Genomic DNA, 57,671 nt, shown 5'->3' with positions numbered 1-57,671 from the left:
GAGCTCACCGGCACGCCGGTGACCGTCCCGGTCACCGGCGAGCTGACGGTCAAGGGGACGGCGCGCGAGGTGCAGGCGGAGCTGTCCGTCGTCCGTACCCCCGAGGGTGTCGACGTCTCCGGCTCGGTCCCGCTGGTCTTCGCCGACCACGGCGTCGAGGCGCCGAACCTCGGGTTCGTCCGGGTCGAGGACCGCGGCGCCGTGGAGTTCCTGCTGCGCCTCGCGCGCTGACTCCTGTGGACGCCGCGGCGACGTGACCGCGGCGTCGGTGGGCCTGGGTAACCTCGCGGCGTGGCACTGGCTCTGTACCGGAAGTACCGCCCGGCGACCTTCGCCGAGGTGGTCGGGCAGGAGCACGTCACCGCGCCGCTGGTGAACGCGGTCGACGGCGGCCGGATCAACCACGCCTACCTCTTCAGCGGCCCCCGTGGCTGCGGCAAGACGTCGTCGGCCCGCATCCTGGCCCGCTCGCTGAACTGCGAGCAGGGGCCCACCTCGACGCCCTGCGGCGTCTGCGGCTCGTGCGTCGCGCTGGCGCCCGACGGCCCCGGCTCGCTGGACGTCATCGAGATCGACGCGGCCAGCCACGGTGGTGTCGACGATGCCCGCGACCTGCGCGAACGCGCCTTCTTCGCCCCGGTCAACAGCCGGTACAAGGTCTACATCGTCGACGAGGCGCACATGGTGTCCTCGCAGGGCTTCAACGCCCTGCTCAAGGTCGTCGAGGAGCCGCCGGAGTTCCTGGTCTTCGTCTTCGCGACGACGGAGCCGGACAAGGTGCTGCCCACCATCCGGTCGCGCACCCACCACTACCCGTTCCGCCTCGTGCCGCCGACGACGCTGCGCGGGTTGCTCGAGAAGACCTGCGTCGCCGAAGGCGTGACGGTCGAGCCGACCGTCTTCCCGCTGGTCGTGCGTGCCGGTGGCGGCTCGGTCCGGGACTCGCTGTCGATCCTCGACCAGCTGCTGGCCGGTGCCGGGCCCGAGGGCGTCACCTACCGCAGCGCCGTCGGCCTGCTCGGGGTCACCGACGACGCGCTGCTCGACGAGACGATCGACGCGCTGGCCGCGCACGACGCCGCCGGGGTGTTCCGTGCGGTCGACCGCGTGGTCGAGGCCGGGCACGACCCGCGCCGGTTCGCCACCGACCTGCTCGACCGGCTGCGCGACCTCATCGTGCTGGACGCGGTCCCCGACGCCGGTGGCAACGGGTTGCTGGACTCGCCGTCGGACCGGATCGACCTGATGAGCCAGCAGGCCCAGGCGCTCGGGTCGGCCACCCTCTCGCGGATGGCCGACACCGTGCACGAGGGCCTCACCGAGATGCGGGGGACGACGGCTCCCCGGCTGCTGCTCGAGCTCGTCTGCGCCCGCATGCTGCTGCCGGGCACCGACGGCTCGGCGGTCGCCACGCTGCAGCGGCTCGAGCGCCTCGAGCGGCGGATGTCCATCGCCGGCGAGCACGCCGGACGCCCGCCGGCCGAGGTCGTGCCGCAGGAGGCGCCGCGCGCCGCCGCGGCCCGCCCGGCGCCCGCGCGCGAGCCGGTCCGCGAGGCCGCGCCGGAGCCGGCCCGCCCCGAGCCGGCCGCGGCCACACCGCCTGCCGCGGCCACACCGCCGGCCGCGGCTCCTGCGGCCATGAGCTACGTCCGGCCCTCCCAGCGCCGGGAGGGGGCTGCCCCCGCGCCGGCGGCCCCGGCCGCGTCCGCGCCGGCTGCCGCCGCGGACGACTGGCCGGAGACGGTGCAGCCCGGGTCCGCGCGACGGGCCTCGGCATCACCCGCGCCCACGCCGGCACCGGCGACCACCGGCCCGGCGTCCACCGCCCCGGGCCGTCCCCGGGCGGCCACGGACGAGCCGGACATCCCGCTGCCGCCCGAGCCCACCGACGACGAGGACTGGCCGCACCCGGCTCAGCCGGCGGCCGTCCGCGCCGCCGCCGCGCGGGTGCAGGAGCCCGGGCCCTCCGTGGCGCCCCGTCCGGCCGCCGAGTCCTCGCCCGCGCCGCGGGGCGGCGAGCCGACGCCGGTGGTGTCGGCGAACCCACCGGAGTCCGAGGGGACGCTGAACACCAGCGACGTCCGGCGGGTCTGGCCCGAGCTGCTCAAGGTCGTCCGCGGCCACAAGCGGACCACCGAGGCGCTGCTCAAGAGCGCCCAGGTGCACGACCTCGCCGGCGGCGTCCTCACGCTGGAGGCCACCTCGCCGGCGCTGGCCAAGATGCTCGGGGACGACCTCAACAAGGACGTGATCCGCGCCGCGCTGCAGGAGCTGCTCGGCGTCCGCTGGAAGGTGCAGGTCGTCGTCGCCGGCACCGCCGCGCCAGGGCCGCAGGTGAGCCGCGAGGACGCCCGCGAGGCGGCGCGCGTCGCGGAGGCGGCCGAGGCCAGCGAGCTCATGGCCCAGCGGGCGGCCGAGGAGTCGTCGGAGGGCGGACGGGAGCACGTGCCCGCGGTGGACCCCGAGCAGGCGGCGCTGCAGTTGCTCAAGACCCAGCTCGGCGCTCAGCCCATCGACTCCTGAGGCGGCCGCCTCACCGGTCCCACCCGTCGTCGGCGAGCCGCTGCACGTCGGATCCTGGGCCTACTCTCGACGTATGTTCCCCGGAGGCCAGCCCGACCTGTCGCAGCTCATGAAGCAGGCGCAGGAGATGCAGCAGCAGCTCGTCGCGGCGCAGGAGGAGCTCGCCTCCCGTGAGGTCACCGGCACCGCCGGCGGGGGGCTGGTCTCGGCGACGATGACCGGGGACGGCGAGCTCACCGCGCTCACCATCTCCCCGGCCGCCGTCGACCCCGACGACCTGGAGACGCTGCAGGACCTCGTCGTGGCCGCCGTCCGCGACGCCAGGACTGCCGTCGACCAGCTCGCGGCCGAGACGATGGGCCCGCTGGCCGGCGGTCTCGGCGGCGGAGGCGGACTGGGCCTGCCCGGCCTCTGACCGACCGCGCCCGACCGCGAGAGCACCGACACCGCAGGGAACGAGGAACACCGTGTACGAGGGTGCCGTCCAGGACCTCATCGACGAGCTCGGCCGCCTCCCCGGGGTCGGGCCGAAGAGCGCGCAGCGCATCGCCTTCCACCTGCTCGCCTCCGAGTCCGCCGACGTCGGCCGGCTCGTCGCCGCGCTCAACCGGGTGCAGGCCGAGGTCCGCTTCTGCGTGACCTGCTACAACGTCGCCGAGGCCGAGCAGTGCCGGATCTGCCGTGATCCGCGCCGCTCCGAGGACGTGCTCTGCGTCGTGGAGGAGCCCAAGGACGTCGTCGCCATCGAGCGGACACGGGAGTTCCGCGGCCGCTACCACGTGCTCGGCGGCGCGATCAGCCCGATCGACGGCGTGGGCCCGGACGACCTGCGGGTCAAGGAGCTCATGACCCGGCTCATGAACGGCGCGGTCACCGAGATGATCATCGCCACCGACCCCAACCTCGAGGGCGAGGCGACCGCCGCGTACCTGGCCCGGCTGGTCGGCCCGATGGGGCTGACGGTGAGCCGGCTGGCCAGCGGCCTGCCGGTGGGCGGCGACCTGGAGTACGCCGACGAGGTCACGCTGGGCCGCGCGTTCGAGGGGCGCCGCACCATCAGCGCCTGACGTCGACCGGCGGGTGACGCCCGGGCGACCGCTGGGTGTCGACCCGGTGAGCGCCCGGCGGCCACTTCGCGCGACGGGGGTGCTGCGGGCGAAGGTCACGGATCGGTGTCGATGCAGATCCGTGCCTCACCTGCATGGACTGGCGCGCCCTAGTGTCCGGGAAACGTCCGTGGAGCCCTTGCGGTCCTCGGCGCCCCTTTCCGGAGCTCGTCCGGCCCTCCGCGGGCCGGGAAGGAAGGTCTTCCGCGATGACCCGTCGCTCCACCACCCGTCTGCTCGCCGCGTCAGCCGCCGCGCTCACCGCGGTCTCCCTGTCGGCCTGCGCCTCCAGCGACCGTGAGGACGAGGGCGGGGGTGGCGGCGGCGAGACCGGCGGCACCCTGGTCTTCGGCGCGGCCGGTGACCCCAAGATGTTCGACCCGGCCTTCGCCAGCGACGGCGAGACCTTCCGCGTCGCCCGTCAGATCCACGAGGGTCTCCTCGGCAACGAGCTCGGCGGCACCGACCCGGTCCCCGAGCTGGCGAGGGACTGGGATGTCAGCGAGGACGGCCTCGAGTACACGTTCGCTCTGGAAGAGGGCGTGAAGTTCCACGACGGAACGGACTTCAACGCCGAGGCGGTCTGCTTCAACTTCGACCGCTGGTACAACTTCGAGGGCCTGGCCCAGAGCCCCAGCGCCACGCCGTACTACCAGGACGTGTTCGGCGGATTCGCCAGCACGCCGGACACCCCCAGCATCTTCGAGAGCTGCGAGGCGACCGACGAGAGCACTGCGGTCATCCGGCTCACCAAGGTGACCTCGCGCTTCCCCTCCGCCCTGGCCCTCCCGGCCTTCTCGATCCAGAGCCCGGACGCCCTGCAGGAGTACGACGCCGACAACCTCGGCGGCAACGACGACGCGCTGACCTACTCCGAGTACGCCCTGGAGCACCCGGTCGGCACCGGCCCGTTCAAGTTCGACAGCTGGGACCGCAGCAACGGCGAGGTCACCATCGTCCGCAACGACGACTACTGGGGTGACAAGGCCAAGCTCGACGAGATCATCTTCCGGACGATCTCCGACGGGAACACCCGCCGCCAGGAGTTCCAGGCCGGCGAGATCGACGCCTACGACTTCGTCGCACCGGCGGATTACGAGACCCTGCAGGAAGACGGCGAGGTGCTCGTCCGCGACCCGTTCAACATCCTGTACCTGGGCATCAACCATGGGAACGTCCCGGGCACCACGGCCAACCCGGCGCTGAAGGACGTCCGCGTCCGCCAGGCGATCGCTCACGCGATCGACCGGGAGACGATCGTGAATTCCCAGCTGCCCGAGGGCGCCGAGGTCGCCACCCAGTTCATGCCGCCGACGGTGGAGGGCTGGGCCGACGACGTCACCACCTACGAGTACGACGTCGAGCGGGCCAAGGAGCTGCTGGCCGAGGCCGGTGCGACCGGGACGACGCTGAAGTTCTTCTACCCGACCGACGTCAGCCGGCCCTACCTGCCGGACCCGGCCGCGATCTTCCAGGTGATCAACCAGAACCTGATCGACGCGGGCTTCACGGTCGAGGCGACGGCGCTGCCCTGGAACCCGGACTACCTGAATGCGGTCCAGGCCGGTCTGCAGCACGACATCCACCTGCTCGGGTGGACGGGTGACTACAACGACGCCTACAACTTCATCGGGACGTTCTTCGCGGCCAAGGCCGACGGCCTCGCCAAGGCGGAGTTCGGTGCCTTCGACAACCAGGAGATCTTCGCGGCCCTGGACGAAGGCGACACCAACCCGGACGTCGACGGCCGGACGGAGGACTACCAGGAGGCCAACCGGCGGATCATGGAGTTCCTGCCGGGTCTGCCGATCTCGCACTCCCCGCCTGCGCTCGTGGTCTCGGAGCGGGTCCAGGGCCTCGAGCCCAGCCCGCTGACCGCCGAGGTCTTCTCCACGGTGTCCCTCACGGACTGAGGAAGGACCCCCTCGCCCCCCACCGCTCGCAGGCTCGCGGCGGGCCCCTGCAAGGGGGCCGGCCGCGAGCCGGTGGGCGGGCCCGATCCGTGAGAGGGACCCGAGCGCGTGCTCCGCTTCATCGTCCGGCGGCTCCTGCAGCTGATCCCGATCCTGCTCGGGCTGTCGGTGCTGCTCTTCGCCTGGCTCCGCGCCCTGCCCGGCGGCCCTGCCCAGGCCGCCCTGGGTGAGCGGGCGACGCCCGAGGACATCGCCCGTTACAACGAACTGTTCGGCCTCGATGAGCCCCTGGTCGTCCAATACCTGCGCTTTCTCGGCCGTGCCGTCCGGCTGGACTTCGGCACCTCCGCCCGTACCGGCCGATCGGTGACCACCGAGTTCTTCGAGCGCATGCCCGGCACCATCGAGCTCACGCTGTTCGCGATGGTCTTCGCGATCGGTCTGGGCATCCCGCTGGGGTACCTCGCCGCCCGCAGGCACGGCAGCTGGGTGGACTCCACCTCGGTCATCGCCTCGCTGCTCGGCGTGGCGATCCCCGTCTTCTTCCTCGCCTACCTGCTGCGGCTCGGCTTCGCCGTCGAGCTGGGCTGGCTGCCCGGATCCGGGCGCCAGGACGTGCGCATGAACGCCACCCGGATCACCAACTTCTACGTGCTCGACGGTCTGCTGACCCGCGAGTGGGACGCCGCCTGGGACGCCGTGAAGCACCTCCTCCTGCCGGCGATCGCGCTGGGCACGATCCCGCTGGCCATCATCGTGCGGATCACCCGGGCCTCGGTCCTCGACGTCGTCAACGAGGACTACGTGCGGACGGCGAACGCCAAGGGCCTGGCGACGGCGACCGTGCGACGCCGGCACATCATCCGCAACGCCCTGCTCCCGGTGTCGACGACCATCGGCCTCCAGACGGGTCTGCTTCTCTCCGGCGCCGTCCTCACCGAGTCGGTGTTCGCCTTCGGCGGTGTGGGTTCGGCGATCTACGAGGCGATCGGTGCCCGCGACTTCGCCGTCCTGCAGGGCTTCATCCTCATCCTCGCGGTGGTCTACGTGCTCGTGAACCTCCTCGTCGACATCTCCTACGGTCTCCTCGATCCCCGGGTGCGCGTCCGATGACGGCCATGGGGGACGTGAAGCGGCGGCGGATCGACGAACTCGCGGCGCGCGCGGGCGCGGTGCCCGAGGGCGAGGGCGGTGTCTCGCTCACCCGCAGCGCCTTCCGGCGGCTGCGCCGCGACCCGGTCGCGATCATCGGCGCGGTCATCGTCATCACCTTCCTGGTCGTCGCGGCGTTCGCACCCTTCCTCGCGCCGCGCGACCCGCTGGCCCAGACGCTGCTGTCGGAGATCCGCCCGGGCAACATCCCCGGCGCGCGCGAGGGCTTTCCGCTGGGCGTGGACAACCTGGGCCGCGACATCCTGTCCCGGCTGATCTGGGGCTCGCGGCAGTCGCTGATGATCGGCGTCGTCTCGACCGTGCTCGGCGTCGTCGTCGGGATGGCCTTCGGCGTGCTCGCCGGCGCGTTCGGCGGCTGGGTCGACACCGTGGTCATGCGGTTCATCGACATCGTGCTGTCGATCCCCAGCCTGCTGATGGCCATCAGCATCTCGGTGCTGCTGGGCCAGAACCAGTACGCGCTGATGATCGCGATCGCGGTGACCCAGGTACCGATCTTCGCCCGGCTGCTGCGCGGGTCGATGCTGGCGCAGCGCAACAGCGACTACGCGCTGGCCGCGCAAGCGCTGGGGGTGAAGAAGAGCAGGATCGTCTTCGGGCACGTGCTGCCCAACTCGCTCTCGCCAGTGATCGTCCAGGCCACGCTGTCGCTGGCGACGGCGATCATCGAGGCTGCGGCGCTGTCCTTCCTCGGCCTGGGGGACCCGGACCTGGCCCGGCCCGAGTGGGGCGCGATGCTGGCGAACGCCCAGGCATTCCTGTCGATCCGACCGGAGCTCGCCGTCTACCCGGCGCTGTGCATCATCGTCGTGGCGCTGGGCTTCACCCTGCTCGGTGAGTCGCTGCGTGAGGCCCTCGACCCGAAGTTCCGGAGGTGAGCGGGGTGAGCAGTGGATCGAGCAGCATCTCCGCGCCGCCGGTCGGGCTGGGGAACCAGCCCGTCCTGGAGGTCACCGACCTCGCCGTCCGCTTCACCCGGCGCGGCGAGGCCGACACCCGCGCCGTCGACGGCGTCAGCTTCTCCGTCGCCCCGGGCGAGACGATCGGACTGGTCGGTGAGTCCGGGTGCGGCAAGTCCGTGACGTCCCTGGCGGTCATGGGGCTGCTCCCGAAGCGCAACGTGCAGGTCAGCGGATCGGTGCGGCTCGACGGACAGGAACTCGTCGGCGCTGACGCGGAGACGCTGCGTGGCCTGCGCGGGGCCGACATGGCGATGGTCTTCCAGGACCCGCTCTCCTCGCTCAACCCCACGGTGCCCATCGGCACGCAGGTGACCGAGGTCCTCCTCGAGCACCGCGACATGACCCGCAAGGAAGCCGTCGACGAGGCGGCCCGCCTGCTCGACCGGGTCGGCATCCCCGATCCGCTGCGCCGGCTCAAGGAGTACCCGCACCAGCTCTCCGGCGGGATGCGCCAGCGTGCGCTGATCGCGATGGCGCTCTCCTGCAGCCCGCGGCTGCTCATCGCCGACGAGCCGACGACGGCGCTGGACGTGACCATCCAGGCGCAGATCCTGGAACTGCTCCGCGAGCTCGTCGTCGACAGCGGTACCGCCCTGGTGATGATCACCCACGACCTCGGCGTCGTCGCCGGGCTCTGCGACCGGGTGCACGTCATGTACGCGGGGAAGATCATCGAGACGGCGGACCGGCACGAGCTGTTCGCCCGCCCGCGCCAGCCCTACACCGGTGGGCTGCTGGCGTCGGTGCCCCGGCTGGACAGCCCGCGCGGCGCACCACTCACCCCCATCCGGGGTTCCGCGCGCGACACCATCGCCTGGGCCGACGGGTGCGCGTTCGCGCCGCGCTGCGACAGCGCCCAGGACGACTGCCTGACCGAGGTGGCCGGCAGCACCGTCGAGCTGGTCCCCGACGGCCCGCGCCGCGAGCTGCGCTGCCGGCACCCCATCGAGTACCCGCCGGCTCCCGCCGGTGCCACCGCCCCCGGAGCAGCCCGATGACCGCGACCGCCACCCCCGCCGACCAGCGCGGGGAGCCGCTGCTGCGCGTGCAGGGGCTGAAAGTGCACTTCCCGATCAAGCGCGGCATCTTCGTCGACCGCACGGTCGGCCACGTCCGCGCCGTCGACGGCGTCGACCTCTCCATCGACCGAGGGACCACCTACGGCCTGGTGGGGGAGTCGGGCTGCGGCAAGTCGACCCTGGGCCGCGCCATCCTCCGGCTGGTCGAGCCGACGGCGGGCTCGGTCGTCTTCGACGGCACCGACGTCGCCGCGCTCAGGGGCGAGCCGCTGCGGAAGATGCGCCGGCGCATGCAGATGGTCTTCCAGGACCCGCTGGGCAGCCTGGACCCGCGCCAGAACGTCGAGTCGCTGCTGTCCGAGCCGCTGCGCGCGCACGGGCTGGACGGCGGGAACGCGGGCATCGCCGCCCACATCCGCACGCTCCTCGACGCCGTCGGCCTGCCGGTGGCCGCGCTCCGTCGCTACCCGCACGAGTTCTCCGGCGGCCAGCGCCAGCGCATCGGCATCGCCCGGTCCATCGCCCTCGAGCCCGACCTCCTCATCGCCGACGAGCCCGTCTCAGCACTCGACGTCTCCGTGCAGGCCCAGGTGGTCAACCTGTTGGAGGAGCTGCAGGAACGGCTCGGCCTGACCTACCTGGTGATCGCCCATGACCTCGCCGTCGTCCGGCACATCAGCGACGTCGTCGGCGTCATGTACCTGGGCTCGTTGGTCGAGCAGGCGCCGGCCGACGACCTGTACGAGGAGCCGCTGCACCCCTACACGCGGGCGTTGATGAGCGCGGTGCCGGTGCCCGACCCGGTGGTGGAGGGCAGCCGCGAGCGCATCCTGCTCGCCGGTGACCTGCCGTCGCCGGCGAACCCGCCCAACGGCTGCCGGTTCCACACCCGCTGCCCGTGGCGGCAGGAGACGCGCTGCGACGACGAGGTGCCGGTGCTGCGCGAGCTGGCGCCGGCCCGGTTCGTGAGCTGCCACTGGGCGGAGGAGATCCGCGACGGCGTCCTGCGGCCCAAGGCGCCGGAGGAGGTGGCGGCCATCCAGGGCGTGCACGTCGCGGCCACCGGGGTCGGGCCCGTCGAGACCGACGCGCTGGTGCAGGGCATCGACCAGCCGATCGAAAGAACGTAAGGCCCCGCTGCAGGGTCCCGCCGCGAGCCTGCGAGCGGTGGGGGGGCAGGGGGGTCCTTCTACTAGTCCAGGACGACGTCGTCGCCGCTCCGTGAGGCGCGGCGCACGCGCAGCCGGGCCACCGCGCCGAGCAACCGCACCAGCTGGGTGTAGCCCGGCGTCGGCCCGTGGTAGCCGAGGAAGCCGCGCGGCCCCTCGACCATCTCGCCGGTGCGGACGTCGTAGCGGCTCTGGTGCCACGGGCAGACGAGGCAGCCGTCGGCATCCACGGCGCCCTCGGAGAGGTCGGCGAGCTGGTGCCGGCAGCGGCGGGAGACGGCGAAGTACCGGTCCCCGCCGTCAGGACCGGCGCCGCGGTTGCCCACGGCCCAGTCGCCGACCCGGCGCACCGCCCCCGGTGGGAGGTCGGTGGCGGGGATCCGGTCGTCGTCGGGCACGGGCACTCCTCGGCGTGGTGGGGACCTGCCGGGCGCCCCTACCCAGCTCTCGGCCGCCGGACCCACCGCGTCGCCGGTACGGTCGATCGGTGATCCGTGTCGAGGTGGCCCTGCGCCGGCTGTTCGTGGTCCTGGGCGCGTCCGCCCTGCTCGCCCTGGGTGCGGCACCGGCGCTCGCCGACGAACCCTTCCGGCTCGGCGAGCAGATCGACGACCGGGCCGATGCGCTCACCGCCGGTGAGCAGAACGACCTCGCAGAGGCCATCGGCGAACTGCGGACCGAGGACGGGATCCAGCTCTTCGTCGTCCTCGTCGACTCCTTCGAGCCGGGCACCGCGGACGAGTGGACGCAGGACACCTACTCCCTGTCCGGACTGGGCGGGAACGACGCCCTGCTGGCGGTCGCCGAGGAGGAGCGGGAGTACGGCTTCTTCGTGCCCGACGGCGCCGACGTCACCCGCGACGAGATGAACACGCTGGCCGGGCAGGTCGTCGAGCCGGAGTTCGCCGACGGCAACTGGGGGGCCGGTGCGGTGGCGTTCGCGGACGCCATGCGCACGGGCGAGGCGCCGGGTGGCTCCGGAGGCGGCGGCGCGTTGCTGGTCCTCGGGGCGATCGCCGTCGTCGGTGGCGGCGCCTACCTGGTCAGCCGCAACCGGCGGCGGAAGCGCGACGCCCTGCCCCCGCCGGTGCAGCGGCTGGAGAAAGCCGATCCGTACGCCGGCGAGACCACCGAGCAGCTGCAGTTCCGGGCCAGCTCCGCGCTGCTCGAGCTCGACGAGGCGGTGAAGACCTCGCAGCTGGACCTGGACTACGCCCGCTCCCAGTACGGCGAGGAGGCGGTGACCGGCTTCGACAGGGCGCTGGCGGCCTCGCGGGACGAGCTCTCCCGCGCGTTCACGCTGCGCCAGCAGCTCGACGACGACATCCCGGAGGACGAGCCGACCACCCGGCAGATGCTCGGCGAGATGCTGAAGCTGACGCAGGCAGCCGGAGCACGGCTGGACGAGCAGGCCGGGGCGTTCGCGAAGCTGCGCGACCTGGAGAACACCGCGCCGCAGGTCCTCGACGCCCTCGCCCCGCGGATCGCCGGGCTGCAGGCGCGCATCCCGCAGGAGGAGCAGCGGCTGGCACAGCTCCAGCAGCGCTTCGCGGCCACCGCGGTCGCCCCGGTCGCGGCCAACGTCACCGAGGCGCGCGCCCGGCTGGCCGCCGCCGAGCGGGAGGTGCAGGAGGCCCGCGCGGCCCTCGCCTCGGCCGAGCCCGGGACTGCCGTCGGCGACATCCGCGCGGCCGAGGACGCGGTCGCGCAGACCGCCACGCTGCTCGACGCCGTCGGCCGGCTCGGTGCGGACCTCGATGCCGCCGGCGGACGGGTCGCGGCGGTGCGGGCCGAGACGGAGAAGGACCTCGCCGAGGCCCGCTCCCTCGCCGCGTCGGGGAACAGCGGCGGCCTGCGCCCGCAGATCGCCCGCGCCGAGGCCGCGCTGTCCGCGGCCGACGAGCTGACGGCAGTGGGACGCCCCGACCCGCTGGCGGCCCTGCGGCAGCTGGAGGAGGCCGACATCGCGCTCGAGCAGGCGCTGTCGGTCGCCCGCGACGCGGAGACGCAGCGCCGCCGGGCCGCCGGGGCGCTGGAGTCGGCCGTGCTGACCGCGCGCTCGGAGATCGACGCGGCCGCCGACTTCATCGCCACCCGGCGCGGGGCGATCGGTCCCGAGGCGCGCACCCGGCTCGCCGAGGCGCAGCGGCACCTCGACGCCGCCGTCGACCGGGGACGCGACGAGCCCGTGGCCGCGCTGCAGGAGGCGCACCAGGCGACGTCGCTCGCGCGCTCGGCCCTGGAGCGGGCCCAGGACGACCTGCAGGGCTGGGGTGGCGGCCCCGGCGGCTTCGGCGGGGGTCTCGGTGGCGGCTACGGCCCCGGGTACCGCCGCGGCGGCGTCGACCTGGGCAGCCTCGTGCTGGGCGGGATCCTGGCCGGCGGGGGCCGGGGTGGGTTCGGCGGCGGCGGGTTTGGCGGCGGGGGATTCGGCGGCGGTGGCGGCCGAGGCGGCGGAGGTGGCGGCGGCTTCGGTGGCGGCCGCTTCTGAGCCCGCGTGCCGGGAGTCCTGGGAAGTGTCGGACCCCGGTGGCAGCGTGACCCTCCTCACAATCGGAGGAGGAGCAAGATGCCCACACGAGACACCGCCTGGCCGGCCGGCACCCCCTGCTGGATCGACTACGGCGCGGGGGACATGGACGGCGCGAAGGCCTTCTACGGCGACCTGCTGGGCTGGACCTGGACGGGCGGCGACGAGGAGTACGGCGGCTACGCGAACGCGGAGAAGGACGGCTCCCAGGTCGCCGGTCTCGGCCCGCTGATGGCCGAGGGCGACTCGCCGGCCTGGACGACGTACTTCGCCACCGACGACGCCACGGCGACGGCGGGCCGGATCCGCGACGCCGGCGGCACGGTCGTCGTGGAGCCGATGGAGATCGGGCCGCTGGGCACGATGGTCATCGCACTGGATCCGCAGGGGCACGGCTTCGGGCTCTGGCAGGCCGGTGAGCACACCGGCGTCCAGCGCTACAACGAGCCGGGCACCCTGGTCTGGAACGAGAGCGCCGTCGACGACCCGGCGAGCGCCCAGCGGTTCTACACCGCGGTGTTCGGGTTCGAGTGGGACGCGATGGAGGGCATGGAGTACGCGACCTTCCGCACCGGCGACCGCCCGCTGGGTGGTCTGGGCCAAGTGCAGCCGGGCCTGCCGCGAGGGTGGACGGTGTGCTTCGCCGTCGCCTCGACCGACGGCGCGGTCGCCGCCGTCGAGGGTGCCGGCGGGAAGGTGCTGCACCCTGCCGAGGACACCGAGTTCGGCCGGTTCGCCGTCCTCGAGGACCCGTGGGGTGCGGCGTTCTCGGTCATGGAGGTGTCCGGCGACTGAGCCGTGACGTGCCGGGTCCCCCGGCGGCGGGTGGCCGCCGGGGGACCGGGAACCGCATGTGCGGAGCTCAGGCTCGGGGAGCCGGCGGGGTCGCCTGTCCGGTCTCGCCCTTGACCGCGCCGTGCGGCACCGGCTCGCGGCGTCCGTAGGCGGCCGGGATGGACCCGAGCCGCCCCTTCTGCCAGTCCTCGAAGGCGTCGGCGACCTCCTGGCGCGTGTTCATGACGAACGGGCCGTACATCGCGATGGGCTCGCGGATGGGTGCGCCGCCGAGGACGACGACGTCGAGCGCCGGCGTGCGCGACTCCTGGTGCTCCGCGCCGCGGATCGTCACGGTGTCCCCGGGGCCCAGCACCGCGAGCTGCCCGGTGCGCACCGGTGCGCCGTCGATGCCGACCGAACCGGCGCCGGAGAGCACGTAGATCAGGGCGTTGAAGTCCGGCCGCCACGGCAGGTCGAGCGTCGCGCCCGGCGCCACGGTGGCGTGCACCATCGCCATCGGGGTGTAGGTCGACCCGGGGCCGGTGGCACCGGCGACGTCGCCGGCGATGACGCGCAGCAGCGCACCGGCGTCGGCGCTGGCCAGCAGCACCGACTCCTGCGCCCGCAGGTCCTGGTACCGCGGCTCCACCCACTTCTGCGCCATGGGCAGGTTGACCCACAGCTGCAGGCCGTGGAAGAGCCCGCCGCTGAGGACCAGCGCCTCCGGCGGCTTCTCGATGTGCAGGACGCCGCCGCCGGCGGTCATCCACTGGGTGTCGCCGTTGCTGATGGTGCCGCCACCGCCGTGCGAGTCGGCGTGCTCGAAGGTGCCGTCGATGATGTAGGTGACGGTCTCGAAGCCGCGGTGCGGGTGCCACGACGTGCCCTTGGGCTCGCCGGGCGCGTACTCCACCTCGCCCATCTGGTCCATGTGGATGAACGGGTCCAGGTCGCGGAGGTCGACGCCGGCGAAGGCGCGGCGGACCGGGAAGCCCTCGCCCTCGAAGCCCGACGGGGCCGTGGTGACCGATCGGGTCCGGCGGCGCACCGTGCCCGGCGCCGGGAGCGGGACGCGGGCCAGGGTGGTGGTGTCCTCGACGGTGACGGCAGGCATGCCGGCCTCCTCGGTTGAGAGTTCAACTAGTGAGACCGCCAACCTGCGCCGGCCCCGTTCTCTTCCCTGCGGTCGGCGGGCGCGCACCCCGCGGTCAGGAGGCCTGCGCCTCGCGCTCGTCCAGCACGGCATCCGGCTCGTGGCGGAGGGCGGCGCGGGCGACCTCGGTGTCGTCGAAGTGGACGGCGTCGCGCGGATCGGCGGTGTCCTGCAGCCGGGTCTCGTGTCCCCGGCCCACGACCAGCACGACGTCGCCGGGCCGGGCGGCGGAGACCGCGGAGGTGATCGCCTCGTAGCGGTCGAGCACGGTCCGGACCGTCGCCTCGGCGCCCAGCAGCCCCGTCCGCAGCTCGGCCACGATCGCCGCCGGGTCCTCGCCGTGGCTGCCCTCGTTGGTCAGCCACACCTCGTCGGCCGCGCGCGCCGCCGTCCCGAGGCCCTGGCGCTTGTAGCGGTCCCGCCGGCCCCGGGCTCCCAGGACGAGGTGCACCCGCCCGCCGGGGTCGGCCAGACCGCGCGCGGTCTCCAGCGCGAGCTCGAGTGCCCCGGGCGTGTGCGCGTAGTCCACGACCACCAGCGGAGCACCAGGGGTCCGCAGCACGGTGTTCCGCCCCGGCGGGGGAACGACCGCGGCCAGGCCCGCGACGACGTCGGGGGCGGGCACGCCGAGCAGGCGCCCGGCGGCCCAGGCGGCGGCGATGTTGGTGACGTGCATCCGGCCCACGAGGGAGGTGGCCAGCAGGTGCACCCCGTCGCCGTCGGCGAGCAGCACGCGGGTGCCGGACGCGTCGCTGAGCGAGTCGAGCACCCGCACGTCCGCGCCCGGGGCGGTCCCGACCCGGACGACCGGGATGCGGGCCTGGTCGGCCAGCCGCCGCCCCCACGGCTCGTCGACCACGACGACGCCGGCTGTCGCCCGATCGGGCTCGAACAGCCGCGCCTTGCTGGCCCAGTAGTGCTCCAGCGTGCCGTGGTGGTCGAGGTGGTCCTCCTCGAAGCCGGTGAACACCGCCACCTCGAACGCCAGCCCGTCGAGCCGGCCCATGTCCAGGGCGATGGACGACGCCTCGACGACCGCGCTCCGGGCGCCCTCCTCGAGCATCCAGCGCAGCGTCGCCTGCAGCTCGGGGGCCTCGGGGGTGGTGAGCGCGGTGTCGCGGAGCTGGTCGCCGAACCTCGCGCCGACGGTCGTGACCACCCCGGTCGGCCACCCGCCCGCGTCGAGGACTCCACGGATCAGCGTGCTGGTCGTCGTCTTCCCGTTGCTGCCGGTGACCGCGACGATCCGGAGCTCCGCCGACGGGTCGCCGGCCAGCAGCGCACCGACCGGCCCGAGCGCGGCGCGGACCGACGGCACCACCAGCTGCGGCAGCGGCACCGGGACGGGGTGCTCGACCAGCAGGGCGGCGGCACCCGCGGCCGCGGCGGCCGCGGCGAAGCGGTGGCCGTCGCTGCTGGCGCCCGGGACGCAGGCGAACAGGCAGCCGGGCACCACGGCTCGCGAGTCGCTCACGAGGCCGCGGACGAGCAGCGCGTCCTCCCCGGTCCGCACGAGCGGTCCGGCAGCGGCAGTGCGGGCCCGCGCCTCGACCGCGGACCACGCGACGTCGGGCGCAGGCACGCTCCGACGGTAGGTTGCGTCCCACCGATCCGCAGGCCGAGAGGCCCGCAGCGCGCTCCGACGTCCCCGACCGGGTTTCACCGGCAGCCGCAGCGGACACGGCTGGACGGTGCCGGACCTCCTCCCACCCCGGCTCGGCTGCCCCAAGCGCATGGTCTTCGGCCCGTGCGGCGGGGTGCGGACCGACGGCCGCTGCGAGGCCGCCGAGCACCGCTGCGTCTTCCTCGACGGCCCACTGCCGGCCTGGCCGGACCCGCCCGTCGAGCCGGCCGCGACCAGTGCGCTCCTCGCCGCTGCCGCCCGCGGCCCCGTCGTCCTCACCGACCTGTCGACCGCGCCCTACGACGCCGACTCCGTGCGTCGTGTCGTCGAGGTGCTGGCGCCGGTCTCCGACGCCCTGCTGGCCGGCGAGCACGCCAACCGCCCCGACGTCCCGCCCACGATGATGGCCGCGCGGGTGCACGCCGCGGGCGGTCGGCTCTGGACGACGCTGGCCTGCCGCGACCGCAACCGCGTGGTGCTCGAGCAGGAGCTGTCCGGGCTCGCTGCCCTCGGCGTCGACGGCGTCCTGTGCGTCACCGGCGACGCGCGCGGCCCCGGCGTCCGGCCCGGGTCCAGCCAGGTCTTCGACCTCGACGGCCCGCGGCTGGCCGCGCTCGCCGCCGGGGCGGGCCTGGCCGTCGCCGTGCCGGAGTCGCCCGAGGCGCCGCCGGTCGCCGCGCGTCCCGCCCGGGTCGCGGTGAAGCAGCGGGCCGGGGCGCAGCTGTGCGTGCTCAACCACGTGCGCACGCCGGCGCGGGCGGCCGCCTTCGTCGCCGCGGCACGGGCGGCCGGGGCGACGCTGCCGTTCGTCGCGGGCGTCGCCGTCTACACCGACGAGCGCTCGGCCCGCGTGCTGCAGCGCTTCCCCGGGCTGCAGCTGGACGACGACCGGGTCGAGCGGGTGCTGGCCTCGCCCGACCCGCGTGCGGCCGGCATCGCGGCCGCCGTCGAGGAGGCGCAGGCTCTGCTGGCCGTCGACGGCGTCGTCGGCGTCAACCTGTCCGGGATGGGCTCGGGCCGGGGTGAGGACGACGGTGCGCGCGTGAAGGCAGCGGTCGCGACGGAACTGAGGGGCAGGGCGTGACCGAGCTCGAGAGCGAGGCCATGGAGGCGGAGTTCGACACCGTCGCCGGCTGGACCGAGGAGGCCGTGCGGGCGCTCGGGGCGGAGACCGCGATCCCGGCCGGCTGCCGGGGGAGCGGCAGCGAGGGCGCGCTGCGCTGGCTGGCCGACCGGCTGGCGCTCCGCCCGGACGGCCGGGTGCTCGACTCCGGTGCGGGCGTGGGTGGGCCGGCCGCCTGGCTGGCCACGGAGCGGGGCGTGCGGCCGGTCTGCGCCGAGCCGATGGCCGCCGCGGTGCGGGCCTCTCGGCGGCTGTTCGGCCTGCGCTCGGTCGTGGCCATGGGCCAGCAGCTGCCCTTCGCCGACGCGTCGTTCGACGCCGCGGTGTGCCTGGGCGTCCTCTGCACGACCTCGGACAAGGCGGGTGCGCTGCGCGAGCTGCGCCGGGTGCTCACCGACGGCGCCCGGCTCGGCCTGCTGGTGTTCGTCGCCGACGGCCCGCTCACCTCCGCGGCACCGGAGGGCAACGAGTTCCCGTCGGAGGCGGAGACCCGGGAGCTCCTGGCCGCGGCCGGCTTCGAGGTGCTCGAGGTGACCGAGGCCGACCTCGCCGACAGTCCGGAGGAGTGGACCCGCGCGGCCGACGCCGTCGACGCGGAGGTCGAGCGCCGGCACGGGCAGGATCCGGCGTTCGTCCAGGCGCAGCAGAACTCCGGCCGGGTGGGCCGGCTGCTGTCCGACGGCTCACTGCGGCCCTGGCTCGCCGTCGCCACCGCCGTCGCCACCGGCCGAAACGCGCGGGACACATCCCCGAACTAGGTTCTCGCCCATGGCGGACCTCTTCGACGGCTACCTCCTGGGGCAGCAGTGGGACGAGATGTTCGGCGCCGTCGGGGATCCGCGGCCTCCGTACTCCGGCCTGTTCGCCTCGCTGCAGCCGATCGCCGGCGAGGAGCTCGCCGCCCGGGCCGACCTGCTGAGCCAGACCTACCGGGACGCCGGGGTGACCTTCGCCCACGCCGGTGAGGAGCAGCCCTTCCCGCTGGACATCGTGCCGCGGGTCATCGGGGCCGACGAGTGGGACGTCATCGAGGGCGGCGTCGCCCAGCGGGTGCACGCGCTGGAGGCCTTCCTCGCCGACGTCTACGGCGCCGGCCAGGTGTTCGCCGACCGGGTCGTGCCCCGCAGCGTGGTGACGACGAGCGCCCACTTCCACCGCCAGGCGCACGGGCTGGTCCCGCCCAACGGCGTCCGCGTGCACGTGAGCGGCATCGACCTGGTGCGCGACGAGGCCGGCGACTTCCGCGTGCTGGAGGACAACCTGCGCTCCCCGTCAGGGGTCAGCTACGTCATCACCAACCGCGCGGCGATGAGCCAGGTGCTGCCCGAGCTGTTCGCCGACCACCGCATCCAGCCGGTCGACGACTACCCGACCCGGCTGCTGGCAGCGCTGAAGGCGAGCGCGCCCTCGAACGTCGCCGACCCGACGGTCGTCGTCCTCACCCCCGGTGTCTACAACTCCGCCTACTTCGAGCACGCGCTGCTGGCCCGCCAGATGGGCGTCGAGCTGGTCGAGGGCCGCGACCTGGTCTGCGCCGGCAACCAGGTGAGCATGCGGACGACCGACGGCCAGCGCCGCGTCGACGTCATCTACCGGCGCATCGACGACGAGTTCCTCGACCCGGTGCACTTCCGCCCGGACTCGGTGATCGGCTGCGCCGGGGTGCTCAACGCCGCCCGGGCCGGTCGCGTCACCATCGCCAACGCCGTGGGCAACGGCGTCGCCGACGACAAGCTGCTCTTCACCTGGGTGCCCGACCTCGTCCGGTACTACCTGGGCGAGGAGCCGGTGCTGCAGAACGCCGAGACCTACCGGCTCGACGACCGGGACACCGTCGAGTGGGTGCTGGAGTCCCTCGACCAGCTGGTGCTCAAGCCGGTCGACGGCTCGGGCGGCAAGGGCATCGTCATCGGGCCGCGAGCCGACGAGAAGACGCTGGCGGAGCTGGCCGTCAAGGTCCGCGCCACCCCGCGCGACTGGATCGCGCAGAAGCCGATCGGCCTGTCCACCTGCCCGACGCTGGTGGGCGGCCGGATCGCCCCGCGGCACGTCGACCTGCGGCCGTTCGCGGTCAACGACGGCGACAAGGTGTGGGTGCTGCCCGGCGGTCTCACCCGGGTCGCCCTGCCCGAAGGGGAGCTGGTGGTGAACTCCAGCCAAGGCGGCGGTTCCAAGGACACCTGGGTGCTCAGCCGCCCGCGGCCGGTGGACGGCGACGTCGAGGAGCCGGCGCGGGACCTCACCACCGTCGAGTTCACCCCCGCCGACCTGCCCGAGGAGCCGCCGGTGCCGGACCCCGGCCCGGTCAACGACAACGCCCTGGCCCAGTCCCAGCAACAGCAGCAAGGGGCCACCTTGGCCATGGTGGCCCCGGGGGTGGTCGCGCCGTGCTGAGCCGGATCGCGGAGTCGCTGTTCTGGATCGGCCGCTACGTGGAGCGCGCCGACGACACCGCCCGGATCCTCGACGTCCACACCCAGCGGCTGGTCGAGGACCCGTGGATCGACGAGCGACGGGCGTGCGCGAACCTGCTGGCGCTGATGGGCTCCCCGGTCCCCGAGCCGGAGGCCGACACCGAGCGGGTGCTGGCCTCCCTCGCCTTCGACCGGTCCAGCCCCAGCTCGATCGTGGGCGCCCTGTCGGCCGCCCGCGAGAACGCCCGAGGCGCTCGCGAGGTGCTCAGCGCGGAGATCTGGGAGTCGCTGAACGTCACGCACAACGCCCTGCCGCAGCAGCGCACGATGGCCCGCCGGTACGGGCCGCACTCGCTGTTCCGGTTCGTCCGCGAGCGCTCCGCCATGGTCTTCGGGCTGGCCGACGCCACGATGAGCCGCGACGAGAGCTGGCTGTTCCTCATCCTGGGCCGCTCGCTGGAGCGGGTCGACATGACCTCGCGGATGTTGTCCACCCGCGTGCTGGCCGGCGACGCGGCGCCGTCGTGGACGCTGGTGCTCCGCTCCACCGGCGCCTACGAGCCCTACCTGCGCACCTACCGGGGCGTGGTCGACTCCAGCCGGGCCGCGGAGTTCCTGCTGCTGGACCGGCTGTTCCCGCGCTCGGTGTTCGCCTCGCTCGAGCAGGCCGAGGCGTGCCTGGCCGAGCTGCAGCGCTCGACCGTCCGCGACGCCGCCCGGGTCGGTGTCGCCGGTGAGGCCCACCGCATCGTCGGCCGGGCCCGCACGATGCTGGAGTTCATGAGCACGCCCGATCTGCTGGCGCAGCTGCCGGCCCGGCTGGAGGAGCTGCAGCGCACCTCCTCGGCGGCCAGCGCCGCGGTGACCCACCGGTTCTTCACCGAACAGGCCCCGCAGGTGTGGGTGCCGGAGGAGGCAGGGTGACGCAGTTCCAGACGCAGGCGCCCGTCGCGCGCACCCCCGGCTCCCGCTGGCGGCTGCAGATCGTGCACCGCACCCGCTTCCACTACAACGGACCGGTGCGCTCGTCCTACAACGAGGCGCGGCTCACACCGGAGAACAGCGCCCGGCAGACGACGCTGCGCTCGCGGGTCGAGATCGAGCCCGGCGCCACCGCCTACCCCTACCGCGACTACTGGGGCTCGACGGTGACCGCCTTCGACCTGCACACCCCGCACGCCGAACTCGTGGTCACCGGCACCTCCATCGTCGAGGCGGGCCCGGACCTGGCCGCGCACGACCGGCTGGGGTGGGCGGCCCTGGCCGGCCGGGAGGTGCGCGAGCAGTTCGGCGAGCTGCTCGCCCCGACGGTGCTCACCGCCATCGACGAGGACGTCGTCGCTGCCGCCCGGGAGCTCGTGGGCGACGGCCGGCCGCAGGACGCCGGCCCGCTGGTGTGCCGGTTCGTGCACGACCACATGGAGTACCTGTCGGGCTCGACGAACGTGAAGACCAACGCGATGCAGGCCTGGCGCTCGGGCAAGGGCGTCTGCCAGGACATCACCCACGTCACCGTCGGCATCCTGCGCGCGCTGGGCATGCCGGCCCGCTACGTCTCCGGGTACTTGCACCCGCGGCCCGACGGCGAGGTCGGCGCCGTGGTGACCGGCGAGAGCCACGCCTGGGTGGAGTGGTGGGACGGCGGCTGGAACGGCTTCGACCCGACGAACTCCGTCCCGATCGGCAACCGGCACGTCACCCTCGGCCGCGGCCGGGACTACGGCGACGTCCCCCCGTTCAAGGGGCTGTTCTCCGGCCCCCGCAGCGAGGGGCACACCGTCACCGTCGAGGTCACCCGGCTCGCCTGAGCACGATCCGGCATCCCGCGCCGGGATGGAGTGACTACAGCCCCGCCACCTGCCAGGATGCCGCGGGTGCCCGGCCGGTCCGGTACGGGCGGACGGGGATGAGGGTTCATGCGGCGTCGGTGGTCTGTCCTGGGTGCGGCGGCGTGCGTGCTGGTGGCGGCGGGGTGCACGAGCGGATCCGACGAGCCGGAGGTGCGCGAGGCGGCGGCCGAGGGCGAGGGGTGGACGGTGCTCGTCTACTCCATCGCCGACACCGACCTGGAGCCCTACCTGCTCGCCGACCTGGCGGAGTTCGCCGAGGTCGGCTCGGGGGAGAACCTGCAGGTGGCGGCCATGGTCGACCGCGCCGAGGACTACAGCAGCGATCCGATGCTGGGCATCGACGACTGGGTGGGCGCGAAGTACGTCTCGATCGGGCAGGGCAGCGCCGAGGAGCTGGAGGAGCTCGGCGACGTCGACACCGGCGAGCCGGCGCCGCTGGCCGACTTCATCGCCCAGGGCATCGCCGACCACCCCGCCGAGCACTACGCGCTGGTCATCAGCGACCACGGCGCCTCCTGGCCGGGGCTGGGCGGTGACGAGGGCTCGGGCAACAGCACGCTCACCCTCGAGGAGCTGCGCAGCGGCATCGGCGACGGGCTCGAGCAGGCGGGGCTGGACAAGCTGGACCTGCTCGGCTTCGACGCCTGCCTCATGGCCACCTACGAGACGGCCAGCACGATGGCGCCCCTGGCCGACCGGATGATCGCCAGCCAGGAGCTCGAGCCCGGCCACGGCTGGGACTACCGGGCCTTCCAGGTCGCTGCGGACGACCCGGACGTCGACGTCGACACCCTGGGGACGGCGATCGTCGACGGCTTCGCCGCCCAGGCGGAGGCAGAGGGCACCGGCGCGGACATCACCCTCTCCATGGTCGACCTGAACCGGATGGGGGACGTCGACGCCGCCGTCGCCGACTTCAGCGAGGCCCTCAGCGAGCGGGCCGCGGACGTCGCCCCGGTCGTCGGCCGCGAGCGCGCCGAGGTGCTCTCCTTCGGGCGCGACCCCGACCCGACCGTCGACACCCACATGGCCGACCTCGGACTGCTCGCCTCGGAGATCGGCGCGGACGCCCTCGACGTCTCCGACCAGGCCGACGCGCTGATCCGGGCGATCAACGACGCCGTCCCCTACAAGGTGGCCGGGCCCGCGGCGCTGGGCGCCAGCGGGCTGTCCATCTACTTCCCGCCGACCGAGGACCTGCTCGACGAGGACTACGCCTCGGTGGAGAGCGCACAGGCCTGGGGCGGCTTCCTGTCCAGCTACTTCGGCGCCGGCGAGGAGCTCCCGGAGGACCGGCGGGCGTCCTTCGCCGGTGACGGCGGCGCGCAGGTGGTCTTCGACGAGGACGGCCTGAACTTCTCCGCGACCTTCGACGACGCGGCCGCCGACGCCGTGGTGTCGGCCGCGATCAGCTACGGCGAGCTCGGCGAGGACGGCTCGATCACCTTCTTCGGCGAGGAGCAGGCGGAGGTCGCCGAGGACGGCTCCGGCGACGTGCTGGGGATCTACGACCTCACGGTCATGACGATCAGCGACGGCGAGGACACCTCGTACGCCTACCTCACGCTGACCTACGACGACGAGGCCGAGGTCGCCACGATCGACGTGCCGCTGGCGTACTACGAGCCCGGCGAGCAGGAGGAGTACCGCGACGTCACGCTCAGCATCACCTTCGACCCCGAGTCCGGCGACGTGCTGAACGAGACCTACTACGGCTACACGGAGGCCGGCACCTACGGCGAGCTCACCGCCGACCCGGCCGGGATCATCGTGCCCAAGCTGCTCGTGGTCACCCCCGACGGCACGCAGTCGTGGGAGCCGGCCACCGACGTCGGGCTGTTCGCCGACCTGCCGAACCTGCAGTACGACTTCGAGACGCTGGCGAGCGGCACCCCGCTGTACGCGCAGTTGTCGGTCACCGACTTCGGCGGCAACAGCGACTCGGTGGACGCGGAGGTCGTCGTCCCCTAGGAGGACCGCCCTGCTCCCCACGCCTCGCGGGCTCGTCGCGGGCCCCTGGAGGGCGCCGTTCCATCCCGTCACCAGGGCCGGGGGATACTGGGGACGATGAGCGCACCCCTGAACCTGGTCAACCTCGAGCGGGTGCACAAGGCGCACGGCACGACCGTGATCCTGGACGACGTCTCCCTGGGCGTCGCCGCGGGCGAGCGAATCGGCGTCGTGGGCCGCAACGGTGGCGGCAAGAGCACCCTGCTGTCCCTGCTGACCGGCACCGACGAGCCCGATTCCGGTCGGGTCACCCGCCGCGGCGACCTCGCCATGGGCGTGCTCGACCAGCTGGGCACCCTGCCCGAGGGGACGACGGTGCGCGACGTCGTCCTCCCCACGACCATGTTCGCCAGCGAGCACGAGTGGGCCGCCGATCCCGCCGTCCGCAGCGTGCTCGCCGGGCTGGAGCTCGACCGGATGGGCCTGGACGCGCCGGTCGCCCCGATGTCCGGTGGCGAGCGGCGCCGGGTGGCGCTGGCCGCCCAGCTGATCCGGCCGCTGGACCTGCTGGTGCTCGACGAGCCGACCAACCACCTCGACGTCGAGGGCGTCGCCTGGCTGGCCGAGTACGTCAACCAGCGCGCCGGCGGCCTCGTCGTCGTCACCCACGACCGGTGGTTCCTCGACGAGGTCTGCACCACGACGTGGGAGGTCGCCGACGGGAACGTGCACGCCTACGACGGCGGCTACTCGGCCTACACGCTGGCACGGGCGGAGCGGGCGCGGATCTCCTCGGTCACCGAGGAGCGGCGGCAGAACCTGGTGCGCAAGGAGCTGGCCTGGCTGCGGCGCGGCCCGCCGGCCCGGACCAGCAAGCCGAAGTTCCGCATCGAGGCCGCGCAGGCGCTGATCGCCGACGAGCCTCCGGCGCGCGACGCGATGGCGCTCAAGGGCTTCGCCGCCCGGCGGCTCGGCAAGACCGTCTACGAGCTCGAGCACGTCGACTACGCGGTCCCCACGGACGAGGGCCCGCGCACGCTCTTCCGCGACCTCACCTGGAACGTCGGCCCGGGCGACCGGATCGGCATCGTCGGGGTCAACGGCGCGGGCAAGACCTCGCTGCTCAAGCTGCTGGTGGGGGAGACGAAGCCCGACGCCGGGTCGATCGTGGTCGGGCAGACAGTCGCGCCGGCCTACCTGTCGCAGCACGTCACCGAGCTGCCCCCGAAGGCGCGGGTGCTGGAGGCCGTCCAGGACGTCGCCCGGATCGCGCGGATCGGCAACCAGGAGATCTCCGCCTCGACGCTGGCCGAGCGGTTCGGCTTCGCGGCGAACCGGCAGTGGACGCCGGTCGGCGACCTCTCGGGCGGCGAGCGGCGGCGGCTGCAGCTGCTCCGGCTGCTCATGGCCGAGCCGAACGTCCTGGTGCTCGACGAGCCGACCAACGACCTGGACATCGACACCCTCACGGCGCTGGAGGACCTGCTCGACAGCTTCCCCGGCACGGTGCTGGTGGTCAGCCACGACCGGTACTTCGTGGACCGGGTGTGCGACAAGGTCGTCGCCCTGCTGGGCGACGGCACGCTCGCCGAGCTGCCCGGCGGGGTGGACGAGTACCTGCGCCGGCGGGCGGCCGGCGGTGCACCGCTGACGACGGCAGCCGGCAGCGGGGGTCCCCGCCCGGTCGGCGCGCCCTCGACCGCCGGTCCCGCCGTCTCGGCCGCGGAGGCGCGGGCGGCGAAGAAGGAGGTCGGCCGGCTCGAGCGCCGCATGCTCAAGCTGGACGCCGACGAGAAGAAGCTGCACGAGCAGCTCGCCGCCGCCGCGACCGACTACGCCAAGGCCGCCGAGCTCGATGCGCAGCTCAAGGCGCTGCGCGCGGAGAAGGACGAGGTCGAGGAGGCATGGCTGACGGCCTCGGAGCTCGCCGAGGGCTGAGGCCCCTACCCGGTCGCGACCGGCGGCACGGGGCGGGTGCCCGGTAACCTGATGGGCACCGCCGGTGTCCCCCGACGTCTGTGGTCGTCCCCGAGCCCCTCGAGACTCCCGGAGACCCGTGCTCGCACTGCTGATCGCCCACCTGGTTGCCGCGGCGGCTGCTCCGCTGCTCGTGCGCTGGTGGGGACGGCAGGCCTTCCTCGTCCTCGCGCTCGTCCCCGCGGCCGGCTTCGCCTGGGTGATGACGCAGGTGGGCACCGTCACCGGCGGCGGCGAGGTCCGGGAGACGACGCCGTGGGTGCCGACCCTGGACCTGGAGCTCGCGTTCCGGCTGGACGCCCTGTCTCTGACGCTGGCCGCGCTGGTCACCGGCGTCGGCGCGCTGGTCCTGCTCTACTGCGCCCGCTACTTCGAGCCCGACGACGAGGGCATCGGCCGCTTCGCCGGCGTCATGACGGCGTTCGCGGGCTCGATGCTCGGCCTGGTGCTCGCCGACGACCTGCTCCTGCTCTACGTGTTCTGGGAGCTGACCACCGTCTTCTCCTACCTGCTCATCGGCGGCTCGGGCGCCCGCCTGGCGGCCCGGCGGGCGGCGAGCCAGGCGCTCATCCTGACCACCGCCGGCGGCCTGGCGATGCTCATCGGGCTGCTCATGATCGGCGAGACCAGCGGCAGCTACCTGCTGTCCGAGGTCGTCGCGAACCCCGGCGACGGGCCGTTCCTGATCGCCGGCACCGTGCTGGTGCTGGTCGGGGCGATCACCAAGTCCGCGCTGATCCCGTTCCACTTCTGGCTGCCCGCCGCGATGGAGGCGCCGACGCCGGTCAGCGCCTACCTGCACGCCGCGGCCATGGTGAAGGCCGGCGTGTACCTGGTGGCGAGGTTCGCCCCCGGGTTCGCCGAGGTGCCCGGGTGGCGGCCGCTCGTGCTGGTGCTGGGGCTGGCCACCATGCTGGTCGGCGGCTACCGGGCGATCCGGCAGAACGACCTCAAGCTGCTGCTGGCCTTCGGCACGGTGAGCCAGCTCGGCTTCCTCGTCGTGCTGGTCGGCGCGGGAAGCCAGGAGATGGCCGCCGCCGGGCTGGCGATGGTGGTCGCGCACGCCCTGTTCAAGTCCACGCTCTTCCTCACCGTCGGCGTCGTCGACCACGCCACCGGCACCCGCGACCTCCGGGTGCTGTCCGGGCTGGGCCGCCGGCTGCCCGTGCTGGCCGTGATCGGCGGGCTCGCCGGCGCCTCCATGGCCGGCGTTCCGCCGCTGCTCGGCTTCGTCGGCAAGGAGGCGGCGTTCACCGCGCTGCTGGACGGCGGGCTGCCCGACCGCACCACCGCGCTGCTGGAGCTGGCCGGGTTGGTGCTGGGCTCAGTGATCACCGCGGCCTACACCTTCCGGTTCCTGTGGGGCGCCTTCACCCGTAAGCCGGGGTGCGCGGACACCGAGCTCGTCCACCCGCCGGCCGCGCTCTTCCTGGCCGCGCCGGCGGTGCTCGCGCTGGCGAGCCTGGTGCTGGGGCCGGCGAGCCCGCTGCTCGAGCCGCTGGCCGCGGGCTACGCCGAGGAGCTGCCGCTGATCGCCCCCGAGGCGGAGAAGCTGGCGCTCTGGCACGGGCTGCAGCCGGCGCTGGCGCTCTCCGCGGTCACCCTGCTCGGTGGCTACGCGGTCTTCGCCCTGCGCGCACCGATCAACCGCTTCCAGCGGCGGGTGGCCGTGGGGGCGTCGGCCGACGAGGGCTACTGGAACACGCTGCAGGGCCTGGACCGCCTGTCGGTCCTGGTCACCGGGACGACGCAGCGCGGCTCGCTGCCGGCCTACCTGGGCACGATCCTGGTCGTCGTCATCGCCCTCCCGGGTTCGGTCCTGCTGTTCCGGGCGCCGTGGCCGGGGGAGTGGCGGGCGTGGGACAGCCCGATCCAGGCGCTCGTCGGGGCGGTGGCCCTCATCGCCGCCGTGCTCGCCCTCCGCATCCGCCAGCGGCTGTCGGCGGTCCTCGTCGTGGGCGTCACCGGCTACGCGTTGGCGGTGCTGTTCGCGCTGCAGGGCGCACCCGACCTCGCGCTCACCCAGTTCCTCGTCGAAACGCTGACCCTCGTCGTCTTCGTGCTGGTCCTGCGCAAGCTGCCCAAGGACATCACCGACCGGCACCGCCCCCGGGAGCGGGCCGGCCGGGGCGTCATCGCGGTCGCCGTCGGCGTGCTCATGGCGGCGGCCGGCGCGGTGGCGATGAGCGCGCGGACCGCGACGCCGGTGTCCGTGGCCTACCCGGACGAGGCGTACCGCTTCGGCGGCGGTCAGAACATCGTCAACGTGACGCTGGTCGACATCCGCGCCTGGGACACCCTGGGCGAGCTGTCCCTGGTGGTCGTCGCCGCCACCGGCGTGGCCAGCCTCGTCTTCCTGCGCCGGCGGACCGGCGCCGTCGACCGCCTGGACCCGGTGCAGCTGGCGCGGCAGGAGCGCTCCTCGCGCCGCGCTCCCCGCGGGCAGTGGCTCTCGGCCACGGCCGCGCTCGCGCCCGAGCGGCGGTCGGTGATCCTCGAGGTGATCACCAGGATCCTGTTCCACACGATCCTGGTGTTCTCGCTGTTTCTCCTGTTCAGCGGGCACAACGAACCGGGCGGCGGCTTCGCCGGCGGTCTGGTCGCCGGGCTCGCGCTGGTGCTGCGCTACCTGGCGGGCGGCCGGTACGAGCTGGGTGAGGCCGCCCCGGTCGATCCCGGCCTGCTCCTGGGAGCGGGACTGCTGTTCGCCGGCGGGACCGGCGTCGTGGGGCTCATGCTGGGGGCCGAGGTGCTCCAGACGGCGATCCTCGAGAACACGTTCCCGGTCCTGGGCGACGTGAAGCTGGTGACCTCGCTGTTCTTCGACATCGGCGTCTACCTGATCGTCGTGGGCCTGGTGCTGGACATCCTGCGCAGCCTGGGCGCCGAGCTCGACCGCCAGGCCGACGAGGACGACCCCATCGACGTGAGCCCCGGAGAGGTGATCGTCCGATGACCCCCACCGTCGTCCTGCCCGTGATCATCGGCGGCCTGTACGCCGCCGGCGTCTACCTGCTGCTGGACCGCAGCCTCACCCGCGTGCTGCTGGGCTTCCTGCTGCTGGGCAACGCCACCAACCTGCTCCTGCTGTCGGCCGGTGGACCCTCCGGGCTGGCCCCGATCCTGGGGTACGCCGAGCCCGGGGAGATGAGCGATCCCCTGCCGCAGGCGCTGATCCTCACCGCGATCGTCATCACCTTCGGGATCGCCTCCTTCCTGCTGGCGCTCATCTACCGCTCCTGGCGCCTGGTGCGGCAGGAGGTGGTCGGAGTCGACGAGGAGGACCGCCGCGTCGCCCGCCGCTCGTCCACCGACGCCGACGAGATCGACCCGGACGACCTGGCGCCCGAGGACCGGCCGGCCATGCACGCCGACTCGATGCCGGCCGAGGACGTGGAGCGCGTCCTGGCCCGGGACTACGCGGGCATCCCGTCCGACGACGTCGACCTGCCCCCGACGCGCGGGGAGCAGCGGTGATCAGCGTCCTCACCCCGCTGCCGGTGCTGCTGCCGCTCCTCGGGGCCGCGGTGGCCCTCCTCGTCGGCGGCCGGCACCCCATGACGCAGCGCGTGCTCAGCATCCTGGTGCTCTCGGCGGTGCTGGTCGTGTCGGTCGCGCTGCTGGTCCTCGCGGACGCCGACGGCGCCGCGGCCGTCTCCGTGGGGGGCTGGCCGGTGCCCCTGGGGATCGTGCTGGTGGTCGACCGGCTGTCGGCCCTGATGCTGGTGGTGGCGGCGACGGTCGCGCTCGGAGTGCTGATCTTCGCGGTCGGGCAGGGCGCTGCCGACGGCGACGAGGAGACGCCGATCTCGATCTTCCACCCGACGTTCCTGGTGCTGATCGCCGGTGTGGCCAACGCCTTCCTGGCCGGTGACCTGTTCAACCTCTACGTCGGCTTCGAGATCCTGCTGACGGCCAGCTACGTGCTCCTGACCCTGGGCGGGTCCGCGCCGCGCATCCGTGCGGGCATCACCTACATCGTGGTCAGCCTGCTCAGCTCGATCCTCTTCCTGGCCGCCATCGCGCTGGTGTACGCCGCGACCGGCACGGTCAACATGGCCCAGCTCGCCGTCCGGCTGCAGGAGCTGCCCGATGGCACCCAGCTGCTGCTGCAGGCGATGCTGCTGATCGCGTTCTGCATCAAGGCCGCGGTGTTCCCGCTGTCGGCCTGGCTGCCCGACAGCTATCCGACGGCGCCGGCGCCGGTCACCGCGGTGTTCGCCGGCCTGCTCACCAAGGTCGGCGTCTACGCGGTCATCCGCACCCAGACGCTGCTGTTCCCCGGCGACGCGTTCGACGACGTCCTCATGTGGGCGGCCCTGGCGACGATGGTCATCGGCATCCTCGGTGCGGTCGCGCAGACCGACATCCGCCGGATCCTGTCCTTCACCCTGGTCAGCCACATCGGCTACATGATCTTCGGCATCTCGCTGGCCTCGCAGGCGGGGCTGGCGGGGGCGATCTTCTACGTCGTCCACCACATCGCGATCCAGACGACGCTCTTCCTCGTCGCCGGGCTCGTCGAGCGCCAGGGCGGCTCCACCTCCGTCGACCGGCTCGGCGGGCTGGCGGTGGGGTCCCCGCTGCTGGCGATCCTGTACTTCGTCCCGGCGATGAACCTCGCGGGCATCCCGCCGTTCTCGGGCTTCATCGGGAAGCTGGGGCTGCTCGAGGCCGGGATCGCGGACGGCGGATGGCTCCCGGTCGTCCTGGTCGGGGGCGGCGCGGTCACCAGCCTGCTGACCCTGCTGGCCATGTCCCGCGTGTGGAACCGCGCCTTCTGGCGCCCCCCGACGCAGGCGCCGGAGGACGACACCGACGATGCCGCCGCGGCGGACGCCGGCCCGGAGATCGTGCCGGCCGCGGTGGCCGCCGACGCACCCGGCGCCGCCGGGACCGATGCGGACGGCGGGGAGACCGACGGGAGTGCGGATGCAGGTCCGGGCCCCGGCGGCTCGTCGGCGTCCTCCGCTCGCGGTGGCCGGCAGGCCGCCCGGCAGGCCGCCTGGAAGCGGCACACCGCGGTCGCGACGGCGTCCACGCCGGCCACCGACGGCCTCGGCGACGAGCCGGAGGGCGGTCGCGAGCGGCCGCTGCAGCCGCTGCCCCGGGTGATGGTCGGGGCAACGGCGGCGATGGTCGTGGTGACCGTGGGTCTCACCGCCGTGGCGGGCCCGCTGTACGCCGTCGCCGACCGCGCGGCCGGCGACCTGCTCGACCGGACGCCCTACATGTCCGCGGTCTTCGGTGAGGAGGACGTGGAGTGAGCGCCGAGCCGACGCCGGTGACCGGGCACCACCTGCGGCACCAGCTGCCGCTGCTGCTGTGGCTCGTGCTGGTGTGGAACCTGCTCTGGGGGACGTGGTCGTGGGCCAACCTGATCAGCGGCGTGCTCGTCGCCCTGGGCGTCACGCTGCTGCTGCCCCTGCCGCCCGTGGTCGGTGGCGCCCGCGTGCGCCCCGTCGCCCTGGTGCGGTTCCTGGTCCACTTCGTCGTCGACCTGGTCAGCTCCGGTGCGCTGGTGGCGTGGCAGACCGTGCGGCCCACCGGCATCGACCGGAGCGCGATCATCACGGTACAGCTGCGCACCGACTCGGACCTGCTGCTGACCATCCTCACCGAGTCGCTGACCCTCGTGCCGGGGTCGATGGTGATCGACCTGGACCGGGAGCACCGGACCATCGCGCTGCACATCCTGCACGTGCGCGACCAGAGCGACGTGGAGCGCCAGCGCGACGCGGTGCTCGCCGAGGAGGAGCGCGTGGTGCGTGCCTTCGGGTCGCCGGACGAGATCGCGTCGCTGGACTCCGCGCCCGGCACCGGCGTCGCGGGCACCGGGAGGAGGACACCGTGACCGTCGTCTACTGGCTGGCCTACGGCCTGCTCGGCGTCGGTGCGCTGCTCGCCCTCGTGCGGCTGGGCATCGGGCCGTCCCTGCTGGACCGGGTGGTGGCCACCGACACGCTGCTGGTGATCATCGCCGCGGGGCTGGCGGTGCACGCCGGCCTGCAGCGGGACCCGACCGTCGTCCCGGTCCTCGTCGTGGTGTCGCTGCTCGCGTTCGTCGGGTCGGTCTCGGTGGCCCGGTACATCGGCGGCATGCTCGTCTCCTCGACCGGTGACGGGCAGGACGTCGGGCTGCCCGAGGCGGGCGAGGAACGCATCGCCCGCAGCCTGGAGGCCGACCGATGAGCGAGGTGCAGACCGCCGCGGACGTCCTCGCCGTGGTGCTGCTGCTGCTCGGGGCGTTCCTCTGCCTGACCGCGGGGCTGGGCCTGGTGCGCTTTCCGGACGTCCTCACCCGGATGCACGCCGGCACGAAGCCGCAGGTGCTCGGGGTCCTGCTGATCATGGTGGGGGCCGCCATCCGGCTGCAGGGGTGGTCGGCGACCTGGATGCTGCTGCTGGTGGCGGTCTTCCAGATGCTGACCGCCCCGGTGAGCGCGCACATGATCAGCCGCGTCGCCTACCGGCGGCGGCACGTCCGCCGTGACCGGTTGTTCGTCGACGAGCTGCGCACCGGCGAGGCCTCCGACCGGCTGTACCGCGGTGACGAGCCGGCCGACGCCCCACCGGAGGAGCCCGCGCGCGCCCTCGTGGAGAGCCGCCGCGAGGACGGGGACCTCGCGCCGGACTGAGCCGGTGGTCCTACCCCTGCGGCGACTGCACCATCCAGCGGTGGCCGAACGGGTCGATGAGCCGTCCGCCCCGGCCGTAGGGCTCGTCGGTGGCCGGACGCTCGACGGTCGCCCCGGCCGCCGCGGCCCGGTCCATGACGGCGTCGACGTCCGGCACGGTCAGGTGCAGCGAGACCGGGGGCTTGGCCTCGCCCGGCCCCTCGAGGCCGTACTCCGGGTAGGCGTCGGCGAGGTACAGGGTGGCGCCGGCCAGCTCGAGCTCGGCGTGGCCGATGCGGTCGCCGTCGACGTAGGGGTCGCCCACGGTGCGGGCGCCGAACGCCTCGGCGTAGAAGTCGATCGCGGCGCGGGCGTCCCGGACGACGAGGTAGGGGATGAGTGCGGGCACGGCGGGGCTCCTGGGTTCGGTGGACGGGGTCTGGAGGAGGGCGCGGCGCAGGCGGTCGCGCAGCGCGGCGGCGTACCCCGGTTCGGGGTCGACGGGGGTCACGGGGCGGGCCAGGGACCGGAAAGCCCTCTCGGGATCGGTCACGGGGCACCTCCCGGCTGCTCGGTGGACTCGTAGAGCCGGCGGAAGGCGGTGCGGGCGCGGACGAGCAGCGCCTCGGTGGCGTGGAGGGTGCGGCCCAGGTGCCCGGCGACCTGGGACACCGGCAGGTCGTCGAGGTAGCGCAGCGTCAGTGCGGCGCGGTGGCCAGGGGAGAGCTGCCCGAGCACCTGCTGGGCGCGCAGGCTGTCGAGCTCGTCGTCCCAGGGGTCCTCGGTGTGCTGGTCGCCGCCGTCAAGGAGCCGCAGCCCCCGCTGCTCGCGCTCCAGGCGCCGCCAGTGGTCGACGAGCTTGTGCCGGGCGGTGCCGATCAGCCAGGGCACGGTGGTGGGGGCGGCGCCGTCGGCCTCGGCGCGGACGGCGGCGAGGAAGGTCTCCGCGGTGAGGTCCTCGGCGAGTGCCCGCTGGCCGCAGCGTGCGAGCAGGTAGCCGTAGACCTCCGGCAGCGCGCGGTCGTAGAGCGACAGCAGCCCGGGATCGGGCGGTGGTGCCACCGCGCGCGATCCCGGGCTGCTCATGTCCCTCCGTCGTCCGGAGGCCGGGTTCTCCGACGCCCTGACGACGAACTTCTCAGCGCTGGGCCCGGTTGACCGCCGAGACGACCGCGCGCAGGGACGCGGTGACGATGTTCGCGTCGATCCCGACGCCCCAGAGGACCCGGTCGCCGACGGCGCACTCGACGTAGGCGGCGGCGCGCGCGTCGCCGCCGGCCGAGAGGGCGTGCTCGGCGTAGTCGAGCACGCGTACGTCGACGTCGACGCTGTGCAGGGCGTCGACGAACGCGGCGATCGGCCCGTTGCCCCGGCCCTCCAGTGTCACCGGGACGCCTGCGTCCACGAGCTCGACGACCATCTCGTCGGACTGGTCCCCGTTCGCGGTGTGCCGGTGCCCGGCCAGGCCGAACCGGCCCCACGGGGCGTCGGGGTCGGGCAGGTACTCGTTGGAGAACGCCGCCCACATCTGCGCGGCGGTGACCTCGCCACCCTCGTCGTCGGTGTGCTGCTGGATGACCGCGCTGAACTCGATCTGCAGCCGGCGGGGCAGGTCGAGGTGGTTCTCGGTCTTCATGATGTAGGCGACGCCGCCCTTGCCGGACTGGCTGTTCACCCGGATGACCGCCTCGTAGCTGCGGCCGACGTCCTTGGGGTCGATCGGCAGGTACGGCACGGCCCACGGCATGCGGTCGATGGTGGTGCCGGCGGCCGCGGCGTCGGCGTCCAGCGCCTTGAAGCCCTTGTTGATCGCGTCCTGGTGGGAGCCGGAGAAGGCGGTGTAGACCAGGTCGCCGCCGTAGGGGTGCCGTTCGTGGACGCCCAGCTGGTTGCAGTACTCGACGGTGCGGCGGATCTCGTCGATGTCGGAGAAGTCGATCTGCGGGTCGATGCCCTGGCTGAACAGGTTGAGGCCCAGCGTGACCAGGTCGACGTTGCCGGTGCGCTCGCCGTTGCCGAACAGGCAGCCCTCGATGCGGTCGGCGCCGGCGCGGTAGCCCAGCTCGGCGGCGGCGACGGCGGTGCCCCGGTCGTTGTGCGGGTGCAGGGACAGGACGACGGAGTCGCGTCGGCCCAGGTTGCGGTGCATCCACTCGATCTGGTCCGCGTAGACGGTCGGCTCGGCCATCTCGACCGTCGCCGGCAGGTTCAGGATCGTCGGCCGGTCGGGGGTGGGCTCCCAGACGTCGGTCACGGCGTCGCAGATCTCGACGGCGAAGTCGAGCTCGGTGCCGGTGAAGGACTCGGGGGAGTACTCGAACCGGATGTCGGTGTCGCCCATCTGCTCGGCGAACTTCCGCACCACGCGGGCCCCGTGCACGGCGATGTCGATGATCCCGGCGCGGTCGGAGTCGAAGACGACGCGGCGCTGCAGGGTGCTGGTGGAGTTGTAGAGGTGCACGATCGCCTGCTTCGCGCCGCGCAGGGACTCGAAGGTGCGCTCGATCAGCTCGTCGCGCGCCTGGGTCAGCACCTGGATGGTGACGTCGTCGGGGACCAGGTCCTCCTCGACGAGCTGGCGGACGAAGTCGAAGTCGGTCTGGCTGGCCGCGGGGAAGCCGACCTCGATCTCCTTGTAGCCCATGTCGACCAGCAGCTGGAACATCCGCCGCTTCCGGTCGGGGGTCATCGGGTCGATCAGGGCCTGGTTGCCGTCGCGCAGGTCGACCGCGCACCAGCGCGGGGCCTGGGTGGTGACCGTGTCCGGCCACGTCCGGTCGGGCAGGACGACCGGGGTGAAGGGCGCGTAGCGGTGGATGGGCATCCGCGAGGGCTGCTGCGGATGGCGGACATGGGGATGGGCGGGGCGCGGGTTCGTGCTCACTGGACAGGGCTCCTCTGGCGCGGGCTGGACTCAGCTCCGGTGGGGCGGTCAGCAGGCGCCGGGAACGCGCTCCGTCATGGAGGGCAGCGTCACGGCAGACACCGCGGCGAGGGGGCCGACCTAGGAGAGGGCCTCGCCGCGGCGGGTAAGCAGGAGGCTGCCGCGCACGCGCCCACGGTAGCAGCGGGTCAGCCCACGTCGCAGCGACACGGGCAGTCGTCGGCATGGACCGGTCGGCCGGACCAGTCCTCGAGCTCGTCGCACGCCGGTGGGCAGCTGCAGGTGAAGGCCTCCGCCGGGCGCCGCTCCCCGGCCGCCACCCGTATGTCCCGCTCGTCCCGGGCACGCTCCCGAGCGGCGTGTCGCCGGGCCGCCGCCCGCTCCTCCGGGGAGTCGCCCGGGTGCGGCAGGAGGTGGTCGGGCCGGCTCCGTGCGTGGGTCTCCGCGGCCTGCCACGGGTCCCGGCGGTCGAACGTGTACGTCGGCTGCCGAAGGCCCGGCCGGTGCTCCCACCGCGACGCGCGCTGCTCGCTGAGCACGGTGTCCAGATGGGCCGGAAATCGCCGCCCACCGCGATCCCGCACGCCGTCCGGGTGCATGCCGTGCACCTCCGCGCCGGCGTCATCGAGCAGTGCGAGCCGCAGTCCGGCGAGGTGCGCCGCCGAGGCGAGCAGCCTGGCGTCGAGCCCCGCTGCCCCTGTCTCGGCCGCGGCTATCGCCGACTTGGACGCACCGATCCCGGCGGCCAGTTCTCGCTGGGAGCAGTCGGCACGCCGGCGGATGCGCCGCACAGCACCGGCGAGGTCGAAGGCGGCGGCGGACACGCGGCCGATCGTCCGTCGACCGGGACGTGCGAGCTCCTCTCGGCGTCCATCTGTGGACAGTCGGCCTCTGCCCACAGTGCGGGGCACAGCGCGAGGAGGGGACGGGACATGTGCCCGTGGACAGTCGGTCTCTGCCCACCGTGCTGGGCAGAGACCGACTGTGCGGGGGCACCTGCCGCCCCGGGGCCCCGCCGCGTTCGCGCTCAGAACTCCTTGCGGATGCGCAGGCGGAGGGGGCGACCGTCCGGGTCCACCAGGAGGCGGTACACCGGGGTGGCCCACAGCCGCGTGAACCGGGACAGCTTCTCGGGCCGGTGCGGGCGGAGGCGGCCGGGTGGGCGGGGTCCGCGCCGGCCACCGTCGTGCCAGTCCGCCAGGGCCTCCGCGCGCGACTCCAACGTCGCCACGAAGCGCCCCGGGTCGACCGCCAGGTGGTCCTCGCTCCCGTCGGGGGCGAGGTCCAGGTGCTCGCGGGCCAGTTCCAGACGCAGGTCCCGGGCGAAGATGCGCGCGCCGTCGCCGGCGCCTCCGGGATCGGTGGGCTCCCGCGGGTCCCGCGCGGTGTCCAGCACGGCGGTGGAGAGCTCGCTGTCGTGCGTCCAGGACCGGCGGTTGAAGTTGTCGCTGCCGATGCTGGCCCACACGTCATCGACGACGCAGACCTTGGCGTGCACGTACACCGGGGTGCCCGCGTGGTTCTCGACGTCGAAGACGTGCACCCGCTCCTCACCCCCGGCCTTCACGCACAGGTCGATCGCCTGCCGGCGGCCGATGTACTGGGGCGTCGCGTTGAACGACCCGCTCTGGTCGGGCAGTCGCGGCACCACGACGACCAGGTGCAGGTCCGGGTTGGCCTCGAGGGCGTCCGCGAACAGCTGCGCCACCTCGGCCGACCACAGGTACTGGTCCTCCAGGTAGATCAGCCGCCGGGCCCGCTTGACCGCCTTCGAGTAGCCGCGGGCGATCGACCGCTCGCCGTCAGGGGCGAAGTCGTACGGCGGCCGGATCTTGGGGTAGCTGCGCAACGTCTGCACCAGGTGCGGGCCGCACGGGGGCGACGCCGGCAGTTCCGGCGGCAGCGGATCGGCGTCGAGCCGCGCCCGCCGGAGCCGGTCGATGACGTACGAGATGGGATTCCCGCTGTCCGGGTTGGTCGGGTCGGCCCACCGCTGGCGGAACACGGTCTCCAGGACGGCGACGGCCGGCCCGCGGATCTCCGCCTGGATGTCGTGCCAGGGAGGGGTCGGGCCGTAGGCATCGGACATGGACACCGCCTGCGGGTCCCCGCCGTGCTCGGCGTCGTCCCGGCGGCTGTGGCACAGGTCGATCCCGCCGGCGAAGGCGACGTCCCGGGACGGGTCCGCCGGGCAGCGGATGACCACGATCTTCTGGTGGTGGCTCCCCGCGCGGCGCACCCGCTGGTCGAGGATGACCTTGCCGCCGTCCTCCTCGATCTCCACGTCCAGGGACCGGTTCTCCTCCGCGCTGAACGACATGGCGTCGGCGTGCGAGCGCCAGACAAGGCCGCGCACGTCCACCCCGCGGTGCGAGGCGGCGCTGAAGAGCTCGTCCACCGTGGGGCCGTCGGGGCGCAGCCGCTCGTCGGGATCGCCCCGCCAGTCGGTGAACCAGACGCGGTCGCCCTCGCCCAGCTTCTCGACCTCCTCGACCAGCCGGTCGAAGTAGGTGACGCCGTGCACCAAGGGGCGGACCAGGTTCCCCTCCGTCCACGCCGGGAGCCCGCTGGCGGGATTGCCGCGCTCCTCCGAGGTCAGCAGCCACTCGCTGGGGTCGTCCACCGGGTGATCCCATACCGCGGGAAAGCCGGACGCAACCGCCGGGTGCGCGGCCCCCGCCGGTAACCTGCTACCCCGTGGCCCTCGTCGTCCAGAAGTACGGCGGCTCCTCCGTCGCCTCCGCAGAGCACATGAAGCGTGTCGCCGAGCGGATCGTCGCCGCCAAGAAGAACGGCGACGACGTCGTCGTCGTGGTCTCCGCCATGGGCGACAGCACCGACGAGCTGCTCGACCTGGCCGGTCAGATCACCGACGAACCGCCCGGTCGCGAGCTCGACATGCTGCTGACCGCGGGCGAGCGGATCTCGATGGCGCTCCTGGCCATCGCCATCTCCACCCACGGCTACGAAGCGCGTTCCTTCACCGGTTCGCAGGCCGGCGTCATCACCACGGGCAGCCACGGCAAGGCCCGGATCATCGACGTCACCCCCGGCCGGCTGCGCTCGGCGCTGGACGAGGGCTCGATCGTGATCGTCGCCGGGTTCCAGGGCGTCAGCCAGGACACCAAGGACATCACCACGCTCGGCCGCGGCGGTTCCGACACCACGGCCGTCGCCGTCGCCGCCGCGCTGAACGCCGACGTCTGCGAGATCTACACCGACGTCGACGGCGTCTTCACCGCCGACCCGCGCATCGTCCCGAACGCCAAGCGGCTCGACACCATCACCTACGAGGAGATGCTCGAGCTGGCCGCGTCCGGGGCCAAGGTGCTCATGCTCCGCTGCGTCGAGTACGCCCGCCGCTACGGCATCCCCGTGCACGTCCGCAGCTCCTACTCACAGCTCCCCGGCACGATCGTGTCCGGCTCGATGGAGGACCTCCCGGTGGAACAGGCGATCATCACGGGCGTCGCGCACGACCGCTCCGAGGGCAAGATCACCGTCTACGGGGTCCCGGACCGGCCGGGGGAGGCCGCGCAGCTCTTCCGCGTCCTGGCCGACGCCGAGATCAACATCGACATGATCGTGCAGAACGTCTCGGCCGAGGCCAGCAAGCTCGCCGACATCTCCTTCACGCTGCCCAAGAGCGACGGCCCGACGGCCCTCGCTGCCCTGGAACGTGTCAAGCACACCGTGGGTTACACCGACGTGAGCTTCGACCAGCACATCGGCAAGGTGTCGCTGGTCGGCGCCGGCATGCGGTCGCACCCGGGCGTCTCGGCCAAGTTCTTCGGCGCCCTCGCCGACGCCGGCGTGAACCTCGAGCTCATCAGCACCTCGGAGATCCGCATCTCCGTGGTCTGCCGCGACACCGACGTCGACATCGCCGTCCGCGCGGTGCACGACGCGTTCGACCTCGGCTCCGACGTCGAGGCTGTCGTCTACGGAGGGACCGGGCGATGAGCTCGTTCAGTGACAGCGGCCTGCGGGTCGGCATCGTCGGCGCGACCGGCCAGGTCGGGGCGGCGATGCGCTCCATCCTCGCCGAGCGGGACTTCCCGCTCCGCGAGCTGCGGTTCTTCGCCTCCGCCCGCTCGGCCGGCAGCACCCTGCCCTGGGGCGACGGCGAGATCACCGTCGAGGACGCCGCCACCGCCGACCCCACGGGTCTGGACGTGGCCCTGTTCTCCGCGGGCGCCACGACCTCCCGCGCGCAGGCCCCCCGCTTCGCCGAGGCCGGCGTCATCGTGATCGACAACAGCTCCGCGTTCCGGCGCGACCCGGAGATCCCGCTGGTCTGCAGCGAGGTCAACCCCGGCGACATCGCGAAGGCCACCGGCCGCATCATCGCCAACCCGAACTGCACCACCATGGCCGCGATGCCGGTACTCAAGCCGCTGCACGACGAGGCCGGCCTGGTCCGCATCGTCGCCAGCACCTACCAGGCCGTCTCCGGCTCGGGCATCGCCGGCGTGCAGGAGCTGCACTCGCAGGCGAAGGCCGTCGTCGACAAGGCCGACGAGCTCGCCTACGACGGGTCCGCCGTGGCCTTCCCCGACCCGGTCAAGTACGTCGCCCCGATCGCGTTCAACGTGCTGCCGATGGCCGGCTCGGTCGTCGACGACGGCACGTTCGAGACCGACGAGGAGCAGAAGCTCCGCAACGAGAGCCGCAAGATCCTCGGGCTCCCCGCCCTGCGGGTGTCGGGCACGTGCGTCCGCGTCCCGGTGTTCACCGGCCACTCGCTGTCGCTCAACGTCGAGTTCGAGCGGCCGATCTCGGTCGAGCGGGCCACCGAGCTGCTCGCGGCGGCGCCCGGCGTGGAGCTCTCCGACGTGCCGACCCCGCTGCAGGCAGCCGGCCGTGACCCCAGCTACGTCGGCCGCATCCGCCAGGACCAGAGCGTCGAGGGCGGCCGCGGGCTGGTGCTGTTCGTCAGCAACGACAACCTGCGCAAGGGCGCTGCCCTCAACACCGTCCAGATCGCCGAGCTCATCGCCGCCTCCCGCTGATCCCGCTTTTCCGCGGTAAAGCGTTCCGCTTTACCGCGGAAAAGCGGATCAGGGCTTCACGTGGCGCAGCGCGAAGTCGAGCGCGACCTCCACCTGTCGGATGGTCTCCTCGATCACCAGCGAGCCGTGGCCGGCGTCGAAGCGGTACACCTCGTGCTCCTTGCCCAGCTCTTCGAGGCGGGTCAGGTAGTTGTCGATCTGTCGGATGGGGCAGCGCGGGTCGTTGGCCCCGGCGACCACGAGGACCGGCGCGGCGACGGCGTCCACGTAGGTGATCGGCGAAGACCGCACGTAGACGTCGCGCACCTCCTCGGGTGACCCGCCGAACAGCGCGCGGTCGTAGGCGCGCAGGCCCTCCATCTCGTCCTCGTACGCGGCGAGGTAGTCGGCCACGGGCACCTCGGCGATACCGGCCGCCCACCGCTCGGGCTGCGTCCCCAGGCCGAGCAGGGTGAGGAACCCGCCCCACGATCCGCCGGTCAGGAGCACGCGCGCCGGATCGACGACGCCCTCGGCGACCAGCGCGTCGTACACCGCGCCGATGTCCTCGAGCTCGGTGAGCCCGGGCCGGCCGGTCAGCGCGTCCCGCCAGGCAGACCCGTAGCCGGTGGAGCCGCGGTAGTTCACGTGCACGACCGCGTACCCGGCGTCCACGTAGGCCGCCCGGCGGGCGCGGTAGGAGTCGTCGTCGGCGGACTCCGGACCGCCGTGCACCAGGAAAGCAGTCGCGTACGGGCCCTCGCCGGCGGGCCGCACCAGCAGCGCGTGCACGTCCCCGCCCGGGCCGGGCACCCAGCGGTCCTCGACCGGGTAGGCCGCCGGCGGCTCCTCGTCGGAGACCGAGAGGACGACGGGGCCGTCCGCCCGGCGGATGACCGGCGGGAGCTCGGCGTTGGACCAGGCCAGCTCCACCGTGCCGTCGGGCCGGGCGGTTGCTCCACGGACGACGCCGGTCGGGGTGTCCAGCTTCTCCAGCGCCCCGCTGGCCAGGTCGTAGCGGTACAGCTCGCTGCGCGCGGCGTGGTCGTGCCCGACGAGCAGCGCCGAGCCGTCGGGGTACCAGCCGGCCGTGACGTCCCCGGGTAGGTCGAGGACGATCTCGGTCTCGGTGTCGGCCGCGACGTCCCAGATCAGCAGCTCCTCGCGGCCCCGGCGCTCGTGGCCCACCAGCAGCCGGGTGTCGCCGGACAGCGGGGCGAACTCCGAAGCGTGCAGGCCCCGGCCCTCGCCGTCCCACTTCTCCGCGACGACGGAATCGTCCGAGGTGCGCAGCACGCGCAGCGCCGGGTAGCGCGGGTCGCCGTGCTCGGAGTGGGAGATGACCAGCAGGTCGCCGTCGTGGGTGAGCGCGTCCACCGAGGCCGGGTCGGGGTGCCGGTAGATCACCCGCGGGGCCTGACCCCGGGGCGCGAGCCACAGCTCGCTGCCGTCGTCGGTGGACCGGCCGATGGCGACCAGCTCGTCGCCGATCTCCAGCCCCGCGGGGTACGCCGGGCCGACCTCGGGGACGGCGGGGGTGTCGGGACCGCCCTCGAAGGGCTGGGTCATCCAGACGCCGAACTCGTCCCCGTCCGTGTCGGCGAACCACCAGATCGTCTCGCCGTCCGGGCTCAGCGTGCCGATGAGCGTGCCGTTGGGCCGGTCGGTGACCTGGCGATGCGTGCCGGTGGAGCGGTCCCACGCGTACTGCTCGATCACGCCGCTGAGATCGGAGGAGTACAGGTTCCGGTGCGGGGCGTCGAACGCCCAGTCCGGCAGCGACACACGCGGTGCGCGGAACCGGGCCTGCCAGCGGGCGGTGACCTCGGGGGGAAGGGCGGGGGCGGGCGTCTGCTCGGCGGTGCTCTGTCTATCGGTTCCACTCGCAGGCTCGTTCACCCCGTCATCTTCCCCCGGCGCCGGCTCCCGTCGCGGCGGCGCCCTGCTCGGCGGAGTCCACGAGGTCCCCGCCCCCGCTCCGGTCGACGGCGGCGTCCCGGACGTCGCCGATCAGCTGCTCCAGCACGTCCTCCAGCGCCACCAGCCCCGTCGTGCGGCCGTCCACGACGACGCGGCCGAGGTGGGTGCCCTCCCGGCGCATGGTGGCCAGCACCTCGGGCAGGGCAGCGCCGGGGCTCAGCTCGACGAACGGGGTCAGGTGCTCGTCGGCGATCGGCCGGTCGCGGGCCTCGGCGTCCAGGACGTCCTTCACGTGCACGAAGCCGAGCAGGCCGTTCTCGCCCCGCACCGGGTAGCGGCTGAACCCGTGCTCGGCCACCACCGCCTCCAGCTGACGGGGGGTCGTGCTGCGGGGCACGGTGACGACGTCCTCGATCGGCAGCAGGACGGCGTCGATCTCGTGCTGCTCGAACGTCAGGGCGCCCGCGGCCAGCTCGCCCACCTCGCTGCCCAGCCGGCCCTCGCGCCGCGACTGGGTGACCATCGAGGCGATCTGGGCCTGGTCGAAGCTGGCCGCCACCTCGTCGGTCGGCTGCACGCCGAACAGCCGGACGAAGGCGTTGGCCAGGGTGTTGAAGAACCAGATGAAGGGCCGCAGCAGGCGCACCAGGGCGGCCAGCGGGGGCCCGAGCACGAGTGCAGCCCGGTCGGGGCCGGCCAGCGTGATGTTCTTCGGCACCATCTCGCCGAGCACCATGTGCAGGACGGTCACGATCGACAGCGCGATGGCCAGGGCGATCGGGTGCAACAGCCCCTCGGGGACGTGCGCGGACTCCAGCGGGACCTCGATCAGGTGCGCGATCGCGGGCTCGCCGACCGCGCCCAGCCCGAGCGAGCAGAGCGTGATGCCCAGCTGCGCGCCGGCCATCATCTCGCTGACGTTGCGCATCGCCGCCAGCGTCTTCACCGCCCGGGCCGACCCCGCCTCGGCTCGCGGCTCGATCTGGTCGGCGCGCGTGGAGACCAGGGCGAACTCCGCGGCGACGAAGAACGCGTTGCCCGCCAGCAGCGCCACCAGGATCAGCAGGCTCACGACGGTCATGCCCGCACCCCCTCGCGCGACCGGCCGGCCACGTCGATGTCGGCGGGAGAGGCACCGTCCGGGGTCTCCAGGCGGTGCACGCGGACCCGGGCCACCCGACGCCCCTCCACGGTCTCGACGGTCAGCTCGGCGTCGTCCAGCCGTACCGAGTCGCCCGGCTCGGGCAGCCGCTGCAGCCGCTCGGCCAGCAGCCCCGCGATCGTCTCGTAGCGGCCCTCGGGGACGGCGACGCCGGTGCGTTCCAGCACCTCGTCGGGGCGCAGCAGACCCGACACCACCCAGGTGTCGCCGTCGATCCGGCGCATCGTGCGCAGCGGCCGGTCGGTCTCGTCGGCGATCTCGCCCACCAGCTCCTCGACGATGTCCTCCAGGGTCACGACGCCGTGGGTGGCGCCCCACTCGTCCACGACGAGCGCCAGTTGGAGCCCCTGGTCGCGCAGCAGGTCCAGCAGCCGCTCCAGCTGCAGCGAGGAGGGGACGGCGAGCACCGGGACGGCGAGTTCCCCCGCGGTGCGGGTCCCGCGCTCGGCCTCCGGCACGGAGACGGCGTGCTTGACGTGCACCACCCCCGTCACCTCGTCGAGGTCCGAGCCGTACACCGGGAAGCGCGAGTTGCCGGACTCGATGGCGGCGGCGATCACGTCCGCAGCGGTGGCGCTGGACCGCAGCGTCCAGAGCCGGGTGCGCGGGGTCATCACGTCGGTGGCGAGCTTGTCGCCCAGCCGGAGAGACCGCTGCAGCAGCCGGGCCGCGACGGGGGACAGGTCGCCCTCCTCGGCCGAGCGGCGCGCGACCGAGACCAGCTCCTCGGCACCCCGGGCGGTGTCCAGCTCCTCGCGCGGCTCGAACCCGAGCCGGCGGACGATCCAGTTGGCCAGCCGCTGCAGCGCCCCGACGACGGGGCCGGTGACGCGGGTGAAGGCACGCATGCCCGGCGCGACGAACGCGGCGACCGCCATCGGGTCGGCGATGGCGAGGTTCTTGGGGCCGAGCTCTCCGAGCAGCATCTGCAGCGTGGTGGCCAGCGCGATGGCCAGGGCCAGCGCCACTCCGGTCGCGGTGGCCTCGCGCAGGCCCAGCGTCTCCAGCGGCCCGTGCAGGAGCTGGCCGATCGCCGGCTCGGCGAGGTAGCCCACGACCAGCGTGGTGATCGTGATGCCGAACTGCGCGGCCGACAGCTGGGTGGACAGCGTCTTCAGCGCGCGCACCACCGAGCGGCCCCGGGAGTCGCCGGTGGCGGCGGCCTCCTCCGCCCGCCCGCGGTCGACGGTGGTGAGGGAGAACTCGGCTGCGACGAAGAAGCCGGTGAAGACGGTGAGCACCACCGCGGCGAGGAGGAGCAGCCATTCGGTCATCGGGCTCCCCGGTGCCCCCGGGGAGAGGTGCTCAACCGGAACGGCTCCGGCCATTCCTCGGCGCGGAACGACTCAGGGGCCGCCATCGGCGGCCCCTGAGTGCTGGTCGGGGTGACAGGATTTGAACCTGCGGCCTCGTCGTCCCGAACGACGCGCGCTACCAAGCTGCGCCACACCCCGAGGTGCGCTGGTCGAGTCTAACGCGCTGTCTTTGTCGGCCCCTCTGCAGGGTCCCGCCGCGAGCGTGCGAGCGGTGGGGGGCAGAGGGGTCCTTCACCGGGCGGTGAGCGTGAGCAGGGTGGCCTCGGGGGGGCAGGCGAACCGGGCCGGGGCGTAGGGGCTCGTGCCCAGTCCGGCCGAGATGTGCAGCCAGGTGCCGTTCGGCCGCCCGGGCCGGGGCCCGGCCCAGCGGTGCAGCCAGCGCACCCGGTCGCGGTCGATGCCGCAGTTGGTCACCAGCGCGCCGTAGAAGGGCACCCGCAGCTGACCGCCGTGGGTGTGGCCGCACAGCAGCAGGTCGTAGCCGTCGGCGGCGAACCGGTCCAGCACCCGTGGCTCGGGGGAGTGCGCCAAGCCCAGGCGCAGGTCGGCCTCCGGGTCGGCCGGCCCCGCGACGACGTCGTACCGGTCGCGCAACAGGTGCGAGTCGTCGACGCCGGCGAACGCGATCCGGCGTCCGTCGACGATCAGCTCCCCCGCGGCGTTGGTGAGGTCCAGCCAGCCGCGGTCGAGCATCCCGTCGCGCAGGTCCCGCCAGGGCAGCTCGTCGCCGTGCACCCGCTTGTGGCCGGGGAAGAAGTACTTGAGCGGGTTCTTCGGCCGCGGCGCGTAGTAGTCGTTGCTGGCCAGCACGAACGCGCCCGGCCGCTCCATCAGCGGCCCCAGCGCCGCCAGCGTCGGGGGGACGGCGTCGAAGCCGGCCAGGTTGTCGCCGGTGTTGATGACCAGGTCCGGTTCGAGCGCGGCCAGGCCCGCGACCCACTCCTGCTTCGACCGCTGCCCGGCGGTCATGTGCAGGTCGGAGATGTGCAGCACGGTCAACGGCGCGGAGCCCGGTGCCAGGACCGGGACGTCGAAGCGGCGGAGCGTCCAGCGGGTGCGCTCGTACAGGCTCGCGTAGGCGAGCATCCCGGCTCCCGTGGCGGAGACGGCTGCGGGGACGGTGTACCAGCGCACAGCCGGAGCCTACGGGCGCGGGCCAGAGGGGCGTCGTGCCAGGCTGGGCCCGTGTCCGACCTGAAGAAGCAGCTGCGCGACGACCTGACCACCGCCATGAAGGCCCGCGACGAGCTGCGCACCGCGACGTTGCGCATGGTGCTCACCGCGGTGAGCGCCGAGGAGGTCTCCGGCAAGGAGGCCCGGGAGCTGTCCGACGACGAGGTGCAGGCCGTGCTGCGCCGTGAGGCGAAGAAGCGCAAGGAGGCCGCCGAGGCGTTCGCCGGTGCCGGCCGCGCCGAGCAGGCCGAGCGGGAGCGGGCGGAGGGCGACGTGCTCGCCGACTACCTGCCGGCCCAGCTCGACGACGCCGACCTGGCCGCGATCGTCGCCGACGCCATCACCCGCACCGGGGCCTCCGGCATGAAGGACATGGGCAAGGTCATGGGCGCCGCCAACGGCATCGTCGCCGGCCGGGCCGACGGGTCACGCGTGGCCGCGGAGGTCCGCCGCCAGCTGGGCTGAGGCCCGTCGCTCAGCCTCCGCCGCCGCCGGGTCCGCCACCGCCCGGGGCGCCTCCACCGGGGGCAGGCGCAGGAGTGCCTTCCTGCGGCGCCTCGGGGGCCGGCTGCTCCTCAGTGGGCTGCTCGCCCGCCGGCTCTTCCTCGGTGGGCCCGTCCTCGGCGGGCGTCTCGTCGGCCGGACGCTCGTCCGCATCGTCCGTGTCGCGCGGCGGGCGGGGCGACTGCGGTCGCGGCGCCGGCTTCGGCGGGCCCATGAGCTTAGGGTCGGCCGGCGGGAAGGCCGTGGTGGCCTTGCCCTCGAGGAACGGCGCCATGGCGTTGCGCCAGATGGTCGCGGGCAGGTTGCCGCCGAAGCCGCCGACGTCCTGCTTCTCCTTGGGGTTGAACACCATGACGCTGGCGGAGTACTCGGGCAGGTAGCCCACGAAGGCGACCGAGTCGCGGCCCTGGGAGGTGCCGGTCTTGCCGGCGATCGTCCGACCGGGGATGGCCGCCCGGGTCCCGGTGCCCGCCGGGGTGGCGACGTCGCCGACGAGGATGGTGCTCAGCGTGTTGGCGATGTTCGCCGGGATCGACTCCGGGGTGCAGTTGTCGCCCCTGACGACCGGTTCGCCGTTGTCCTGGGTGAGCGGCTCCCCGTTGCGGTCGAGCACCTCGGTCACCGGCACCGGGGTGCACTTCGTGCCCTCGGCGCCGAGGGTCGCGTAGGCGTTGGCCAGGTCCAGCGGGCTGGTGGCCTCGGCGCCGAAGGTGAAGGAGCCGAAGTTCCCGTCGATGATCTCGTCGGCGGTCTTCTGCTGACCGGGTCGACCGAAGGTCATGCCCATGCGCTCGGCCATGCGCACCGGGCCCTCGACGGTCCTGAGCCGGTCCTCCAACGCCAGGAAGTAGGTGTTCGAGGAGCGGACCAGGGCGCCGACCATGTCGAGCGTGGCGGGGTAGTTGCCCGCGTTCCGCACGCAGTACGGGCCGGACTCGTTGGTGCCGTTGCGGTCCTCGGCGCCACAGGCGGGGCCGCGGAAGACTCGCGAGGTGTAGCGGTTGCCCGGGGTGGTGATCGTCGTGTTCGCCGGGATGCCCGCCTCGAGCGCGGCGGCCGCGGTGAAGGTCTTGTAGGTGGAGCCGGCGCCCTTGCTCGCCGCGGTGTTGAGCACGACCTCCTCGCACTCGGGCCCCTCGCAGCCGTACCGCCGGTTCACGCTCATGGCCAGCACCCTGCCGGTGCCCGGCTCGATGGCGGTGAACATGCCCGCGAGCCGATCGCCCATCGGTACGGACTGCAGCACGGCCTGGTCACCGGAGCGCTGCAGGTCGGGCAGCAGCGTGGTCTTGATGGTGAGAGCGCCGTTCTTGAGCTGGTCGTCGGTGAGCCCGAGGTCCTGGGTCAGGTGCTTGAGCGCGTAGTCGCAGAAGAAGGCGCCGATCGAGGCGTCGATGCAGCCGTTCGGCGGGGCGAGTCCGGGCGTGATCGCCACCGGCGTGGGCGCGATGTCCCGGTACTCCTGCTCGGTGATGTGCTCCAGGTCGAGCATCCGCGCGAGCACCTGGTTGCGGCGGACTTGCGCCTTCTCCGGGTTGTCGATCGGGTCGTCGTAGAACGGGCTCTGCACCAGGCCGGCCAGCATGGCGGCCTGCGGGAGGGTGAGGTCGGCCGCGTCGACGCTGAAGTACCGCTGGGCGGCGGCCTGGATGCCGTAGGCGCCCTTCCCGAAGTACACGATGTTCAGGTACCGGGTGAGGATCTCGTCCTTGTCGTAGGTCTCCTCGAGCGCCAGCGCCAGCCGGGCCTCGCGCAGCTTGCGCGCCGGCGTCTGCTCGGTGGCCGCGTCCCGGCCCTCGGCGGAGTCCGCCGTCTGCAGCAGGGTCTGCTTCACCAGCTGCTGGGTGAGGGTGGAGCCGCCCTCCTGGACCGAGCCCGCGGCCAGGTTCCTCACCAGCGCGCGCATCGTGCCCTGCACGTCGAGGCCGTTGTGCTCGTAGAACCGCGAGTCCTCGATGTCGACCAGCGCCTGCTTCATCACGTCGGCGATCTGGTCCGAGGTCACCGGCGTGCGGTTCTTCTCGTACAGGTTGGTGATCAGCGTGCCGTCGGCGGCGACCACCTTCGACATGCCGACCGGCGTCGCGTCGGTGAGCTCCACGGGCAGCGCGTCCAGCAGGCTGGCGGAGTTGCGGGCGACGAGCCCGCCACCGCCGACCCAGGGCAGCAGGAGACCGGCGAGCAGCACCCCGGCGACGACGATCGTCAGGGCGAGCTTCCCGATGATGCGGGTGCGGAGGCGGGCGTCTTCGGACATCGCTGCCAATGTACGGCGCGCGGGCCCGCGCGAGCCCGGGTCAGCCGCGGCGCGCAGGCAGGATCCGCGTCCGCGGCGTGCCGGTCGGCGTGTCCGCGTCGTCGCCGGTCAGCTCGGCGGCCATGGTGCGCAGTCCGTCGAGGTCGTGGACGTCGCCGGCCGCCGCGGGCACGGTGCGGACCGCCACCTCCGGGTGGGCGCTGGTGAAGCGGTCGGCCAGGTGCTGCTCGCGGGCGGCCAGGGTCATCCGCTCGGCGTGCACGCGCAGCGCAGCGGCGGCGAGGTCGGCGTCCGGACCGCCGGCCTCCAGCACCGCCTCGGCGGCCGCGGCGGCCCGGGTCGCGGACAGCGCCGCCGTTGCCGGCGGGTGGGTGCGGTTGACGACCAGGCCGGCCAGCGGCATGTCGTCGGCGGACAACCGGTCGACGAAGTAGGAGGCCTCCCGCAGCGCGTCGGGCTCGGGAGAGGCGACGACGACGAACCACGTGCCCGGCCGGCGGAGCAGCTCGTAGGTGGCGGTGGCCCGCTCGCGGAAGCCGCCGAACATCGTGTCGAGGGCGGCCACGAACGCGGAGATGTCCCGCAGCAGCTGGCCGCCCAGGATCTTGGACACGATCCGGCTGAAGAGCAGGAAGCCCGCGCTGGCGAACTTGAAGCCCGTACGGCTCGGCGCCATGAGCAGCCGGATCATCGTGCCGTCGAGGAAGCGGCTCATCCGGTTCGGGGCGTCGAGGAAGTCCAGCGCCGACCGCGAGGGCGGGGTGTCCACGATGATCAGGTCCCACTGCTCGCTGGCCCGGAGCTGCCCCAGCTTCTCCATCGCCATGTACTCCTGCGTTCCGGAGAACGACGAGCTCAGGGTCTGGTAGAAGGGATTGTCCAGGATCTGCTGGGACCGCTCGGGAGTCGAATGCGCGACGACGATGTCGTCGAACGTCCGCTTCATGTCCAGCATCATCGCGTGCAGCTCGCCCTCGGCCCCCGGTACTTCCACCCGCCGGGGCTCGTTGTCCAGCTCGGTCAGGCCGAGGGACTGGGCCAGCCGCCGGGCCGGGTCGATGGTGAGGACGACGACGCTGCGACCGGCCTCCGCGGCGGCCAGGGCCAGGGCCGCCGAGGTCGTCGTCTTGCCCACGCCGCCGGCGCCGCAGCAGACCACGATCCGGGTGTCCGGGTCGGCGATCAGCGCGCCGAGGTCCAGCGGGGGCGCCGCGGGGCGCGTGCGGCCGGAGCGGGCGGCCGGGTCCTGGGGCACGGGCGCGGCGCTCACGCGGCCACCTCACGGCGCAGGTGCTCGTCCAGCCGGCCGGCGAGCTCGAACAACGCGCCGAGGTCCATCGGGCCGGTGAGCAGGGGGAGCTCCACCGTCGGCAGGCCGAGCGCGTCGACGTCGTCGCGCAGCGCGTCCTGCGCCGTCCACCTCCGGGCGTGCTCGACCGTCTGCGCGGCCAGCGCGTCGGCGACCGCTGCGTCGGCGGGCAGGTGCGCGGCAGCCAGCGCGGGCGCGAGGTCGGCACCGGTGAGCCCGGAGGAGGCGGCCCGCGCGAGGTCGTCGGACGGGAGCACCGGGTCGGTGGCCAGGTTCACGATCACCGAGCCGAGCGGCAGGCCGGCCTTGCGCAGCTCGTCGATCGCGTCGGCCGTCTCCTGCACGGGCATGTCCTCGAGGATCGTCACCAGGTGCACGGCGGTCTGCGGCGACCGCAGCACCGCCATCACGCCGTCGCTCTGGGTCTTGATCGGCCCCGATCGCGCCAGCTGGCCCATCTCGTTCGTCACGTTGAGGAAGCGGGTGATCCGTCCGGTGGGCGGAGCGTCGACGACGACGGCGTCGTAGACGTTCTGCCCGTCGTGGCGGCGGGTGACCGCCTCCTTGATCTTCCCGGTGATGAGCACGTCCCGGAGGCCCGGCGCGATCGCCGTCGCGAAGTCGATGGCGCCCATCTTGCGCAGCGCCCGCCCGGCGCGGCGCAGGTTGTAGAACATGTCGAGGTAGTCCAGCAGGGCCTCCTCGACGTCGATGGCCAGCGCCTTGACCTCGCCGCCGCCGCGCGCGACCGCGACCCGGCGCTCCTCGTAGGGCAGCGGGGCGGTGTCGAAGAGCTGGGCGATGCCCTGCCGGCCCTCGGTCTCCACCAGCAGCACCGAGCGCCCGTCGGCCGCCAGGGCCAGGGCGAGGGCGGCGGCCACGGTCGTCTTCCCCGTGCCGCCCTTGCCGGTGACGACGTGCAGGCGCGCGGACGTGGGGAGAGGGCTCACCGCTCCAGCGTAGGAGTGGAAGGACCTCCCTGCCCCCCACCGTTCGCAAGCTCACGGCGGGGCCCTGCAGGGAGGCCGTTCCAGCACGTCACCCCGGGGGCTGCGCTAGCGTCGCGCGCATGACCGAATCGGCACGCCAGCGGTGGGAGTACGCCACCATCCCGCTGCTCATCCACAACACCAAGGCGATCCTCGACTCCTGGGGCGTGGACGGCTGGGAGCTGGTGACCGTCCTGCCGGGCCCCAGCGGCTCGGACCAGCTGGTGGCCTACCTCAAGCGCCCGGCGTGACCACCCCGGCTGGCGGCTGGCACGCGCGGCTGGCCGAGCTCGGCATCCGGCTGCCCCCGGTGGCCGCACCGGTCGCCGCCTACGTCCCCGCGGTGCGCACCGGCTCGCTGGTCTTCACGTCCGGCCAGCTGCCGTTCGTCGACGGCGGCCTGCGCCGCACCGGGAAGGTCGGCGGCTCGGTGGACGCCGAGGCCGCGGCGGCCGACGCCAAGGTGTGCGCGCTCAACGGCCTGGCGGCGATCGACGACCTGGTGGGCCTCGACGAGGTGGCCCGCGTCGTGCGCGTCGTCGGCTACGTGGCCAGCGCCGAGGGCTTCACCGGCCAGCCCCGCGTGGTCAACGGCGCCAGCGAGCTGCTCGCCAAGATCTTCGGGGACGCCGGCCGGCACGCCCGCAGCGCGATCGGCGTCGCGGAGCTGCCGCTGGGTGCACCGGTGGAGGTCGAGCTCACCGTGGAACTCCGGTGAGCGACGAGATCCGCCATGCCGCGACGGTCCTGATCGTCCGCGACGGGGCGCCCGGCCTCGAGGTGTACCTGCTGCGCCGCACCAAGGGCATGCCGTTCGCCGGCGGGATGACGGCCTACCCCGGCGGTGGGGTCGACGAGCGGGACGCGGACACCGAGATCGGCTGGGCCGGCCCCTCGCCGGCGGAGTGGGCCACGGCCTTCGGCTGCGACGAGCGCCTTGCCCGGGAGCTGGTCTGCGCCGCCGTCCGGGAGACGTTCGAGGAGGCCGGCGTCCTGCTGGCCGGCCCCGCGGAGGGCGCTGTCGTACCGGACGTCTCCGGGGACGACTGGGAGGAGCAGCGCCAGGCGCTGCTGAGTCGCGACCTGTCGCTGACCGAGCTGCTCGCCGGCCGCGGGCTGGTGCTGCGGTCGGACCTGCTGCGCCCGTTCGCGCACTGGATCACCCCGCCCATGGAGTCCCGCCGCTACGACACCAAGTTCTTCGTGGCGGCGCTGCCGGCCGGGCAGGAGGCGCGCGACGTCTCCGGCGAGGCGGACGAGGCCGCCTGGCTCGCACCCGCCGCTGCGCTGGCCGAGCACCACGCCGGCGACCGGCCGATGCTCCCGCCGACGTCCCACACGCTGTCCCAGCTGGGCCGGTTCGCCGACGTCGCCGCGGCGCTGGCCGGCTCCCCGCCGGACCCGCTCGAGCCGATCATGCCGGGGTTCGAGGAGACGCCCGAGGGCCGTTTCGCCGTCCTCCCCAACGGCGACCGCGTCCCCCTGGTCGTGCCGAAGAAGAACTGAACGACGGAGAAAGGCCCCGGGACCGTGACGGTTCCGGGGCCTTCCTGCGTTCGGGAGTGGTTACCGCGCGCGGCGGCGGAGCCGGTCCTCGTCGAGGACGACGACCGACTTGCCCTGCAGCTGGATCCAGCCGCGGTGCACGAAGTCGGCCAGCGCCTTGTTCACGGTCTCGCGGGAGGCGCCGACCAGCTGGGCCAGCTCCTCCTGCGTCAGGTCGTGCTTGACGCGCAGGCCGTCGCTCTCGCGGTTGCCGAAGCGGTCGGCCATCTGCAGCAGCGCCTTGGCCACGCGGCCGGGGACGTCGGTGAAGATCAGGTCGGCGACGGAGTCGTTGGTGCGACGCAGGCGGCGGGCCAGCACGCGCAGCAGCTGCTCGCCGATCTCCGGGTGCGCCTCGATCCAGGGGCGCAGCACCGACTGCGGCATGCGGGCCAGCCGGACGTCGGTGACCGCGGTCGCCGTCGCCGTCCGCGGGCCGGGGTCGAACACCGACAGCTCGCCGAACTGGTCGGACGGGCCCATGACGGCCAGCACGTTCTCGCGGCCGTCGGGAGCGCGGCGGGACAGCTTGATCTTGCCCGTCATCACGATGTAGAGGCTGTCGCCGGGCTCGCCCTCGTTGAAGACGACCCGGCCGCGGGGCAGCGTGACGATCTCGAGGCGGCTGAGGACGGGGTCCACCGCGTCTTCCGAGAGTCCCTGGAAGAGCCCCGACTGGGCCAGCACCTCGTCCACTGCACGTCCTTTCCCACTGCCGATGACGGGACGCAGAGCTCCCGTGTCCGCAGGGAGTCTATGGGGCTGTGCGACGGGTCACCCGTTCGGTGGCTTGCGACGTCCCTCCTCCGAGCGAGAAGAAGGACCTTCCTGCCCCCCACCACTCGCACGCTCGCGGCGGGTCCCTGCAGAAAGGCCGTCGACAGGGGTGGACGACGCGCCTAGACCAACGGGGGATTGGTGGTGCGCCGGGAGCGGCGACGCCGCCGCCAGCGGAACAGCGCACGCCGCAGGCCGGAGTGGGTCATGGTGTCGACCTCGTCGGCGTTGGCCGTGTCCAGGAACTCGCCGACCTCGCGAGGGGAGGCGGGCCGGCGCAACGGCTCCTCGACCCGCTCCATGACGAGCAGGAACGCGATGAGCAGGGGCGGGAAGAGGATGACGCTCAGTGCGACCACGGCGACCTCCTCGACTTCCTGCGACGCGACGTGCGGTCTCCCCGGCGGAGCCCGACCGGGATCGATGATGACACGGACGGTCGCTGTCAGCCGGGCCGCCTACGCTCGGTCGCGTGTCCGCCCCCGCTCCTCCGCCGGCCTACGCGCGCCCGGCCCCGGTCCGCCGGCCCACCGTGGCCGCCCGCACGGGGGCGTCCCCGTTCGACCCGGGCGAGACCCCGCTGGGGCGCACCCGCCGGGCGCGGCGCATGGCCCGCGAGCTGGCGGTGATCCACCCCGACGCGCACTGCGAGCTGGACTTCACCAACGCCTTCGAGCTGCTGGTCGCCACGGTGCTGTCGGCGCAGACGACGGACAAGACGGTCAACAAGGTGACGCCGACGCTGTTCGCCCGCTATCCCGACGCGGTGGCCCTGGCCGGCGCCGACCGGACCGAGCTGGAGGAGATCCTCAAGCCCACCGGGTTCTTCCGCGCGAAGGCCAACTCCGCGCTCGGGCTGGCGCAGGCGCTGGTCGAGCGGTTCGACGGCGAGGTGCCCGGCCGGATGGCCGACCTGGTGACCCTTCCCGGCGTCGGGCGCAAGACGGCCAACGTCGTCCTGGGCAACGCGTTCGGCGTCCCCGGCCTGACCGTGGACACGCACTTCGGCCGGCTGGTCCGTCGCTTCGGCTGGACCGAGGAGGAGGACCCGGTCAAGGTCGAGGCGCAGATCGCCGAGCTGATCCCGAAGAAGGAGTGGACCGACTTCTCCCACCGCGTGATCTTCCACGGCCGCCGCGTCTGCCACGCCAAGAAGGCCGCGTGCGGTGCGTGCGGGCTGGCGAAGTGGTGCCCCTCCTACGGGATCGGCCCGGTCGACCCGGAAGCGGCGGCGAAGCTCGTGAAGACCCCCGCCGCCTCGGACACGGAGTGAGGCGGCGCGCGGCGCTCGCCGCCGTGGCACTGCTCGCCCTTTCCGGGTGCACCGACGACGCCGAGGAGCCCGGGTCCGAGCCGCAGGCGAGCGTGCTCGTGCCGTGCCCGGACCAGCCCGACACCCCGGCGCGCGGTGCCGAGCTGATGCCCGCCCTGTCCCTGGACTGCCCGGCCGGGGGAACCCTCGACCTGGGCCGCGCCCCGGGCGTGCCCACGCTGGTCAACCTCTGGGCGACCTGGTGCGCGCCCTGCCGCGCGGAGCTGCCCGTGCTGCAGCAGTTCGCCGAGGACGCCGGCGACCGGGTGCGGGTCCTGGGTGTGATCAGCAAGGACGGCCGGCCGCAGGCGGAGTCCTTCGCCGACGACCTCGGCATCGGGTTCCCCAGCGCCTTCGACGGCGAGGGTGAATTGATGGCCGAGCTGGGACTCAACCTGTTGCCCTTCACCTACTTCCTGGACGCCGACGGCGGGCTGGTGCACACCGAGCTGGGTGAGGTCGGCTCCGCCGAGGAGCTGCGGGGCCTGGTCGCCGAGCACCTGGGAGTACAGCTGTGACCGCCCGGACCGGGGACGCGCGCACCGACGGGCTGCCCGAGTACCTGGAGCGGCTGCTCGACCAGGCCCACGACCTGCCGCTGGCCCGACGGATGCCGCAGCCGTCGGCGACCGCCCGGCGCTCGGCGGTGCTGATCCTGTTCGGCGAGGGCCCGACCGGCCCGGACCTGTTGTTCATCGAGAAGTCCGCCCACCTGCGCAGCCACGCCGGGCAGCCCGCCTTCCCCGGTGGCGGGGTGGAGAGCGGCGACGACTTCCCGGTCGGCACCGCCCTGAGGGAGGCACAGGAGGAGGCCGGGATCGACCCCGACGGCGTCCGTGTCCTGGCCACCCTGCAGGAGCTGTACCTGCCGCCGTCCAACCGCCTCGTGGTGCCGGTCGTCGGCTGGTGGGACGACCCGCGCGACGTCAGCGTGGGCGACCCGCACGAGGTGGCCCGCGTGGCCCGCGTCCCGCTGGCCGAGCTGGTGGACCCGGCGAACCGGTACCGGCTGCGCCATCCCTCCGGGTACGTCGGCCCGGCCTTCGCGGTCGCGGACATGGAGATCTGGGGCTTCACCGCGGGGCTGGTCGACACGATCCTCGAGGCGGCCGGCCTCTCCCGGCCGTGGGACACCGCCGACGTCCGGACGCTGGGGCAGGCGCAGCTGAGCCCGTACACGCTCCCGGGCAGCGGGGACGACGACGACCCGGCCGGCGACGCCGCCGCGCCGACGGTCGCCGATCCCGCGCCGGACGGGCCCCCGACGCGTACGGTTCCGCCCCGATGAACGGGCGGGTGCGGCAGAGGGCGGCGGCCCTGTGCGCCGCCGCGGTGGTCGCGACGGGCGCGCTGGCCGGGTGCGGTGGCAGCGGGTCGGACGGCGCGGGCGGAACGCCGCCGTCGTCGCCGTCGGGGGCGGACGTCGGCACGGTCACCGTCGCGGAGGACGGCGTCCAGGAGATCACCCTGCAGACCCAGGACGACTACGTCTTCACCCCGGCCCGCTTCACCGTCGCCCCCGGCAAGGTGCGGCTGACGCTGGTCAACGCCGCCGAGCAGATGACGCACAACCTGGAGTTCGACGAGGGCAAGGGTCCGGAGCCGATCGAGGCGGGGATCGACTACCTGGCGCCCGGCCAGGAGATGACCATCGACTTCGAGGTCACCGTGCCCGGCGACCACCCGTTCACCTGCACGTTCCACACCCAGCTCGGCCAGGTGGGCACCATGACGGTGAGCCAGGAGGGCTGACCGTGTCACTCGTGGACGTCGTGCTCATCGTGCTGGCGCTCGCCTTTGCGCTGTCCGGCTTCCGGCAGGGCCTGCTCGTGTCGGCCGCCTCCATCGCCGGCTTCCTCGGTGGCGCCGTCATCGGCGCGCAGCTGTCCGGTCCCGTCGCCGAGCGGATCGAGGGCTCGAGCGTCACGCGGGTGTTCGCCGCTCTCGTGGTCGTGCTCGCCGGTGCGCTGCTCGGCCAGATCCTGGCCGGTGCGATCGGCCGTGCCGTGCGCCGCAAGGTCACCTGGGAACCGGCCAAGATGGTCGACTCGGTCGCCGGCGCGGTCGTCTCCGCCGCCGCCGTGCTGCTGGTCGCCTGGATGGTCGCCTCGCCGCTGGCCACCTCGCCGTTCCCCGAGGTGGCCGGGCAGGTGCGCCAGTCGGCGCTCGTCCAGGCGGTCGACGAGACCGTGCCCGCCAGGGTGCGATCGGTCTACGACAACCTCCGCCAGGCCATCGACCGGCGCGGCCTGCCCGACGTGCTCGACCCGCTCACCCCGACCGAGGTCCGGGACGTCCCGGCACCCGACCCGGCGCTGGAGGGCAGCCCGGTGGTCGCCCAGGTGCGCGGCTCGGTGGTCAAGATCACCGGGGTGGCGCCCTCGTGCTCCCGGCAGATCGACGGCTCGGGCTTCGTCTACGCCCCGGAGCGGGTGATGACCAACGCCCACGTGCTCGCCGGGGTCACCGAGCCCACGGTCGAGGCCGGGGGCGAGAGCTACGACGCGACGCCGGTGTACGTCGACGAGGCGATCGACGTCGCTGTCCTCGCCGTGCCGGGGCTGCCGCAGGAGCGCCTGCTCTTCACGGATCGGACGGCGGTCGCCGGGGACGACGCGATCATCATGGGGTACCCCGGCGGCGGTCCCTTCTTCGTCGGGGCCGCGCGGATCCGCGACCAGAACGACATCAGCGGGCCCAACTTCCGCAACACCGGGACCGTCGTCCGCGACGTCTACTCGCTGTTCGGCAGCGTGCGGGCCGGCAACTCCGGTGGACCGCTGCTGGCCCCCGACGGCAGTGTGCTCGGCGTGGTCTTCGCCTCCGCCATCGACGATCCGAACACCGGCTACGCACTCACCGGCCGGACGGTCGGCGACGCGGCCAGGCTCGGCGAGGAAGCGCGGACAGCGGCCGACACCGGCCCCTGCGAGTGAGTAAGAGGACCCCCCTTCCCCCCCACCACTCGCTCCGCTCGCGGCGGGGCCCTGAAGGGGGGCCGTTCCATGGCGTCGCCATGGGCGGCTCCGCTGCGCTACGCGGCCCAGTCGGCGATGGCGGTGCTGACCTGGTCGGGGGCCTCCTCGGGGAGGAAGTGGCCGAAGCCGGGGAGCTCTCGCCACTCGTAGGCGCCGGCGACGTAGCGGCCCGATCCGAGGGCGGTCGCGGGCAGCACGCAGCTGTCCAGCGCGCCGTGCAGCTGCAGCGTCGGGGCCGAGATCGGCGCGGACATGCGCCGGGCGTACCGGAGGCCGTCCGGGCGCAGCTGCGACCGTCCGGCCCAGCGGAAGTACTCCATCGAGCCGTAGGCGGCCTGCGGGATGCGAGCGGCGGCGCGGTACCGGTCGACGGACTCGGCGAAGTCCGCGGTGCGCGTCCAACCGGGGCCCGACCAGGCGCGGAGCAGCTCGGCCACCGGGTCGTCGTCGTCGCGGGTGAGCCGGCGCTCCGGCAGCCGCGGCAGCTGCGCACCGAGGAAGTAGCGGAACGCCCGGCGCTGGGCCGCATCGGTCATGCCTGCACGCAGCCGGCGCGGGTGGGCCATGGAGAGGACGACGAGGCGGCGGACGCTGCGCGGGTGCAGCGCGGCCATGGTCCAGGCGACCAGTGCCCCCCAGTCGTGCCCCACGACGACGGCGTCCCGCTCGCCGAG

At 73.6% G+C, this 57,671-nt stretch carries 53 protein-coding genes and 1 tRNA gene (2 of these 54 running past the window's edge); 35 read left to right on the top strand and 19 right to left on the bottom strand.

Going from position 1 to position 57,671, the window contains the following annotated elements; translation table 11 throughout:
* The 9 genes from BLS70_RS11755 to BLS70_RS11715 form a co-directional block, all read left to right on the top strand.
* Positions 1–231: the final stretch of a YceI family protein gene (locus BLS70_RS11755; protein WP_218122384.1), read on the top strand. It extends 435 nt beyond the left edge of the window; only the last 231 of its 666 coding nucleotides appear in the window; its start codon lies beyond the left edge, outside the window; the stop codon is at positions 229–231.
* 60 nt (positions 232–291) lie between these two features.
* Positions 292–2,523, top strand: a complete 2,232-nt coding sequence (locus tag BLS70_RS11750) for a DNA polymerase III subunit gamma and tau (RefSeq protein ID WP_091767769.1) — start codon at positions 292–294, stop codon at positions 2,521–2,523.
* A gap of 73 nt (positions 2,524–2,596) precedes the next feature.
* Positions 2,597–2,938, top strand: a complete 342-nt coding sequence (locus tag BLS70_RS11745; protein ID WP_091767765.1) for a YbaB/EbfC family nucleoid-associated protein — start codon at positions 2,597–2,599, stop codon at positions 2,936–2,938.
* 52 nt (positions 2,939–2,990) lie between these two features.
* A complete protein-coding gene (gene recR, locus BLS70_RS11740; protein WP_091767762.1) occupies positions 2,991–3,590 on the top strand; it encodes a recombination mediator RecR in 600 nt (199 codons plus the stop codon).
* A gap of 248 nt (positions 3,591–3,838) precedes the next feature.
* Positions 3,839–5,542 carry an ABC transporter substrate-binding protein gene (locus BLS70_RS11735; protein ID WP_091767759.1) on the top strand — a complete coding sequence of 568 codons (1,704 nt, stop codon included), beginning with the start codon at positions 3,839–3,841 and terminating at the stop codon, positions 5,540–5,542.
* 108 nt (positions 5,543–5,650) lie between these two features.
* Positions 5,651–6,655, top strand: coding sequence for an ABC transporter permease (locus BLS70_RS11730; protein WP_091767756.1), 1,005 nt, complete (start codon positions 5,651–5,653; stop codon positions 6,653–6,655).
* Between the two features lie 5 nt (positions 6,656–6,660).
* A complete protein-coding gene (locus tag BLS70_RS11725) occupies positions 6,661–7,593 on the top strand; it encodes an ABC transporter permease (RefSeq protein WP_255362418.1) in 933 nt (310 codons plus the stop codon).
* A gap of 5 nt (positions 7,594–7,598) precedes the next feature.
* Complete coding sequence (locus BLS70_RS11720) at positions 7,599–8,675, top strand: ABC transporter ATP-binding protein (RefSeq protein WP_255362417.1); 1,077 nt, start codon at positions 7,599–7,601, stop codon at positions 8,673–8,675.
* The gene (locus BLS70_RS11715) at positions 8,672–9,826 is read left to right on the top strand and encodes an ABC transporter ATP-binding protein (RefSeq protein ID WP_091767751.1); all 1,155 of its coding nucleotides are present in this window, start codon (positions 8,672–8,674) and stop codon (positions 9,824–9,826) included. Before BLS70_RS11720 ends, BLS70_RS11715 begins: the two co-directional genes overlap by 4 nt.
* Positions 9,827–9,888: 62 nt before the next feature.
* On the opposite strand, the gene BLS70_RS11710 is transcribed toward BLS70_RS11715, so the two are convergent.
* Positions 9,889–10,263 (bottom strand): Rieske (2Fe-2S) protein, encoded by a 375-nt coding sequence (locus tag BLS70_RS11710; protein WP_091767748.1) that lies wholly within the window; start codon positions 10,261–10,263, stop codon positions 9,889–9,891.
* Positions 10,264–10,352: 89 nt separating this feature from the next.
* Between BLS70_RS11710 and BLS70_RS21510 the strand changes: the two genes are divergently transcribed.
* Positions 10,353–12,356, top strand: a complete 2,004-nt coding sequence (locus tag BLS70_RS21510; RefSeq protein WP_304457106.1) for a TPM domain-containing protein — start codon at positions 10,353–10,355, stop codon at positions 12,354–12,356.
* A 78-nt stretch (positions 12,357–12,434) separates the two neighbouring features.
* Entirely contained in the window at positions 12,435–13,190 is a 756-nt protein-coding gene (locus tag BLS70_RS11700) for a VOC family protein (RefSeq protein ID WP_091767745.1), read from the top strand.
* Between the two features lie 67 nt (positions 13,191–13,257).
* On the opposite strand, the gene BLS70_RS11695 is transcribed toward BLS70_RS11700, so the two are convergent.
* Together BLS70_RS11695 and BLS70_RS11690 are read right to left on the bottom strand one after the other, a co-directional pair.
* The gene (locus BLS70_RS11695) at positions 13,258–14,286 is read right to left on the bottom strand and encodes a pirin family protein (protein ID WP_091767742.1); all 1,029 of its coding nucleotides are present in this window, start codon (positions 14,284–14,286) and stop codon (positions 13,258–13,260) included.
* 94 nt (positions 14,287–14,380) lie between these two features.
* Positions 14,381–15,907 (bottom strand): Mur ligase family protein, encoded by a 1,527-nt coding sequence (locus BLS70_RS11690; protein WP_091767740.1) that lies wholly within the window; start codon positions 15,905–15,907, stop codon positions 14,381–14,383.
* Between the two features lie 109 nt (positions 15,908–16,016).
* On the opposite strand from BLS70_RS11690, the gene BLS70_RS11685 reads away from it, so the two are divergent.
* From BLS70_RS11685 to mnhG, 13 genes are all read left to right on the top strand, one after another.
* Positions 16,017–17,033 (top strand): methylenetetrahydrofolate reductase C-terminal domain-containing protein, encoded by a 1,017-nt coding sequence (locus BLS70_RS11685; protein ID WP_255362416.1) that lies wholly within the window; start codon positions 16,017–16,019, stop codon positions 17,031–17,033.
* Positions 17,030–17,830 carry a class I SAM-dependent methyltransferase gene (locus tag BLS70_RS11680; protein WP_255362415.1) on the top strand — a complete coding sequence of 267 codons (801 nt, stop codon included), beginning with the start codon at positions 17,030–17,032 and terminating at the stop codon, positions 17,828–17,830. The genes BLS70_RS11685 and BLS70_RS11680 overlap by 4 nt, the downstream gene beginning before the upstream one ends.
* Before the next feature lie 10 nt (positions 17,831–17,840).
* A complete protein-coding gene (locus BLS70_RS11675) occupies positions 17,841–19,466 on the top strand; it encodes a circularly permuted type 2 ATP-grasp protein (RefSeq protein ID WP_091767734.1) in 1,626 nt (541 codons plus the stop codon).
* Positions 19,460–20,410, top strand: a complete 951-nt coding sequence (locus tag BLS70_RS11670) for an alpha-E domain-containing protein (RefSeq protein ID WP_091767731.1) — start codon at positions 19,460–19,462, stop codon at positions 20,408–20,410. Before BLS70_RS11675 ends, BLS70_RS11670 begins: the two co-directional genes overlap by 7 nt.
* A complete protein-coding gene (locus BLS70_RS11665) occupies positions 20,407–21,294 on the top strand; it encodes a transglutaminase family protein (protein ID WP_255362414.1) in 888 nt (295 codons plus the stop codon). The genes BLS70_RS11670 and BLS70_RS11665 overlap by 4 nt, the downstream gene beginning before the upstream one ends.
* A gap of 108 nt (positions 21,295–21,402) precedes the next feature.
* Positions 21,403–23,307 (top strand): clostripain-related cysteine peptidase, encoded by a 1,905-nt coding sequence (locus tag BLS70_RS11660; protein ID WP_091767728.1) that lies wholly within the window; start codon positions 21,403–21,405, stop codon positions 23,305–23,307.
* Positions 23,308–23,403: 96 nt separating this feature from the next.
* Complete coding sequence (locus BLS70_RS11655) at positions 23,404–25,224, top strand: ABC-F family ATP-binding cassette domain-containing protein (RefSeq protein ID WP_091767725.1); 1,821 nt, start codon at positions 23,404–23,406, stop codon at positions 25,222–25,224.
* Between the two features lie 118 nt (positions 25,225–25,342).
* Positions 25,343–28,219 carry a Na+/H+ antiporter subunit A gene (locus BLS70_RS11650; RefSeq protein WP_091767722.1) on the top strand — a complete coding sequence of 959 codons (2,877 nt, stop codon included), beginning with the start codon at positions 25,343–25,345 and terminating at the stop codon, positions 28,217–28,219.
* The gene (locus BLS70_RS11645; RefSeq protein ID WP_091767719.1) at positions 28,216–28,740 is read left to right on the top strand and encodes a Na(+)/H(+) antiporter subunit C; all 525 of its coding nucleotides are present in this window, start codon (positions 28,216–28,218) and stop codon (positions 28,738–28,740) included. Before BLS70_RS11650 ends, BLS70_RS11645 begins: the two co-directional genes overlap by 4 nt.
* A complete protein-coding gene (locus BLS70_RS11640; protein WP_091767715.1) occupies positions 28,737–30,530 on the top strand; it encodes a Na+/H+ antiporter subunit D in 1,794 nt (597 codons plus the stop codon). Before BLS70_RS11645 ends, BLS70_RS11640 begins: the two co-directional genes overlap by 4 nt.
* The gene (locus BLS70_RS11635; protein WP_255362413.1) at positions 30,527–31,117 is read left to right on the top strand and encodes a Na+/H+ antiporter subunit E; all 591 of its coding nucleotides are present in this window, start codon (positions 30,527–30,529) and stop codon (positions 31,115–31,117) included. The genes BLS70_RS11640 and BLS70_RS11635 overlap by 4 nt, the downstream gene beginning before the upstream one ends.
* A complete protein-coding gene (locus tag BLS70_RS11630) occupies positions 31,114–31,455 on the top strand; it encodes a monovalent cation/H+ antiporter complex subunit F (RefSeq protein ID WP_091767712.1) in 342 nt (113 codons plus the stop codon). Before BLS70_RS11635 ends, BLS70_RS11630 begins: the two co-directional genes overlap by 4 nt.
* On the top strand, positions 31,452–31,901 hold the full coding sequence (gene mnhG, locus BLS70_RS11625) for a monovalent cation/H(+) antiporter subunit G (RefSeq protein WP_091767709.1): 450 nt from the start codon (positions 31,452–31,454) through the stop codon (positions 31,899–31,901). The genes BLS70_RS11630 and mnhG overlap by 4 nt, the downstream gene beginning before the upstream one ends.
* A gap of 10 nt (positions 31,902–31,911) precedes the next feature.
* Here mnhG and BLS70_RS11620 read toward each other — a convergent pair whose 3' ends face one another.
* From BLS70_RS11620 to BLS70_RS11600, 5 genes are all read right to left on the bottom strand, one after another.
* A complete protein-coding gene (locus tag BLS70_RS11620; RefSeq protein ID WP_091767706.1) occupies positions 31,912–32,433 on the bottom strand; it encodes a VOC family protein in 522 nt (173 codons plus the stop codon).
* Positions 32,430–32,966: an RNA polymerase sigma factor gene (locus BLS70_RS11615; RefSeq protein ID WP_091767703.1), complete on the bottom strand. Its 537-nt coding sequence runs from the start codon at positions 32,964–32,966 to the stop codon at positions 32,430–32,432. The genes BLS70_RS11620 and BLS70_RS11615 overlap by 4 nt, the downstream gene beginning before the upstream one ends.
* 52 nt (positions 32,967–33,018) lie before the next feature.
* Positions 33,019–34,704, bottom strand: a complete 1,686-nt coding sequence (gene leuA / locus BLS70_RS11610) for a 2-isopropylmalate synthase (RefSeq protein WP_091767700.1) — start codon at positions 34,702–34,704, stop codon at positions 33,019–33,021.
* Between the two features lie 248 nt (positions 34,705–34,952).
* Positions 34,953–35,588 (bottom strand): hypothetical protein, encoded by a 636-nt coding sequence (locus BLS70_RS11605; protein ID WP_091767697.1) that lies wholly within the window; start codon positions 35,586–35,588, stop codon positions 34,953–34,955.
* A 203-nt stretch (positions 35,589–35,791) separates the two neighbouring features.
* On the bottom strand, positions 35,792–37,387 hold the full coding sequence (locus BLS70_RS11600; protein WP_091767694.1) for a phospholipase D family protein: 1,596 nt from the start codon (positions 37,385–37,387) through the stop codon (positions 35,792–35,794).
* 74 nt (positions 37,388–37,461) lie between these two features.
* On the opposite strand from BLS70_RS11600, the gene BLS70_RS11595 reads away from it, so the two are divergent.
* Together BLS70_RS11595 and BLS70_RS11590 are read left to right on the top strand one after the other, a co-directional pair.
* A complete protein-coding gene (locus BLS70_RS11595) occupies positions 37,462–38,727 on the top strand; it encodes an aspartate kinase (RefSeq protein WP_091767691.1) in 1,266 nt (421 codons plus the stop codon).
* Positions 38,724–39,776, top strand: a complete 1,053-nt coding sequence (locus BLS70_RS11590; RefSeq protein WP_091767688.1) for an aspartate-semialdehyde dehydrogenase — start codon at positions 38,724–38,726, stop codon at positions 39,774–39,776. The genes BLS70_RS11595 and BLS70_RS11590 overlap by 4 nt, the downstream gene beginning before the upstream one ends.
* Positions 39,777–39,824: 48 nt before the next feature.
* Here BLS70_RS11590 and BLS70_RS11585 read toward each other — a convergent pair whose 3' ends face one another.
* The 5 genes from BLS70_RS11585 to BLS70_RS11565 form a co-directional block, all read right to left on the bottom strand.
* On the bottom strand, positions 39,825–41,654 hold the full coding sequence (locus BLS70_RS11585) for a S9 family peptidase (protein ID WP_091767685.1): 1,830 nt from the start codon (positions 41,652–41,654) through the stop codon (positions 39,825–39,827).
* A 4-nt stretch (positions 41,655–41,658) separates the two neighbouring features.
* A complete protein-coding gene (locus tag BLS70_RS11580; protein WP_091767682.1) occupies positions 41,659–42,756 on the bottom strand; it encodes a hemolysin family protein in 1,098 nt (365 codons plus the stop codon).
* Positions 42,753–44,111, bottom strand: coding sequence for a hemolysin family protein (locus BLS70_RS11575; RefSeq protein WP_091767679.1), 1,359 nt, complete (start codon positions 44,109–44,111; stop codon positions 42,753–42,755). The genes BLS70_RS11580 and BLS70_RS11575 overlap by 4 nt, the downstream gene beginning before the upstream one ends.
* Before the next feature lie 103 nt (positions 44,112–44,214).
* Positions 44,215–44,291 (bottom strand) — tRNA-Pro (locus tag BLS70_RS11570).
* Positions 44,292–44,384: 93 nt separating this feature from the next.
* Positions 44,385–45,287: a metallophosphoesterase gene (locus tag BLS70_RS11565; RefSeq protein WP_091767676.1), complete on the bottom strand. Its 903-nt coding sequence runs from the start codon at positions 45,285–45,287 to the stop codon at positions 44,385–44,387.
* A 51-nt stretch (positions 45,288–45,338) separates the two neighbouring features.
* On the opposite strand from BLS70_RS11565, the gene BLS70_RS11560 reads away from it, so the two are divergent.
* Positions 45,339–45,791 carry a GatB/YqeY domain-containing protein gene (locus tag BLS70_RS11560; protein ID WP_091767672.1) on the top strand — a complete coding sequence of 151 codons (453 nt, stop codon included), beginning with the start codon at positions 45,339–45,341 and terminating at the stop codon, positions 45,789–45,791.
* Positions 45,792–45,801: 10 nt separating this feature from the next.
* Here the strand turns inward: BLS70_RS11560 and BLS70_RS11555 are convergent, their stop codons facing one another.
* The 3 genes from BLS70_RS11555 to bagA are packed head-to-tail and all read right to left on the bottom strand — an operon-like array spanning position 45,802 to position 50,346.
* Positions 45,802–48,087 carry a transglycosylase domain-containing protein gene (locus tag BLS70_RS11555; RefSeq protein WP_091767669.1) on the bottom strand — a complete coding sequence of 762 codons (2,286 nt, stop codon included), beginning with the start codon at positions 48,085–48,087 and terminating at the stop codon, positions 45,802–45,804.
* Between the two features lie 40 nt (positions 48,088–48,127).
* On the bottom strand, positions 48,128–49,357 hold the full coding sequence (gene bagB, locus BLS70_RS11550; RefSeq protein WP_255362412.1) for an ATPase BagB: 1,230 nt from the start codon (positions 49,355–49,357) through the stop codon (positions 48,128–48,130).
* The gene (bagA, locus tag BLS70_RS11545; RefSeq protein ID WP_091767666.1) at positions 49,354–50,346 is read right to left on the bottom strand and encodes an ATPase BagA; all 993 of its coding nucleotides are present in this window, start codon (positions 50,344–50,346) and stop codon (positions 49,354–49,356) included. Before bagA ends, bagB begins: the two co-directional genes overlap by 4 nt.
* A gap of 119 nt (positions 50,347–50,465) precedes the next feature.
* Here bagA and sp36 point away from each other — a divergent pair, with 119 nt between their 5' ends.
* The 3 genes from sp36 to BLS70_RS11530 are packed head-to-tail and all read left to right on the top strand — an operon-like array spanning position 50,466 to position 51,891.
* Positions 50,466–50,636, top strand: a complete 171-nt coding sequence (gene sp36, locus BLS70_RS20770) for a Sp36 family protein (protein WP_091767663.1) — start codon at positions 50,466–50,468, stop codon at positions 50,634–50,636.
* Positions 50,633–51,103, top strand: a complete 471-nt coding sequence (locus tag BLS70_RS11535) for a RidA family protein (RefSeq protein WP_091767659.1) — start codon at positions 50,633–50,635, stop codon at positions 51,101–51,103. Before sp36 ends, BLS70_RS11535 begins: the two co-directional genes overlap by 4 nt.
* A complete protein-coding gene (locus BLS70_RS11530) occupies positions 51,100–51,891 on the top strand; it encodes an NUDIX hydrolase (RefSeq protein ID WP_091767656.1) in 792 nt (263 codons plus the stop codon). Before BLS70_RS11535 ends, BLS70_RS11530 begins: the two co-directional genes overlap by 4 nt.
* 60 nt (positions 51,892–51,951) lie before the next feature.
* Here the strand turns inward: BLS70_RS11530 and BLS70_RS11525 are convergent, their stop codons facing one another.
* Both BLS70_RS11525 and BLS70_RS11520 read right to left on the bottom strand, forming a co-directional pair.
* Complete coding sequence (locus BLS70_RS11525; protein ID WP_091767653.1) at positions 51,952–52,626, bottom strand: Crp/Fnr family transcriptional regulator; 675 nt, start codon at positions 52,624–52,626, stop codon at positions 51,952–51,954.
* Between the two features lie 203 nt (positions 52,627–52,829).
* Positions 52,830–53,066: a hypothetical protein gene (locus BLS70_RS11520; RefSeq protein ID WP_091767650.1), complete on the bottom strand. Its 237-nt coding sequence runs from the start codon at positions 53,064–53,066 to the stop codon at positions 52,830–52,832.
* Positions 53,067–53,179: 113 nt separating this feature from the next.
* On the opposite strand from BLS70_RS11520, the gene nth reads away from it, so the two are divergent.
* From nth to BLS70_RS11495, 5 genes are read left to right on the top strand one after another with little or no spacing between them, the layout of a single operon-like run.
* Positions 53,180–53,980 carry an endonuclease III gene (gene nth, locus BLS70_RS11515; RefSeq protein ID WP_091767647.1) on the top strand — a complete coding sequence of 267 codons (801 nt, stop codon included), beginning with the start codon at positions 53,180–53,182 and terminating at the stop codon, positions 53,978–53,980.
* Positions 53,977–54,537, top strand: coding sequence for a TlpA family protein disulfide reductase (locus BLS70_RS11510; protein WP_091767643.1), 561 nt, complete (start codon positions 53,977–53,979; stop codon positions 54,535–54,537). The genes nth and BLS70_RS11510 overlap by 4 nt, the downstream gene beginning before the upstream one ends.
* On the top strand, positions 54,534–55,307 hold the full coding sequence (locus BLS70_RS11505) for an NUDIX hydrolase (protein ID WP_255362411.1): 774 nt from the start codon (positions 54,534–54,536) through the stop codon (positions 55,305–55,307). Before BLS70_RS11510 ends, BLS70_RS11505 begins: the two co-directional genes overlap by 4 nt.
* On the top strand, positions 55,304–55,771 hold the full coding sequence (locus tag BLS70_RS11500; protein WP_091767640.1) for a plastocyanin/azurin family copper-binding protein: 468 nt from the start codon (positions 55,304–55,306) through the stop codon (positions 55,769–55,771). The genes BLS70_RS11505 and BLS70_RS11500 overlap by 4 nt, the downstream gene beginning before the upstream one ends.
* Before the next feature lie 2 nt (positions 55,772–55,773).
* The gene (locus BLS70_RS11495) at positions 55,774–56,955 is read left to right on the top strand and encodes a MarP family serine protease (RefSeq protein WP_091767637.1); all 1,182 of its coding nucleotides are present in this window, start codon (positions 55,774–55,776) and stop codon (positions 56,953–56,955) included.
* 98 nt (positions 56,956–57,053) lie between these two features.
* Here the strand turns inward: BLS70_RS11495 and BLS70_RS11490 are convergent, their stop codons facing one another.
* Positions 57,054–57,671 carry the 3' portion of an alpha/beta fold hydrolase gene (locus tag BLS70_RS11490; RefSeq protein WP_091767634.1) on the bottom strand. The gene runs 309 nt beyond the window's last position, so 618 of the gene's 927 nt are visible here — the last part of the coding sequence; its start codon lies off the right edge, out of view; the stop codon is at positions 57,054–57,056.

Source organism: Blastococcus aurantiacus, assembly GCF_900102425.1.
In the GTDB taxonomy this organism is placed as follows: domain Bacteria; phylum Actinomycetota; class Actinomycetes; order Mycobacteriales; family Geodermatophilaceae; genus Blastococcus; species Blastococcus aurantiacus.
This window is presented reverse-complemented; position numbering and strand designations above follow the sequence as displayed.

Coding starts and splice junctions, on each gene's coding strand:
- BLS70_RS11745 (WP_091767765.1), top strand. CDS start 2,597: ATGTTCCCCGGAGGCCAGCCCGACCTGTCGCAGCTCATGAAGCAGGCG.
- BLS70_RS11735 (WP_091767759.1), top strand. CDS start 3,839: ATGACCCGTCGCTCCACCACCCGTCTGCTCGCCGCGTCAGCCGCCGCG.
- BLS70_RS11725 (WP_255362418.1), top strand. CDS start 6,661: ATGGGGGACGTGAAGCGGCGGCGGATCGACGAACTCGCGGCGCGCGCG.
- BLS70_RS11715 (WP_091767751.1), top strand. CDS start 8,672: ATGACCGCGACCGCCACCCCCGCCGACCAGCGCGGGGAGCCGCTGCTG.
- BLS70_RS11700 (WP_091767745.1), top strand. CDS start 12,435: ATGCCCACACGAGACACCGCCTGGCCGGCCGGCACCCCCTGCTGGATC.
- BLS70_RS11695 (WP_091767742.1), bottom strand. CDS start 14,286: ATGCCTGCCGTCACCGTCGAGGACACCACCACCCTGGCCCGCGTCCCG.
- BLS70_RS11675 (WP_091767734.1), top strand. CDS start 17,841: ATGGCGGACCTCTTCGACGGCTACCTCCTGGGGCAGCAGTGGGACGAG.
- BLS70_RS11660 (WP_091767728.1), top strand. CDS start 21,403: ATGCGGCGTCGGTGGTCTGTCCTGGGTGCGGCGGCGTGCGTGCTGGTG.
- BLS70_RS11655 (WP_091767725.1), top strand. CDS start 23,404: ATGAGCGCACCCCTGAACCTGGTCAACCTCGAGCGGGTGCACAAGGCG.
- BLS70_RS11645 (WP_091767719.1), top strand. CDS start 28,216: ATGACCCCCACCGTCGTCCTGCCCGTGATCATCGGCGGCCTGTACGCC.
- mnhG (WP_091767709.1), top strand. CDS start 31,452: ATGAGCGAGGTGCAGACCGCCGCGGACGTCCTCGCCGTGGTGCTGCTG.
- BLS70_RS11615 (WP_091767703.1), bottom strand. CDS start 32,966: ATGAGCAGCCCGGGATCGCGCGCGGTGGCACCACCGCCCGATCCCGGG.
- leuA (WP_091767700.1), bottom strand. CDS start 34,704: ATGCCCATCCACCGCTACGCGCCCTTCACCCCGGTCGTCCTGCCCGAC.
- BLS70_RS11590 (WP_091767688.1), top strand. CDS start 38,724: ATGAGCTCGTTCAGTGACAGCGGCCTGCGGGTCGGCATCGTCGGCGCG.
- BLS70_RS11580 (WP_091767682.1), bottom strand. CDS start 42,756: ATGACCGTCGTGAGCCTGCTGATCCTGGTGGCGCTGCTGGCGGGCAAC.
- BLS70_RS11575 (WP_091767679.1), bottom strand. CDS start 44,111: ATGACCGAATGGCTGCTCCTCCTCGCCGCGGTGGTGCTCACCGTCTTC.
- BLS70_RS11555 (WP_091767669.1), bottom strand. CDS start 48,087: ATGTCCGAAGACGCCCGCCTCCGCACCCGCATCATCGGGAAGCTCGCC.
- sp36 (WP_091767663.1), top strand. CDS start 50,466: ATGACCGAATCGGCACGCCAGCGGTGGGAGTACGCCACCATCCCGCTG.
- BLS70_RS11500 (WP_091767640.1), top strand. CDS start 55,304: ATGAACGGGCGGGTGCGGCAGAGGGCGGCGGCCCTGTGCGCCGCCGCG.